At 31.1% G+C, this 57671-nt stretch carries 49 protein-coding genes and 1 pseudogene (1 of these 50 running past the window's edge); 41 read left to right on the top strand and 9 right to left on the bottom strand.

Annotated elements, in window-relative coordinates; translation table 11 throughout:
* The 10 genes from LG45_RS11415 to LG45_RS11370 form a co-directional block, all read left to right on the top strand.
* A protein-coding gene (locus LG45_RS11415; protein WP_035127295.1) for a zinc-dependent metalloprotease crosses the window boundary here: on the top strand, positions 1 to 1368 show its 3' portion. The gene continues 1116 nt to the left of window position 1, outside the view; 1368 of the gene's 2484 nt are visible here — the last part of the coding sequence; the start codon falls outside the window, past its left edge; the stop codon is at positions 1366 to 1368.
* 171 nt (positions 1369 to 1539) lie between these two features.
* Complete coding sequence (locus LG45_RS11410) at positions 1540 to 4554, top strand: amidohydrolase family protein (protein WP_035127293.1); 3015 nt, start codon at positions 1540 to 1542, stop codon at positions 4552 to 4554.
* A gap of 11 nt (positions 4555 to 4565) precedes the next feature.
* Positions 4566 to 5864, top strand: coding sequence for an amidohydrolase family protein (locus LG45_RS11405; RefSeq protein ID WP_035127291.1), 1299 nt, complete (start codon positions 4566 to 4568; stop codon positions 5862 to 5864).
* A gap of 64 nt (positions 5865 to 5928) precedes the next feature.
* Positions 5929 to 7065 (top strand): NAD(P)/FAD-dependent oxidoreductase, encoded by a 1137-nt coding sequence (locus LG45_RS11400; RefSeq protein ID WP_035127289.1) that lies wholly within the window; start codon positions 5929 to 5931, stop codon positions 7063 to 7065.
* Positions 7065 to 7778: a methyltransferase domain-containing protein gene (locus LG45_RS11395; RefSeq protein WP_035127501.1), complete on the top strand. Its 714-nt coding sequence runs from the start codon at positions 7065 to 7067 to the stop codon at positions 7776 to 7778. Before LG45_RS11400 ends, LG45_RS11395 begins: the two co-directional genes overlap by 1 nt.
* The gene (locus LG45_RS11390; protein ID WP_035127500.1) at positions 7775 to 8827 is read left to right on the top strand and encodes a type III polyketide synthase; all 1053 of its coding nucleotides are present in this window, start codon (positions 7775 to 7777) and stop codon (positions 8825 to 8827) included. Before LG45_RS11395 ends, LG45_RS11390 begins: the two co-directional genes overlap by 4 nt.
* A 10-nt stretch (positions 8828 to 8837) precedes the next feature.
* Entirely contained in the window at positions 8838 to 9272 is a 435-nt protein-coding gene (locus tag LG45_RS11385; protein ID WP_035127287.1) for a 3-hydroxyacyl-ACP dehydratase FabZ family protein, read from the top strand.
* Positions 9262 to 10533: a beta-ketoacyl-[acyl-carrier-protein] synthase family protein gene (locus tag LG45_RS11380; RefSeq protein ID WP_035127285.1), complete on the top strand. Its 1272-nt coding sequence runs from the start codon at positions 9262 to 9264 to the stop codon at positions 10531 to 10533. The genes LG45_RS11385 and LG45_RS11380 overlap by 11 nt, the downstream gene beginning before the upstream one ends.
* 3 nt (positions 10534 to 10536) lie before the next feature.
* Positions 10537 to 10791 (top strand): acyl carrier protein, encoded by a 255-nt coding sequence (locus tag LG45_RS11375; RefSeq protein ID WP_035127283.1) that lies wholly within the window; start codon positions 10537 to 10539, stop codon positions 10789 to 10791.
* Entirely contained in the window at positions 10788 to 11282 is a 495-nt protein-coding gene (locus LG45_RS11370; protein ID WP_035127281.1) for a 4'-phosphopantetheinyl transferase family protein, read from the top strand. Before LG45_RS11375 ends, LG45_RS11370 begins: the two co-directional genes overlap by 4 nt.
* A gap of 4 nt (positions 11283 to 11286) precedes the next feature.
* Here the strand turns inward: LG45_RS11370 and LG45_RS11365 are convergent, their stop codons facing one another.
* Genes LG45_RS11365 through LG45_RS11350 form a run of 4 tightly spaced genes read right to left on the bottom strand, consistent with a single transcriptional unit; the run spans position 11287 to position 16001 of the window.
* Positions 11287 to 12768, bottom strand: coding sequence for a S41 family peptidase (locus tag LG45_RS11365; RefSeq protein WP_035127279.1), 1482 nt, complete (start codon positions 12766 to 12768; stop codon positions 11287 to 11289).
* Positions 12769 to 12793: 25 nt separating this feature from the next.
* Entirely contained in the window at positions 12794 to 13489 is a 696-nt protein-coding gene (locus LG45_RS11360; RefSeq protein ID WP_035127277.1) for a GDSL-type esterase/lipase family protein, read from the bottom strand.
* Positions 13489 to 14085 carry a 3'-5' exonuclease gene (locus LG45_RS11355; RefSeq protein WP_035127275.1) on the bottom strand — a complete coding sequence of 199 codons (597 nt, stop codon included), beginning with the start codon at positions 14083 to 14085 and terminating at the stop codon, positions 13489 to 13491. Before LG45_RS11355 ends, LG45_RS11360 begins: the two co-directional genes overlap by 1 nt.
* Positions 14086 to 14087: 2 nt before the next feature.
* Positions 14088 to 16001 (bottom strand): DUF294 nucleotidyltransferase-like domain-containing protein, encoded by a 1914-nt coding sequence (locus LG45_RS11350; RefSeq protein ID WP_035127273.1) that lies wholly within the window; start codon positions 15999 to 16001, stop codon positions 14088 to 14090.
* Positions 16002 to 16146: 145 nt separating this feature from the next.
* Between LG45_RS11350 and LG45_RS11345 the strand changes: the two genes are divergently transcribed.
* From LG45_RS11345 to LG45_RS11285, 13 genes are all read left to right on the top strand, one after another.
* On the top strand, positions 16147 to 16773 hold the full coding sequence (locus tag LG45_RS11345; RefSeq protein ID WP_052087568.1) for a Pr6Pr family membrane protein: 627 nt from the start codon (positions 16147 to 16149) through the stop codon (positions 16771 to 16773).
* Positions 16774 to 16839: 66 nt separating this feature from the next.
* Positions 16840 to 18873, top strand: coding sequence for a M13 family metallopeptidase (locus LG45_RS11340; protein WP_035127271.1), 2034 nt, complete (start codon positions 16840 to 16842; stop codon positions 18871 to 18873).
* Positions 18874 to 18969: 96 nt separating this feature from the next.
* A complete protein-coding gene (locus LG45_RS11335) occupies positions 18970 to 20205 on the top strand; it encodes an HD domain-containing protein (protein ID WP_035127269.1) in 1236 nt (411 codons plus the stop codon).
* A gap of 30 nt (positions 20206 to 20235) precedes the next feature.
* Positions 20236 to 21255, top strand: coding sequence for a UDP-3-O-(3-hydroxymyristoyl)glucosamine N-acyltransferase (gene lpxD, locus LG45_RS11330; RefSeq protein ID WP_035127267.1), 1020 nt, complete (start codon positions 20236 to 20238; stop codon positions 21253 to 21255).
* A gap of 26 nt (positions 21256 to 21281) precedes the next feature.
* Entirely contained in the window at positions 21282 to 22670 is a 1389-nt protein-coding gene (locus LG45_RS11325) for a bifunctional UDP-3-O-[3-hydroxymyristoyl] N-acetylglucosamine deacetylase/3-hydroxyacyl-ACP dehydratase (RefSeq protein WP_035127265.1), read from the top strand.
* Positions 22671 to 22745: 75 nt separating this feature from the next.
* The gene (gene lpxA / locus LG45_RS11320; RefSeq protein ID WP_035127263.1) at positions 22746 to 23531 is read left to right on the top strand and encodes an acyl-ACP--UDP-N-acetylglucosamine O-acyltransferase; all 786 of its coding nucleotides are present in this window, start codon (positions 22746 to 22748) and stop codon (positions 23529 to 23531) included.
* Positions 23532 to 23569: 38 nt separating this feature from the next.
* Positions 23570 to 24136, top strand: coding sequence for an elongation factor P (gene efp, locus LG45_RS11315; RefSeq protein ID WP_035127261.1), 567 nt, complete (start codon positions 23570 to 23572; stop codon positions 24134 to 24136).
* Between the two features lie 67 nt (positions 24137 to 24203).
* A complete protein-coding gene (locus LG45_RS11310) occupies positions 24204 to 25133 on the top strand; it encodes a UDP-3-O-(3-hydroxymyristoyl)glucosamine N-acyltransferase (protein WP_035127259.1) in 930 nt (309 codons plus the stop codon).
* The gene (locus tag LG45_RS11305; RefSeq protein WP_035127257.1) at positions 25133 to 25495 is read left to right on the top strand and encodes a nuclear transport factor 2-like protein; all 363 of its coding nucleotides are present in this window, start codon (positions 25133 to 25135) and stop codon (positions 25493 to 25495) included. The genes LG45_RS11310 and LG45_RS11305 overlap by 1 nt, the downstream gene beginning before the upstream one ends.
* A 118-nt stretch (positions 25496 to 25613) precedes the next feature.
* Positions 25614 to 26486, top strand: coding sequence for a succinate--CoA ligase subunit alpha (sucD, locus tag LG45_RS11300; protein ID WP_035127255.1), 873 nt, complete (start codon positions 25614 to 25616; stop codon positions 26484 to 26486).
* 80 nt (positions 26487 to 26566) lie between these two features.
* Positions 26567 to 29014, top strand: a complete 2448-nt coding sequence (locus LG45_RS11295; RefSeq protein WP_035127253.1) for a DUF7619 domain-containing protein — start codon at positions 26567 to 26569, stop codon at positions 29012 to 29014.
* Between the two features lie 111 nt (positions 29015 to 29125).
* Positions 29126 to 29872: a 3-oxoacyl-[acyl-carrier-protein] reductase gene (gene fabG / locus LG45_RS11290; RefSeq protein ID WP_035127251.1), complete on the top strand. Its 747-nt coding sequence runs from the start codon at positions 29126 to 29128 to the stop codon at positions 29870 to 29872.
* Between the two features lie 46 nt (positions 29873 to 29918).
* Complete coding sequence (locus LG45_RS11285) at positions 29919 to 31946, top strand: hypothetical protein (RefSeq protein ID WP_035127249.1); 2028 nt, start codon at positions 29919 to 29921, stop codon at positions 31944 to 31946.
* A gap of 4 nt (positions 31947 to 31950) precedes the next feature.
* Here the strand turns inward: LG45_RS11285 and LG45_RS11280 are convergent, their stop codons facing one another.
* A complete protein-coding gene (locus LG45_RS11280) occupies positions 31951 to 34044 on the bottom strand; it encodes an LTA synthase family protein (protein WP_035127247.1) in 2094 nt (697 codons plus the stop codon).
* Positions 34045 to 34243: 199 nt separating this feature from the next.
* On the opposite strand from LG45_RS11280, the gene LG45_RS11275 reads away from it, so the two are divergent.
* The 12 genes and pseudogenes from LG45_RS11275 to hisB all read left to right on the top strand — a co-directional run.
* On the top strand, positions 34244 to 34672 hold the full coding sequence (locus LG45_RS11275; protein WP_035127245.1) for a thioredoxin family protein: 429 nt from the start codon (positions 34244 to 34246) through the stop codon (positions 34670 to 34672).
* Between the two features lie 4 nt (positions 34673 to 34676).
* On the top strand, positions 34677 to 35660 hold the full coding sequence (locus LG45_RS11270) for an FAD:protein FMN transferase (protein ID WP_035127243.1): 984 nt from the start codon (positions 34677 to 34679) through the stop codon (positions 35658 to 35660).
* 4 nt (positions 35661 to 35664) lie between these two features.
* Positions 35665 to 35877 (top strand): DUF4266 domain-containing protein, encoded by a 213-nt coding sequence (locus tag LG45_RS11265; RefSeq protein WP_035127498.1) that lies wholly within the window; start codon positions 35665 to 35667, stop codon positions 35875 to 35877.
* Between the two features lie 32 nt (positions 35878 to 35909).
* Entirely contained in the window at positions 35910 to 37241 is a 1332-nt protein-coding gene (locus LG45_RS11260) for a DUF3570 domain-containing protein (protein ID WP_035127242.1), read from the top strand.
* 2 nt (positions 37242 to 37243) lie between these two features.
* The gene (locus tag LG45_RS11255; protein ID WP_035127241.1) at positions 37244 to 37903 is read left to right on the top strand and encodes a response regulator transcription factor; all 660 of its coding nucleotides are present in this window, start codon (positions 37244 to 37246) and stop codon (positions 37901 to 37903) included.
* A gap of 13 nt (positions 37904 to 37916) precedes the next feature.
* Complete coding sequence (locus LG45_RS11250) at positions 37917 to 38786, top strand: cation diffusion facilitator family transporter (protein WP_035127497.1); 870 nt, start codon at positions 37917 to 37919, stop codon at positions 38784 to 38786.
* Between the two features lies 1 nt (position 38787).
* The gene (locus tag LG45_RS11245; RefSeq protein WP_035127239.1) at positions 38788 to 40164 is read left to right on the top strand and encodes a HAMP domain-containing sensor histidine kinase; all 1377 of its coding nucleotides are present in this window, start codon (positions 38788 to 38790) and stop codon (positions 40162 to 40164) included.
* A gap of 73 nt (positions 40165 to 40237) precedes the next feature.
* Complete coding sequence (locus LG45_RS11240) at positions 40238 to 44569, top strand: CusA/CzcA family heavy metal efflux RND transporter (RefSeq protein ID WP_035127237.1); 4332 nt, start codon at positions 40238 to 40240, stop codon at positions 44567 to 44569.
* Positions 44570 to 44575: 6 nt separating this feature from the next.
* On the top strand, positions 44576 to 45694 hold the full coding sequence (locus LG45_RS11235; protein ID WP_035127236.1) for an efflux RND transporter periplasmic adaptor subunit: 1119 nt from the start codon (positions 44576 to 44578) through the stop codon (positions 45692 to 45694).
* A 33-nt stretch (positions 45695 to 45727) separates the two neighbouring features.
* The gene (locus LG45_RS11230) at positions 45728 to 46456 is read left to right on the top strand and encodes a VIT1/CCC1 transporter family protein (RefSeq protein WP_035127234.1); all 729 of its coding nucleotides are present in this window, start codon (positions 45728 to 45730) and stop codon (positions 46454 to 46456) included.
* A gap of 65 nt (positions 46457 to 46521) precedes the next feature.
* Positions 46522 to 47019, top strand: coding sequence for a DUF2231 domain-containing protein (locus LG45_RS11225; protein ID WP_035127232.1), 498 nt, complete (start codon positions 46522 to 46524; stop codon positions 47017 to 47019).
* Between the two features lie 86 nt (positions 47020 to 47105).
* Positions 47106 to 47663, top strand: a pseudogene (gene hisB / locus LG45_RS11220) (histidinol-phosphatase); the annotation flags it as partial.
* Between the two features lie 14 nt (positions 47664 to 47677).
* On the opposite strand, the gene LG45_RS11215 reads toward hisB, so the two are convergent.
* Both LG45_RS11215 and LG45_RS11210 read right to left on the bottom strand, forming a co-directional pair.
* Positions 47678 to 48076, bottom strand: a complete 399-nt coding sequence (locus LG45_RS11215) for a hypothetical protein (RefSeq protein ID WP_035127230.1) — start codon at positions 48074 to 48076, stop codon at positions 47678 to 47680.
* Between the two features lie 76 nt (positions 48077 to 48152).
* A complete protein-coding gene (locus LG45_RS11210; protein ID WP_035127228.1) occupies positions 48153 to 49475 on the bottom strand; it encodes an OmpA family protein in 1323 nt (440 codons plus the stop codon).
* 408 nt (positions 49476 to 49883) lie between these two features.
* Here LG45_RS11210 and LG45_RS11205 point away from each other — a divergent pair, with 408 nt between their 5' ends.
* The gene (locus LG45_RS11205; RefSeq protein ID WP_035127493.1) at positions 49884 to 50273 is read left to right on the top strand and encodes an acyl-CoA thioesterase; all 390 of its coding nucleotides are present in this window, start codon (positions 49884 to 49886) and stop codon (positions 50271 to 50273) included.
* On the opposite strand, the gene LG45_RS11200 is transcribed toward LG45_RS11205, so the two are convergent.
* On the bottom strand, positions 50274 to 51533 hold the full coding sequence (locus LG45_RS11200) for a mechanosensitive ion channel family protein (protein WP_035127225.1): 1260 nt from the start codon (positions 51531 to 51533) through the stop codon (positions 50274 to 50276).
* A complete protein-coding gene (locus tag LG45_RS11195; protein WP_035127223.1) occupies positions 51526 to 51810 on the bottom strand; it encodes a DUF3817 domain-containing protein in 285 nt (94 codons plus the stop codon). Before LG45_RS11195 ends, LG45_RS11200 begins: the two co-directional genes overlap by 8 nt.
* 115 nt (positions 51811 to 51925) lie before the next feature.
* On the opposite strand from LG45_RS11195, the gene LG45_RS11190 reads away from it, so the two are divergent.
* The 5 genes from LG45_RS11190 (at position 51926) to LG45_RS11170 (ending at position 57630) form a co-directional block, all read left to right on the top strand.
* Positions 51926 to 52441 carry a DUF6155 family protein gene (locus tag LG45_RS11190; RefSeq protein ID WP_035127220.1) on the top strand — a complete coding sequence of 172 codons (516 nt, stop codon included), beginning with the start codon at positions 51926 to 51928 and terminating at the stop codon, positions 52439 to 52441.
* 75 nt (positions 52442 to 52516) lie between these two features.
* A complete protein-coding gene (locus tag LG45_RS11185) occupies positions 52517 to 54052 on the top strand; it encodes a DEAD/DEAH box helicase (protein WP_035127218.1) in 1536 nt (511 codons plus the stop codon).
* Positions 54053 to 54328: 276 nt separating this feature from the next.
* Positions 54329 to 55882: a T9SS response regulator signal transducer PorX gene (porX, locus tag LG45_RS11180; RefSeq protein ID WP_035127216.1), complete on the top strand. Its 1554-nt coding sequence runs from the start codon at positions 54329 to 54331 to the stop codon at positions 55880 to 55882.
* 73 nt (positions 55883 to 55955) lie between these two features.
* On the top strand, positions 55956 to 56363 hold the full coding sequence (gene tsaE / locus LG45_RS11175) for a tRNA (adenosine(37)-N6)-threonylcarbamoyltransferase complex ATPase subunit type 1 TsaE (RefSeq protein WP_035127214.1): 408 nt from the start codon (positions 55956 to 55958) through the stop codon (positions 56361 to 56363).
* A 73-nt stretch (positions 56364 to 56436) separates the two neighbouring features.
* Complete coding sequence (locus LG45_RS11170) at positions 56437 to 57630, top strand: alanine dehydrogenase (protein ID WP_035127212.1); 1194 nt, start codon at positions 56437 to 56439, stop codon at positions 57628 to 57630.
* Positions 57631 to 57671 lie beyond the last annotated feature (41 nt).

Below are 57671 nucleotides of genomic sequence, written 5' to 3'. Positions count from 1 at the left end.
TATTCTGTAATCCGATATGTAGCAAGTACAACTCGAAATGCAGTTGGCCCAAGTGTTTCAGATCCTAGAACTGGAGAAATTATAGAAAGTGACATTATTTGGTACCATAATCATTTGCGTTCTTATAGAAACCGTTATTTGTTAGAAACTGGAGCGGCAAATCCGAAAGCTAGAACTTTGGATACAAGTGATGAAGATATGGGTGAAATGATGCAAATGGTTATCGCGCACGAAGTTGGTCATGCATTAGGTTTGCCTCACAATATGGGTGCAAGTTGCGCTTATGATGTAGAAAATTACAGAAAACCAGCATTTACCAAACAATTCGGAATTGCCTCAAGTATTATGGATTACGCACGTTTCAACTACATTGCGCAACCTGGCGATGGAGATGTTCGTTTTGTTAGACAAATGGGACCGTATGATTTTTACGCCATAAATTGGGGTTACCGAATGATTCCAACGGCTAAAACTAGCGAAAGCGAAATACCAACTTTAAACCGATGGATTGAAGAAAAAGCCAACGATAGAAATTATAAATTTGGAAATCAAGGCAGTTCATTTGATCCAAGTTCTCAAACAGAAGACGTTGGAAATGATGCCGTTAAAGCAAGTACTTATGCATTGAGTAATTTAAAAATAGTAACTGAAAATCTTCCAAAATGGACAAGTGATAAAACCAATGATTACGAAGATTTAGCCGAACTTTATAATGAATTATTAGCTGCTTGGAGTCGCTATGTTGGCCACGTAACTAACAACATTGCTGGAGTTTATGAAACTTACAAAAAACCAAATCAAGGCGGATTTATTTATGCAGTTGTTCCAAAAGAAAAGCAACAAGAAGCGTTACGTTGGTTACATCAAAATGCCTTTTCAAGTCCAACTTGGTTGGTAAATAATTCGGTTTTAAAAAATACTGCTTATGCTGGTTATACCGATAAATTCAGAAGTATTCAAGTGCGTCACCTTAATAAGATATTGAGTTTTGAAACTTTAGGAAGACTAATTGATGGTGCCAATTTAAGTGAGTTAAACTACAAACCAATTCAGTTTTTAAGAGAATTGCGTTTGGGATTATTTAAAGAAGCTGCAACCCAGCAAAATGTATCGGTTTACAGAAGAAATTTACAACGAGCATACATTGAGCGAATGGAATTTTTAATGAATGAAAAGATAAATCCTTTAGCAAACGATGACTATTATATGACATCACAATCGGATGTTCGTGCTTTGGTTCGCGGTGAATTAAAACAATTATTAAGTACTTTTCAGTTGGCTAAAATGACTCCAACCGATATTGAAACAAGGTACCATTACGACGATTGTATCGAGCGTATTAATTTAATTTTAAAACCAATCAAATAAGTAACAAAATCCTCAAATAACTAATTTGGGGATTTTTTTTAGTTTACAAATAACCAACAATGATTTTGCATCAAAAATGGAAGTAAACAACTATTAAAATTTGGCAATTAGTTTTAATACTAATTCATTTTCACTATTTTTATAAATTAATTTTAACCTAGCTTATAATTTATGCGCAACTTTATTCTATTATTTTTCTTGGGATGTTTTGCTGTTCAATCTCAAGAATATTTTCCTAAAAACGATGGCGTCAAGCAAAATTTCAAAAATTATACCGCCATCATCAACGCAACAGTATATGTAAATTCGACTCAAAAGTTAGAAAATGCAAGTATTTTAATAAAGGAAGATAAAATAGTAGATGTTGGAAATTCAATCAAAATCCCGAATAATGCATTAATTGTTGATGCCAAAGGAAAAACCATTTATCCTTCTTTCATAGAAATATTCAGCGAATTCGGAATCACAAAAGGAACAGCAAAATCGAGTGGAACTGCACCTCAATACGACGGAAGTCGTGAAGGATATTATTGGAACGACCACATTAAACCCGATTATAACGCTTATGAAAATTTAAGCTATGATACTAAAGCAGCAACAACTTTAAGAGAAAGCGGATTTGGTACTGTTTTAAGTCATAACAACGACGGCGTAATTGCAGGAACTGGTTTGTTTTGGACATTAAATGATATTGGGGACAACTCAAAACGTATTTTAAATAATGCAATTTCGCAACATTTTAGTTTCAGAAAAAGTTCGCTTTCTAGACAATCCTATCCAAGTTCATTAATGGGAAGCATGGCTTTAATTCGCCAAGTTTTTCACGATGCCAAATGGTACGCAACAGGAAGTTCAAGTACAAGAGATTTCTCGCTAGAAGCTTTCAATAACAATAAAAAGTTAGTTCAAATTTTCAATTCGGGCGATAAATTAAATGATCTTCGTGCCGATAAAATAGCTGACGAATTCGGAGTAAATTTTATAATAAAAGGAAAAGGAAATGAATTTGAACGCATAGAAGAAATTAAAAAGACCAATGTAACTTACATCATTCCAATAAATTTTCCTGAACCTTACGATGTTTCCGATAATTATTTGGCCCAATTAGTAAATGTTGGCGATATGAAATATTGGAATCAAGCACCTTTTAATCTAAAGATTCTTGCCGAAAATAATGTGCCATTTGTTATAACATCAGCCGATTTGAAAGAACAAAAATCATTTCTTCCAAATTTGAAAAAAGCCGTGTTTTATGGTTTGCCAAAAGAAAAAGCTATTGCCGCTTTAACAGAAAATCCTGCTAAATTATTAAATCAATATGATAAAGTAGGTTCAATTTCTAAAGGTAAATTGGCGAATTTCATTATAGTTTCGGGTGATATCTTTGAAGAAAAAAGTACGATTCAAGAAAATTGGGTTCAAGGAACTAGAACCATAATCGAAAAAAGTGCTTTAACCGATATTAGAGGAATTTATGATGTTACATTTGACAATCAAATATTTGAATTAAAAATTGAAGGCGAACTAACTAAATTAGAAGCTAAAACTACAAAAGACAGTATCAATTACGGAACCAAAATTCAGTACAACGAGCCTTGGTTGAATGCGGTAATCAAAGATAAAGACACGTTGAAACCAAATTTCGTAAGACTTTCAGGAGCTTTCGATAAAAATACTTTTAAAGGAAAAGCCATTTTACAAAACGGCAATGAAACTACGTGGACCGCAATAAAAAAAGGCGAACACGAAATTAAAGTTGATAAGGATAAGAAAGAGCCAAAAGTTCCGATAATGTATCCAGTTACTTTTCCAAATATGGCTTATGGAAATAGTTCTAAACCTAAGCAAGAAACTATTTTATTCAAAAATGCAACCGTTTGGACTGGTGAGAAAGACGGAATTCTAAAAGAAACTGATGTCTTAGTTGAAAATGGGAAAATTGTAAAAATCGGCAAAAATATTTTTAGTTCAAACGCCAAGTCAATTGATGCGACTGGAAAACATTTAACCGCCGGAATCATTGATGAACATTCGCACATCGCCATTTCAAATGGAGTTAATGAAGGCGGACAAAATTCATCAGCAGAAGTTACTATTGAAGATGTTGTCAACTCTGATGATATCAATATTTATAGAAATTTATCAGGCGGAGTTACATCGGCTAATTTATTGCACGGTTCAGCAAATCCAATTGGTGGAAGAGCTGCATTTGTAAAATTAAAATGGGGATTCTCTCCAGACGAAATGTTAGTTAAAGATGCACCAAAGTATATCAAATTTGCTTTAGGCGAAAATGTAAAACAATCCAATTGGGGTGATAATGCTAGAAATCGTTTTCCGCAATCTAGAATGGGTGTGGAGCAGGTTTATGAAGATTATTTTTCAAGAGCAATTGCTTATCAAAACGAGTGGAAAGCCTTTAAATCGGGTAATGGTAAAAATAAAATTGAACCACGCTATGATATAGAAATGGAAGTTTTGAGCGAAATTTTAAACAAAAAACGATTCATAACATGTCATTCTTACGTGCAATCAGAAATCAATATGTTGATGAAATTGGCTGATCGGTATGATTTTAAAATTCAAACATTTACACACATTCTTGAAGGCTATAAAGTTGCTGATAAAATGAAAAATCATGGTGTTTCTGGTTCCACTTTTGCCGATTGGTGGGCTTACAAATTTGAAGTAAACGATGCAATTCCGTATAATGCGGCTCTGATGCACAGTCAAGGAGTTCAAGTTTCTATAAATTCTGATGATGCTGAAATGTCAAGACGACTGAATCAAGAAGCTGCCAAAACAGTAAAATACGGAGCAATAACAGAAGAGGAAGCATGGAATTTTGTGACATTAAATCCGGCAAAAATTCTACAAGTCGATTCTAAAATCGGAAGTATAAAAGTGGGTAAAGATGCCGATGTGGTACTTTGGTCAGACAATCCGCTTTCTATTTATGCAAAAGCTGAAAAAACGGTTATTGACGGAATTATTTTCTATGATTTAGAAAAAGAATCTATCGCTTTAGAAACTATTAAAAAAGAAAGAGCAAGTTTGATTAATGAGTTGTTAGAAGCCAAAAACAGCGGATTAAAAACGCAACTTCCAACTAAGAAATCAACAGGACATTACCATTGTGATACGTTGGATGACTTTTGCACCGACTCACATTATAAAATCAACTAAACTAAATTCGGATGAAATATATATTCTTTTTACTACTAACTTTTATTGGATACAGCCAACAAACGCCTGCGTCAAAACAAACAAAATCTATTTTGATAACAGGTGGTTTTGCACATTTAGGAAATGGATCTGTTATTGAAAACAGCGTTATTTCTATTGTTGATGGAAAAATAGCCTATGTTGCCGATGGAAATCTAATGAAACCAGGAAAGCATGATACTTATATAAATGCTTCTGGAAAACATATTTATCCTGGATTTATTGCACCAAATTCAACTCTTGGATTAGTTGAAATTGATGCCGTTAGAGCATCTGATGATGAACGTGAAATAGGAGAATTTAATCCACATATTCGCAGTATTATTGCTTACAATACAGAATCGGTTATCACAGAATCGGCTCGTCCAAACGGAATTTTTTTGGCACAAATTGCTCCTCGCGGCGGAAGAATTTCTGGAACTTCATCAATCGTTCAATTGGATGCATGGAATTGGGAAGACGCAATAGTTAAGGAAAATGATGGCGTTTTTCTTGACTGGCCAACAAGTTATAGTACTTCTGGAGGTAGAAATGAGCCAATTATCGAACCCAATAAAAAGTACGACGAGCAATTAAAAGCCATTCAGGATTATTTTGACAATTCAGCTGCATATTTAAATGGTGATAAATCCAAAAAAGATTTAGCTTACGAAGCCATGAATGGATTACAAAACGGAACTAAAAATTTGTATATAAACGCAACGAATGAAAAAGAAATTGAAGATATCGTATTGTTTAAAATCAAAAATAAATTGCCAAATGTTACCATTGTTGGTGGTTATTTTGCCTACAAAGTTGCTGATTTATTGAAACAAAATAATATTTCTGTTCTTTTAAGGAGAGTTCATAGTTTACCTTTGTTAGAAGATGAAGATGTGAATTTGCCTTATAAAAATGCTAAGATTTTAGTAGATAAAGGTGTTTTAGTTGCTTTAGAAAATTCAGGTGATATGGAACGTATGCAAACAAGAAACTTACCATTCTATGCCGGAACTTGCGCTGCTTGGGGAATTCCAAAAGAACAAGCGCTTCAATTAATTACTTTAAACACTGCAAAAATCCTCGGAATTGATAAAAACTATGGAAGTTTAGAAGAAGGTAAAAGTGCAACATTATTTATCTCGGAAGGTGATGCTTTGGATATGAAAACCAATGTTATCTCTGAAGCTTTTATTGATGGAAGGCAAATTAGTCTTGAAAGTCATCAAACCGAATTATATAAACGTTACAAAGCAAAATACAAAGAGGAAAAGCAAATTAAAATCCAATAATAATATAACATTTAATCGAAATTTAATAAACAAATAGTAAGCTAATGACCTACTTTTACATGGTATGGAAAACGAGAATGAAGTTATTATTATTGGTGGTGGTTTAGCAGGATTAATAGCAGCAATTCATCTTTCTAAAAGATATTTTTATGTTACCGTTATTGAAAAAAACGAATTTCCAAAGCATAAAGTTTGTGGCGAATATATTTCTAACGAGGTTTTACCTTATTTTGAATGGTTGGATATAAAAATAGCCGATTTAAAACCTACCGACATTACTAAACTTAAATTTTCAACCATAAATGGGAAGTCAATTACATCAGATTTACCAATGGGCGGATTTGGAATAAGTAGGTATGAATTGGATTTTTATCTCTACAAAAAAGCTATTGAAAATGGTTGTAAAATCATAAAGGATGAAGTACAAAATATAGTTTTCGATAACAATTTATTTGAAGTTGCTACTACGAATGGATTGAATCTCAAATCAAAAATTGTTCTAGGTGCTTTCGGAAAAAGATCTAATCTTGATTTATTGCTTAACAGAGATTTTATTCAAAAAAAATCACCTTGGTTGGCCGTAAAAGCACATTATTCGGGCGAATTTAATGCTGATTTTGTTGGATTGCATAATTTTAATGGTGGATATTGTGGCGTTTCAAAAGTGGAAAATGAGATAATAAATATTTGCTATTTAGTTCGTTATAATTCTTTTAAAAAGTATAAAAATATTACTGACTTTCAGGAAATGGTTCTTAAAAAGAATCCACATTTAAAGCAAGTTTTAGAAAACTCTAAACTGCTTTTCGAAAAACCATTAACTATAAGTCAGATTTCCTTCGAGAAAAAACTGCCAGTAGAAAATCATATTTTAATGATAGGTGATACTGCTGGATTGATTCATCCGCTTTGTGGAAACGGAATGGCAATGGCAATTCACAGTGCTAAAATAGCATCTGATTTAGTTGAAAAATACTTGAGTAATAAAATTAAATCTAGATTAGAGTTAGAAAAAAAGTATACTAAAAAGTGGAATTTTAATTTTAAAAGCCGACTAAAAATGGGAAGAGTTTTGGCAAAATTATTATTACAACCAAAACTTTCCAATGTATTGTTGCGTATACTAATTATCTTTCCGTTTGTTCTGAAATTCATAATTAAAAAAACACACGGAAAAACAATACCTGTAAACTATAAATGATTTTTATAAACACAAAAAAACGCACTGATGCTATTGAAATAATGGATGATTTTGCCCTCGAAGGCGAAGAATTGCGCGATGCCTTAGATAAAATAGCCAAAATAAATCAGCTTTTAGGCGGAAACAAACTAACTTTACAAGGAGTTGCTAAATTATTAGAAGGTAATTCAAAAGCCACCGAAATTAAAATTGTTGATATAGGTTGCGGAAATGGCGATATGTTGCGATATCTTGCTGATTATGCTAAAGATAATAATTGGAATTTTAAATTGATTGGTGTTGATGCGAATAATTTTACAATCAATCATGCAATAAATTTATCTAAACACTATAGCAATATTAGCTATTTATGTGAAGATATTTTCGATAGTGAATTTGATAATTTAAAATATGATATTGTGCTTTGCACTTTGACATTACATCATTTTAAAGAACATGAAATAGAAAAGCTAATGGCACAATTCTATAAAAATGCAAAAATCGGAATTGTAGTTAATGATTTGGAACGAAGCGCAATAGCTTACCGACTTTTTCAAGCATTATGTTTTGTATTTCAACTGAATAAAATGTCAAGAGAAGACGGATTAGTTTCAATACTTCGTGGTTTTAAAAGAAGTGAATTAATCGCAATTTCTAATAAATTAAATTTTAAAAACTATACAATCAATTGGAAATGGGCTTTTCGTTATCAATGGATTGTGAAAAAAATATGAGTGTAAAAATCAAAACAGTTGCTAAGCAATTACCAAAATATTCTAGAAATACCGAAGAAATTCTGCCGTTTTTAGATGCTTGGCTGGTAGATCAAGAACCACGATTTATTAGAAAAGTAAAAAAGATTTTTGAAGGTGCAATGGTAGACAAACGCTATTCCATAATGGATCCAGTGGAAGTTTTTACCAAAACATCTTTCGAAGAACGTAATGATATTTATGTTAGTGAAGTTATTGAATTGGGAGAAAAAGTACTAGAAAAAGCACTAACAAAAGCTAATTGGAATCCAACCGATTTGGATTACATTATTACCGTAAGTTGTACAGGAATTATGATTCCGTCATTGGATGCTTATTTGATAAACAAATTGAAATTACGTCAAGACATTGTTAGATTGCCAGTTACCGAAATGGGTTGCGCCGCAGGAATTTCTGGAATAATTTATGCCAAAAACTTCTTGAAAGCCAATCCAGGAAAGCGAGCTGCTGTTATTGCTGTCGAAAGTCCAACGGCTACTTTTCAATTAGACGATTATTCTATGGCAAATATTGTCAGTGCAGCTATTTTTGGCGATGGTGCAGCTTGTGTTTTACTTTCGTCAAATGATGAAGATGAAGGTCCAGAAATTCTTGCCGATGAAATGTATCATTTTTATGACAACATTCACATGATGGGTTTCAAATTAACTAATTCGGGATTGCAAATGGTTCTCGACATTGAAGTTCCTGAAACAATTTCGGCACATTTTCCAGATATTATTCATCCGTTTTTAGAAAAAAACAACCTTAAGATGGAAGATATAGATCATTTGATATTTCATCCGGGTGGAAAGAAAATTGTAAATACCGTTGAAGATTTATTTTCTAATTTAGGCAAAAACATCAATGATACCAAAGAAGTTTTACGATTGTATGGCAATATGTCGAGTGCAACGGTATTGTATGTTTTAGAACGAATTATGGATTCGAACCCTAAAAAAGGAGAAAAAGGTTTGATGCTTAGCTTCGGACCAGGATTTTCGGCACAGCGAATTTTATTAGAATTTTAAAAAATATATTTTGACTCAAGACGAAATTATATCGAAATTACCTTATTCAAAACCGTTTTTATTTGTAGATGAAATTACGTCTATCAGTGAAGATGGTGTTGTTGGAAATTACACATTTGATGAAAAGTTAGATTTTTATAAAGGGCATTTTATTGATAATCCGGTGACTCCAGGTGTAATTTTGACTGAGGTAATGGCACAAATTGGTGTTGTATGTTTAGGAATTTATTTATTAAATAATGAAATTAATAAAAATACTCTAATTGCTTTAACATCAAGTAATATCGAATATTTAAGACCTGTTTTCCCAAAAGAAAAAGTGGTTGTAATTTCCGAAAAAATCTACTTTCGATTTGGTAAATTAAAATGTAAAGTAAAAATGATAAATGATTCGGGGATTGAAGTTTGTAACGGAACAATTGCAGGAATGATTTATGAAAAATAGAGTTGTAATTACCGGGTTAGGAATTGTTGCTCCAAATGGAGTAGGACTTAACGCGTTTACAAATGCAATAAAAAACGGAATATCAGGAATAAAACATGACCCAGAGTTAGAACGTTTACAATTTTCATGTCAGATTGCTGGAAAACCTGAAGTTTCTAGAGAATTATCATTAGAATATTTTTCAGAACTTGAATTAAGAAATTTCAACTCAACCGGAATTCTATACGGTGTTATTGCAGCAATGGATGCATGGAAAGATGCTGAATTATCGATAGAAAACAATGAAAATCCAGATTGGGATTCGGGTACAATCTTCGGAACAGGTACTTCAGGAATTGAAAAATTTAGAGAAAGTATTTATAAAATTGATGATTTTCAAACGCGAAGATTAGGAAGTAATGCCGTTGCACAAACCATGAACAGTGGTGTAAGCGCATATATTGGAGGAAAATTAGGATTGGGAAATCAAGTTACAACCAATTCATCTGCTTGTACTACAGGAACTGAAAGTATTTTAATGGCATTTGAACGAATAAAATCGGGACGAGCAAAACGAATAATTGCAGGAAGCACAAGTGATTCCGGACCATACATTTGGGGTGGTTTTGATGCTATGAAAGTTTGCACTTACAAACATAACGAATCGCCAGAAAAAGGCTCAAGACCAATGAGTGCAACCGCTTCTGGATTTGTACCAGGAAGTGGAGCAGGAGCATTAATTTTAGAGGATTTAGAATCAGCTTTAAATCGTGGTTCCAAGATTTACGCCGAAGTTTTAGGTGGAAATGTAAATTCGGGTGGACAACGAGGTGAAGGAACTATGACTGCTCCAAATTCGGTCGCCGTCAAAAAATGTATTGAAAATGCAATGCTAAATTCGGGTATTTCTTCAAATGAAATTGATGCAATTAACGGACATTTGACAGCAACTTCGAAAGACAGTTTGGAAATTAAAAATTGGACCGAAGCATTAAACAGAAAAGGGATTGATTTTCCTTATATAAATTCTTTGAAATCCACGGTCGGCCACTGTTTGTCGGCAGCTGGAAGTATTGAAAGTGTGGCTTCGGTCTTGCAAATTTATCACGGATTTATTTTTCCAAATGTGAATTGTGAGGATTTAAATCCCGAAATTGCAGATTTAATTGATGCTTCTAAAGTTTCTACAAAACTAATTGAAAAAGAGATAAATATTGTTGCAAAAGCCAGTTTTGGTTTTGGTGACGTCAACGGATGTGTAATCTTTAAAAAATACAAATAAGCTATGAATAACGAGGAAATTTTAGAGAAATTAAAACCTATTGTAAAACCATTTGTTAAGAATGAGGAAGCCTTTGCAAATCTTACCGAAGACACTGATTTTATCACTGATTTGCAAATAAATTCGGCGAATTTAGTGGATATTGTTTTAGATACAGAGGAAGCTTTTGATATTGAAATTGATACTGCTTCAATGGAAAAAATGATTTCTATAAAAACAACTTTAGAAATTATAAAAACCAAATTAGCAGCAAAGTGATTGGAAACGACATAGTAGATTTGGCTTTAGCTAAAAAAGAAAGCAACTGGAAACGTAAAGGATATTTGGAAAAAATAGTTACTTTTTCCGAGCAATTACTCATACAAAAATCTACCAATCAAGACCTTGCAGTATGGAATTTATGGAGCAGAAAGGAAGCTGTTTATAAAATCATTCTTCAAAAAGGAGGAAAGCGAGGTTATTATCCAATAAAAATTGAATGTTTGGATTTAAATCTTGACAATGGTTTAGTACAATTTCAGAATCAAATTTTCTACACAAAAACTATTGTGACTGAGGAATCGGTTTATTCGTTAGCGGTTGAAGATTCAAGGCATTTCGAAAATATTAGAACTATAGAAAACGAGAATACGCTTTTTAAAGTAAATGGAATTCCGTTTATTTTATTGAATAATGAAGTAAAAAACGTATCCAAAACGCATCATGGAAAGTTTGAGAGGATTGTTTATTTGGATAATCGATATCAGTAAATTATTATTTTTTATCAATTAATTTTAAAATGAATTGAGTATAAATATCCTCTTTTTCCATGTATTGACTTATTGTTGGAATCACCGTATAATGAGGCTTAACGCCACTTCCAAAGGGTAATTTTGGTTGGACATTCATCTCAAATTTCAAAGTTGGAATATCTATGCTAATTTTGGAATTTGGTAAAACTAATTCTCTAACATACCCACTTGTATTTCCGTAATAACCGCCACCAGTTTCCTGTCCGACAAAAGTTGCTAAATCTTGTGAGTACATCATATTAGAAAACTCACTAGCACCAGAATAAGTAATCGGACTAATAATTACATATCTATTTCCAATAAACTTGTTTTTTGGAGATGTTTTATAGGCCATAAGTCCTAAAATAAAATTATTTCTTCTTTCAAGACTACCGTCCTTCATTTTTTTATTAGTAAAAATTCTCTCGAAAAATCCAAATGTTTTTAGTTTTATTGGCTTATCCAAACTATTAGAGAGAATAACCTTTTGAGTTTTAGCAGTAACTTTTTTATATTTTTGATAGTTTTCTCCAAAATAGGAATACAGTAAACCTTCATTTCCCTCTGTTCCGCCACCGTTTTCACTTATGTCAATTATTAAATTTTCAATATCTTTCTCTTTTATTTCTTTAAAACTTTTAGAAAGAAATTCTTTAAACGACCTGTACTTACTTTCCTTTTTAATTTCAACATTATCAAAAGTTTTAATAATTAAAGAAGCAGTTTTTGTATCAATAATTTTTAATTCTAAAGGTTCACTAATTGTATTTTCACGGATTTTACTTTTACGTTTTTTTAAATTGGTGCTAATTTGAATATTTGATAATGATTCGAATGAAATAATTTGAGGTAATTCTTTAAATTTAACTTTAAACTCATCAATTATTCCATAGTAATAGTAATAGTTTTTCGGAAAATTAAACCCACTCAAATCATTATATTTCACAGATTTTATAAATCCATCTGAAGCAAATAGATTTCCAATTTTTAAAGCAATTTCCGTTGGAGATTCTCCATTAATTTCCTCTATTTCAAAACCTTCTATCTTTAAAGAATCATTTGATCCATTTTGAATGCAATACAGTTTTTTATCTAAAAATTTGACTGTCAAAGGAAAAAAAGTGATCGTTTCATCTTTAATAGTTTTCTCTTTAATGTCTTTCGGTAAAAAAACATCGGTGTGATCTTCTCTTGAAAGTGCAACCAAAGGAGTGATTAGCTTGTGGAATTCAAGAACATTTAAATCATTAGTTATTTGATTTTTTACATTTTGAAAAGCAATATCTACACTATCTTTTGGCGTGTACCAATACATTCCAGAGTGAAATTTATCTAAGCCTTGGTGTAATAAATCTAAATCTCTATGAAGTTTTTCTTTTTCAATTTTTAGAAATTTTCCAAAGTTTTGAGAATAAGCAGTTTTTATTGATATAATTAAAAGAAAAAAAATCGTTACTATTTTCATTTATTTAGTTTTATTCTCATATTTATTACAATTTTTCAATCGCTTCATTAACAATAGATTTCATTAACAAATAACCTTCTTTGTTGGGATGAACTCCATCTTCACCAAATCGTTTTTGCAAACCATCTTCATCATCAACCATTTGTGAATAAAAATCTACATAAATAATTTTATTCTTGACGGTATAAGATTGAATCATTTTATTAAGTTCGATTACTCGATTAGATGGTGAAATTTTTGAATTCCAATTAAATCGATTTGCTGGTAAAACTGAACATAAAACAACTTTGATGTTATTTGCTTTTGCTAATTCAGTCATTGAAATTATATTTTCTAAAATTCCTTCATTAGAAATAGGACCAGTATTTTCAGCAATATCGTTTATTCCTGCTAGAATAATAACAGCTTTTGGTTTTAAACTGATTACATCTTGAGGAAAACGAAGCATCATTTGGGAAGTCGTTTGTCCGCTTATTCCTCTGTTGATTTTAGATTTGTCAAAGAAACTTGAATCATTTACTTTCCAAAATTCGGTTATAGAATCGCCCATAAAAACAATTCTATTGGAAGAAGGAGTAGTAGATAACTGCTTATTTTCTGAATCGTATTTTTTTAAATTTGCCCAATCATTTGTCATAATATCATTTTGACTGAAAATAAATAAAGGAGTAAATACAAGAATTACTATCTGAATAACAATTGCTTTTAAATTAACTTTCATTATTGTAATTTAAGTCGAGATTTCAATTTTAAAAACAATAACGCAATTGTAAAAGCATCATCTGTTGTAGAAATTCGCTCAGTTTTAGGGATTTTAAACAAATTTGCTAATTCGTCTAAAGAGAAATTTTTATCGCCAATATCATGCAATTTTTTATACATAATTTCGATGTCTAATGCTTCATTTTTTAATCGTCCACAAGCCAATTTTTCTAGAGCCTCGTTGATCATTTCTACATCAAAATGAATGCGATGTCCAACCAAAGTTGCATTTCCTAAATAATTAATAAATGCTTCTATTGCAGCAGGTTCGGCTAATTTTGGTTGCGCACTTTCTAATAAAAAATCATTTGTTATACCATTATCATGCAAATATTTGTATTGTGGAATGGCAATTTCAAAAGTGTCTCCAATTAAAATAGTATCATTGACCACAGCAATTGCTCCAAAAGAAAGAATTACATCTTTATTGGGATTCAATCCAGTAGTTTCAAGACTTAAAGAAACGTATCGATTGGATTTTTTCTCGAATTTTGAAGTATAATTTTTCCAAAATTCGGGATGTTCTTTACTAATATTTTTTAACCAGTCGAGCATAATTATGAAAATTGTGTAAGTTGAAAACGATCTTTGATTAATTCTTCCAATTCACGCATTGGTGCTAATGCATTTTTCAATTTCTCTTTATCGACTTTATTTAATTCGTCCATGTTAATGTATTGTCCAGAACTATCATTCTTTAAACCTTCGGCTGCTCTAAATTTTGATAATACCAAATAAGAATCAGCACAATTTAAATACACTTCCGAAAACTTTGGATCAACCATTGCCAACTGTTTGTATCTCAAATAAGTATTATTGATACCTTTAATATTGTTACTCATAACTAGCAATCGTGCGCCATCAATTAAAGGCATTAATGCTCTAGTTTTAATATCAAATTTACCTTTATTTTCTCCATCTTCTTCTACATTAAACTTCTTGAAAAAGTTTAGAGGTGTAGGTTTTTTCAAAGCATCATTTCCTAGATAATCAAAGAAAAGAACATTGTTTTTTGCGTTTTTAAATATGGTTTCTGTTATCGCATCCTCAATTTTTTGCTCACCAAATGCCATTTCATAATCAAAGAAAACACTACTAATTTCATTTGAATTTTCACCTGGAGTATTCATCCAACTGTTGTATTGTTTTGTCCAGTCTGTCAATGATTTACACCAAAGCATATTACTAGCCATGTGGCCTTGTGGACAAGCTGCAAAACCAACTTTTTCTAATGTAGAAGTTGTCTTTTTTGCCAATTTCAAAAAGTAATCTTTAACATCACGATATTTCTCGGCAGAAACATCTTCAAAGACTAAAATACTATCTTGATCGGTTAATAAAAGTTGTTCTTTTCTACCTTGACTTCCAATGCTTAACCAAGCAAATCTTGCTGGTGGAGAACCTAAATCTAATATAGATTGCTCAACAGCACGTTTAATAATTGCCAAAGTAATTTCTCCAGCGATACTATTTATATGAGTTAAAGGAATGTTTTTATTTATAGATGACTGAATGATATCGGTTAATTTATCTCTAACCAATTTTAATTCTTTAGAAGTTTGTGAACGCTTAATTTCTTTCAGTAAAACTCCAGGATTGTTAGCTTGTGCAACTACCAAATCGTGTTCAGAAATTATTCCCTTTACTTCTGATTTATCAGTGCCATCATGAGTTACACAAAGATGGGAAACACTATGTTTTAACATCACCAATTGTGCTTCGGCAACCGAAATATTTTCGGTAACCGTTATCACTGGTGACGCCATAATTTTATCAATTGAATTCGATAATGGAAATCGACCAGTCGCTACTTTAGAACGAAAATCTTTATCGGTTACAATTCCAATAGGATAACTTTGATCAATAATAATGGCACTATCAACCATATTTTCTGTAACCAGTTGAGCTGCATCTTTTATTGCAATTTCAGAGCTAATTTTTAATGGTGCTTTATTGTAACTCAGGGATTGAAAATACATCATATCAGATTGATTGTCAGAATAACCTACACTATCCGACATCAATCCGTTGTTTTGGCTGTCCAAGCTATTTTTGGTATTTACGGCAAAACTTTCCAGTAAAAAGTTTAAAACTTCGACATTTTGAGCAACAAAAGGTTTGAAAGTCGCAATTGGAATTGCATAAATTATACTTTCTTCTCGAGCTTTTGCAGTCATTTGATAATTATTTTTAGCAAAAAATGGACGTAAACCAAAGATATCTCCTGCATAACATTTGTTAAGCAAAGTTTCCTCAGCATCTGAAATCACGGTCAAATGGATAACACCCGAAGCAACAACATAAAAACTGTCGTGCAATACATCATTTATTTGAAATAATGATTTATGCTTTTCCAAATTGATAACTCTTATAGTGTTGGCAATTTGAATTAAATCTTCATAGGGCAAATAATTAAATGGCTCGTGTTCTTTTAAAAAGTCAGCTACACGTTGTGAAATGGCGTTACTCATAATTATTGTTGTTTTTATAAAAATATAAAAAATCGGTTAGATTGCAAAATTAGTAAAGATATAGATTTAATGAGAATAAATAGTGCCAAATTTGTACTACAAATAGTTTGTTTTTTAGTTAAATTTACAATTCAATTTTTTAAAAATGGCAAATAATAAATCGAATAACATAAGTGTTCTAATGTTCATACTTTGCTGGTTTACAGTTATATTGCAGTTAGTATTGATTATTATTAACAGACAAGCATCAATTGTTGAAACACTTATTCGGTATTTTACCTTTTTTACAATTCTATCTAATATTCTAGTTGCATTTGTTTTTACGGCGGAATCGTTGCAATCAAATCTTCTTAAGTTCTTTGCAAGATCAAATACTCAAGTTGCCATTACGGTCTATATTTTCGTTGTAGGATTTGTGTATAATACAATTTTGAGATTTATTTGGCAACCAAAAGGCTGGGATAAAGTAGCCGATGAACTTCTTCATTTAGTGATTCCGATTGTTTATATTTTGTTTTGGTATTTCAAATTTTCGAAACAAACTATCAATTATAAGAGTATTTTTGGTTGGTTATTATTTCCAATGATTTATATAATTGTAGTTATGATACGTGGATATTTTTCAAACTATTATCCTTATCCATTTTTAAACGTATCCGATTTAGGATTTGCAAAAGTCTTGTATAATGCCATTTACATGACTTTATTTTTCGTTATTGTTTCTTACGTTTTTTATCAAATTAATAATTTAAAAGTCAGAAAGATCAAATAAATAGTCCTCTTATTTTGTAACAAATTTCACGAATTTATACTAATCAAGTGCATTAAAATAGTAAATATGAAACTACTTCAAAGAATTACAATTCTGTCTTTAACAACATTAAGTATTATTAGTTGCGATAAAAAAGAAACAGCGTTTGTTGATCCATTGTTAACCAATAGAGATACTACAATAAATCCGACTGATGATTTTTTCCACTATGCAAATGGCGGATGGTTTAAAAAACACCCAATTCCATCATCTGAGCGAAGTAACGGAATTTTTAGAATGATTCAAGATACCATAAACAATCAGGTGAAATCCATTTGTGAAAAATCGGCGGAAGCCAATGCAGAAAAAGGTAGTAACAAACAGAAAATAGGTGATTTTTATGCGTCAGGAATGGATTCTTTAGCTATTAATAAACTTGGAATTTCACCACTTAAAAATGATTTTGCTAAAATTGATGCTGTAAAAGATGTACCAAGTTTATTAAAAACTATTGCTCATTTACATACTTTGGGCGCAAGCGCTGGATTTTCATTTTATGTGTATCAAGATGATAAAAATAGTGCTAAAAACATGCTTCAATTTTCTCAAGGCGGATTAGGTCTTGGTCAAAGAGATTACTATTTCAACACTGATTCTGAAACGGTTAATATTAGAAATGAATATGTAAAACATGTTCAGAAAATGTTAGAATTAATAGGTGAGAAGCCCGAAGTGGCAGCCAAAAATGCAAGTTCAATAATGAAATTGGAAACAGAGTTGGCTAAATCATCTAGAAAATTAGAGGCATTACGAGATCCAAATGCGAACTACAATAAAATGTCAGTTGCTGCTTTTAATTCGATTACGCCCAATATTGATTGGAATTTTACTTTGAAAGAATTGGGAATTGCGAAAGCAGATTCAGTAATTGTTGGCCAACCCGAATTTTACAAAGCATTCAATGGTATGATTAAATCGTATACTATTGAAGATTGGAAAACGTATCTAAAATGGAATTTGGTAAATACATACGCAGCTTATTTGAACAAAGAAATAGAAAATCAAAATTTTAAATTTTATTCGACAGTTTTAGGCGGAGTAAAAACTCAAAAACCAAGATGGAAGCGTGTGGTAGAACAAACTAATGGTTCGCTTGGAGAATTAATTGGTCAAGTTTACATTGAAGAATACCTTCCGAAAGGATCAAAAGAAAAATTACTAGAAATTGGAAATAATATCAGAGATGTTTATGCCGAACGTATTAAGAAATTAGATTGGATGAGTGAACCTACAAAGAAAAAAGCATTATACAAATTAAGTAAAATTGTAATGAAAGTAGGTTATCCAGACAAATGGAAAGATTTAAGTTCTATTGCTATCGACAGAAATTCGTACTGTAAAAATGTAATGGCAGTTACTAAATGGGAGTACAGTGAAATGATTAAAAAATATGGAAAACCAGTTGATAGAACCGAATGGGGAATGTTTCCACAAACCTATAATGCCTACTACAACCCGAGCAATAACGAAATTTGCGTACCAGCATGCAATATTTTAGTTCCAGGATATGAAGGTAGAATGCCAGATGATGCTATTTTATATGGAATAATTGGTGGTTCCACTTTTGGACATGAAATAACGCACGGATTTGACGATCAAGGAAGTCAATACGATGACAAAGGAAACTTAAATAATTGGTGGACTGCAGAAGATTTGAAGAAATTCAAACAAAAAACACAACTTATAGTTAATCAATATAGTAAATACAATGTTGGAGATAAATTTGTAAATGGAGATGCAACGCAAGGAGAAAATATAGCCGATTTAGGCGGTGTAATTATGGGTTATGAAGCTTTCAAGAAAACCAAACAATATAAATCTAATGAAAAAATCAGCGGATTATCACCAGATCAACGTTATTTTTTAGCTTATGGATATGCATGGATGGTAAATGCTAACAAAGAATATTTATCACAGCAAATCATGACTGATGTACACTCGCCAGCACAATTTAGAATTAATGGACCATTGTCAAACATTCCAGAATTTCATAAAACATTCAATATAAAACCAGGAAGCAAGATGTATCAACCCGATTCACTTCGAGTTGTTATCTGGTAAAAACTTCAAAAAATTATAAAAACTACATCCTAAAAATGTAGTTTTTTTATACTTTATATTTTGCATATATTTGTACAAATAAACAACAGTAATTTAGTGAATCCGACCAATAAACTCAAGATATTCAACGATCCTATATATGGTTTTATTACCATTCCAAATAGCTTAATTTACGATTTAATTCAGCATCCTTATTTTCAACGTTTGCGACGTATTTCTCAAATGGGCATGTCGTATTTGGTTTATCCTGGTGCACATCACACGCGATTTCATCATGCCTTAGGATGTATGCATATAATGCAGAAAGCCGTTCAAACACTTCGTTTTAAAGGCGTTGAAATTTCTAATGAAGAAGAAAACGCACTTTATATAGCCATTCTTTTACACGATATTGGTCATGGACCATTTTCTCATGCCATGGAACACAGCATTGTAGAAGATGTCCATCACGAAGAAATTTCACTTTTCTTTATGAATGCTTTAAATCAAGAATTTGACCAAAAATTAAGTTTAGCAATTCAAATATTTAAAGGTGAATATCATAGAAAATTCATGTTGCAATTAATTTCTAGTCAGCTTGATATGGATCGAATGGATTATCTAAAAAGAGATAGTTTTTATAGTGGTGTTGCTGAAGGAAATATCAACAGCGACCGTTTAATTCAAATGATGAACGTACAAGATGATGTTCTTGTAATTGAAGAAAAAGGCATTTTTTCTGTAGAGAAATTTCTTGTTGCAAGACGATTAATGTACTGGCAAGCCTATTTACATAAAACATCTGTTGTTGCCGAATTAACGCTGACAAAAATTCTTAAAAGAGCTAAAGAACTAACTCAAAAAGGAGTTCAATTATCATGTAGTGAACCACTTTCTTTTTTTTTAAACAATAAAATTTCATCAGATGATTTTAATGAAGAAATATTGAAAACATTTGCATTATTAGATGATTATGATGTTATGGGTGCAATAAAAACTTGGCAATTTAATGACGACTTTGTTTTGAGTTCTTTAAGTAAAATGATAATTAATCGTGATTTACTAAAAATCGTGATGCTTGACGAGAAAGTTGAATTAGAAAAATTGAAAGATTTAAAAACTAGATTTGCTACAATGCACAATTTATCTGATAAAGATGTTTCGTACTTTGTATTTAAAGGAAAACTCAAAAATCAGGCATACAATAAAGAAACTGAGCCAATAAGTATCTTAAAAAAAGATAAAACTGTAGAAAATATTGTAGATTCGTCCGATCAATTACAAGTTAGAGCATTATCCAAAGCTGTAACGAAATACTTTATGTGTTTTCCAAAAGTACTACTTGAAGTGTAGGTTTCAATTAATTTTTATATTTTTGCATAAATGAAATTCACAGCAGAACAAATAGCGGGTATTCTTGAGGGCAAAGTAGTAGGTAATCCTAATGCTGAAGTCTATAAATTAGCAAAAATAGAAGAAGGAGTTGTCGGCTCTTTAACTTTTTTGTCTAATCCAAAATACCTTAATTACATTTATTCAACTCAAGCATCAATTACAATTGTAAATGATACTTTTGAACCAGAGCAAGCAATAACTACAACTTTAATTAAAGTTGAAGATGCTTATAAAGCGTTTTCTAAACTTCTTGAATATTACAATCAAGTTAAATTAATGAAATCGGGAATTGAGCAACCATCAGTAATTTCAGAAAATGTTACTTATGGTGATCAATTGTATTTAGGTAGTTTTTGTTATGTAGGTAAAAATGTTATCATTGGAAATAATGTAAAAATTTATCCAAATACTTTTATTGGAGATAACGTTACTATCGGTGATAATTGTGTTTTATTTGCTGGAGTTAGAATTTATTCTGAAACTGAAATTGGAGCTAATTGCACCATTCATTCAGGAAGTATTATTGGTTCAGATGGATTTGGATTTGCTCCATCAGAAGATGGTAGTTATACCAAAATACCTCAAATAGGAAATGTAATTCTTGAAGATAATGTCGATGTAGGTTCATGTACTACAATAGATAGAGCAACTTTAGGATCAACAATAATTAGAAAAGGAGTGAAGTTGGATAATCAAATTCAAATTGCTCACAACGTAGAAATTGGAGAAAATACCGTAATTGCTTCACAAACCGGAATTGCAGGTTCAACCAAAATTGGTAAAAACTGTATGATTGGCGGTCAAGTAGGAATTGTAGGTCATATTATAATAGGAGATAATGTGCGAATTCAAGCACAATCAGGCATTGGAAAAAGTCTTAAAGAAGGAGAAACTGTTCAGGGTTCGCCAGCTTTTAATTATGGAGATTTTAGTAAATCATTCGTCCATTTTAGAAATTTTCCAAAAATAGTTTCAGATTTAGATAATTTGAAGAAAAAATTAGAATAGAAAACAAACTAAATTACAATTATATTATGGTTAAGCAAAAAACCATCAAAAACGAAATTTCGCTTACAGGAGTTGGATTACATACAGGAAAAGAAGTAAAAATGACTTTTAAACCTGCACCAATAAACAACGGATTTACCTTTGTAAGAGTTGATTTAGAAGGTGCGCCAATTATTGAAGCTGATGCTAATTATGTAGTAAATACTCAAAGAGGTACGAATTTAGAAAAATTAGGTGTGAAAATTCAAACATCAGAGCACGTTTTAGCTGCTTTTGTTGGTTGCGATATCGATAATGCAATTATAGAATTAGATGCTTCTGAACCACCAATTATGGATGGTTCTTCTAAGTATTTTGTTGAAGCAATCGAAAAAGCTGGAATTGAAGAGCAAGATGCCGAACGTAAATTTTATGTTGTAAAAGAAGTAATCTCATTTACAGACGAAGCTACAGGAAGTGAAATTCTCGTAATGCCAAGTGATGATTATCAAGTTACTGCAATGGTAGATTTTGGTACTAAAGTCCTTGGAACTCAAAATGCTACTTTAAAAAACATAAGTGATTTTAAAACCGAAATTGCCAACTCAAGAACGTTTAGTTTTTTACATGAATTAGAAACTTTATTAGACAATGGTTTAATAAAAGGTGGCGATTTAAACAACGCTATCGTATATGTTGATAAAGAAATTTCGCCATCTACGATGGAAAATCTTAAAAAAGCTTTCGGTAAAGATTCAATCGCAGTTAAAGAAAATGGAATTTTAGATAATCTAACTTTGCATTATCCAAACGAAGCTGCACGTCATAAATTACTTGATGTTATTGGTGATTTAGCTCTTATAGGAATTCGCATTAAAGGTAAAGTTATCGCTAATAAACCAGGACATTTTGTAAATACTCAGTTTGCTAAAAAAATGTCTAAAATTATTAAAATCGAACAAAAGAATCATATTCCAAGTTACGATTTAAATTTACCTCCATTAATGGATATTCATCAAATTATGAATATCTTGCCACACAGACCTCCATTTTTGTTAATCGACAGAATTATAGAAATGTCTGACACACATGTGGTTGGAATGAAAAATGTTACAATGAATGAAAATTTCTTTGTTGGACATTTTCCAGATGCACCAGTAATGCCAGGAGTTTTAATTGTGGAAGCAATGGCACAATCGGGAGGAATTTTAGTATTAAGCACGGTTCCAGATCCAGAAAATTACTTGACGTATTTTATGAAAATTGACAATGTTAAGTTCAAATATAAAGTATTACCAGGTGACACATTAATTTTCAAATGTGATTTAATTACTCCAATTAGAAGAGGAATTTGTCACATGCAAGCAAACGCTTACGCTAATGGAAGATTAGTTGCCGAAGCTGAATTAATGGCACAAATAGCTAAAAAACAATAATTTAAAGTTTAGAGGTTAGCGCTTATCGTTGCAAAACAATAGCCTACTAATCACCAAACAATAAACAAACAAAACATGAATCAACCACTAGCATACGTACATCCTGGAGCAAAAATTGCAAGAAATGTTGTAATTGATCCGTTCACTACTATACATAATAATGTAGAAATTGGCGAAGGAACTTGGATAGGTTCTAATGTTACCATAATGGAAGGTGCACGAATTGGAAAAAATTGTAATATTTTTCCAGGCGCAGTTATTTCTGCGGTTCCTCAAGATTTAAAATTTGGAGGTGAAGATTCACTTGCAATAATCGGAGATAACTGTACTATAAGAGAATGTGTTACAATAAATAGAGGAACAATTGCATCGGGACAAACAAAAATTGGAAACAATTGTTTAATTATGGCAACTGCACACGTTGCGCACGATTGTCATATTGGCGATAATGTAATTATTGTAAATGGCGTACTTCTTGGTGGTCATGTAACTATTGGAAACTATGCAATCGTTGGCGGATTATCTGCAGTACATCAATTTATTAGTATTGGTGATCACGCTATGATTTCTGGTGGATCATTACTACGTAAAGACGTTCCTCCATATACAAAAGCTGCTAAAGAACCTTTATCTTATGTTGGAATTAATTCTGTTGGATTAAGAAGAAGAGGATTTACATCCGAAAAAATCAGGGAAATTCAAGATATATACAGAATTTTATATCAAAAAAATTACAATACCTCACAAGCAGTTGGTATTATTGAAGCCGAAATGGCAGCCTCACCAGAACGTGATGAAATCCTAGATTTTATCAGAAATTCTTCTCGCGGAATCATGAAAGGATATTCGGGAAGCATATAAATAAAAAATTAATAATTATAAAATAAACAAATTTTACAATGGCATCTACATCAGATATTAGAAATGGATTATGTATCAAATACAATCACGATATTTATAAAATCATTGAATTTCTTCACGTAAAACCAGGAAAAGGTCCAGCTTTCGTTAGAACTAAATTAAAAAGTTTAACTAATGGGAAAGTTTTAGATAACACTTTTTCTGCTGGTCATAAAATTGACGAAGTTCGTGTTGAAACGCATGAATATCAGTATTTGTATGCCGAAGGAGATTTGTTTAACTTCATGCACGTAGAAACTTACGAGCAAATTCAATTAAATAAAGCTATTCTTGATGCTCCAGATTTATTAAAAGAAGGAACAACTGTTAAAGTAATTATCAATGCTGAAACCGAATTACCACTTTCTGTAGATATGCCAGCTTCTGTAGTACTTGAAGTTACTTATGCAGAGCCAGGTGTAAAAGGAAATACAGCTACAAATGCTACAAAACCAGCTAAAGTAGAAACAGGCGCTTCTGTAAACGTACCTTTATTTATTAATGAAGGCGATAAAATTAAAATCGATACAGCTTCTGGTTCTTACATGGAACGAGTAAAAGAATAGTTTTCAGTGTTAACTTTGTTCATGTAATATATTGAACACTTAACACTGGATACTGAATACTAAAAATATGAAGTTTTCAAAAGTACAAGCTCTTAAAGAAATTGCAGAAATCATCGGTTGCCAGTATATTGGTGCTGATGATTTTCCTGTTTATGGTATGAATGAAATTCACGTCGTTGAACCAGGTGATATTGTTTTTGTAGATCATCCTAAGTACTATGACAAAGCCTTACAATCGGCTGCAACAATAGTTTTAATTAACAAAGAAGTAGATTGTCCAGAAGGTAAAGCGCTATTAATTTCAGATGATCCGTTTAGAGATTTCAATACACTAACCAAACATTTTAGACCTTTCCAAGCTACAGATAAAGCCATTTCGGTTTCTGCAACAATAGGCGAAGGAACATTTATTCAACCAAATTGTTTTATTGGAAATCATGTGAAAATTGGTTCCAATTGTATTATTCATTCTAATGTAACCATTTATGATGGCTGTATAATTGGCGATAATGTAATTATTCAGGCAGGTACAATTCTTGGTGCAGATGCTTTTTATTATAAAAAACGTCCTGAAGGTTATGATCAATTACTTTCTGGCGGACGTGTTGTTATCGAAAATAATGTCGGTATTGGCGCGCTTTGTACCATCGATAAAGGAGTTACCGGTGATACTACAATCGGTGAAGGAACAAAAATTGATAATCAAGTACACGTTGGCCACGATACCGTAATTGGTAGAAAATGTCTAATTGCAGCTCAGACTGGAATTGCAGGTTGCGTAATTATTGAAGACGAAGTGACACTTTGGGGACAAGTTGGAACCACAAGTGGAATAACAATTGGAGCAAAAGCCGTTATTCTTGGGCAAACTGGAGTTACTAAATCGGTTGAAGGTGGTAAATCTTATTTTGGAACGCCAATAGAAGAATCACGCGAAAAATTGAAACAATTGGCAAATATTAAACGAATTCCAGAAATTTTAAAAAATCTAAAGTAATGACACCAAAAGAATTAGTAATTGATTTTTATAAAAATGATTTGATGTTACAAAAATCAGAGGTAACAGAATTTCTGCATGATGATTTAATTATCGAATGGAACAGTAGCAAAGGTTTCGTTCAGATGAAAAAAGAAGATGTTTTAAATTTATCGGATGAATTGAGCAAAGCTTATGTTCGTTCTAAAATGAGAATTACCCATATTATTGTAGAAGATAACATAGTTTCTGTTCGCTATTCACATTTTGTAAAAACAATAGAAAATCCTCGAGAAGAAATGCTTTTAGCCCATTTTTTTGTCATTTGGGAAATTAAAGATGGTAAATTATTCAGAGGTTTTCAAATGAGTCAATTTTCATAAAAATTATATATATAAAATTTGCAAAAATTAATAAAAAAACTAATTACTAATCACTATTTACTAATTACTATTTTATACTTTTGCATCACAAACAATAAAACTACATAAAAAATATATCATGAGCGTTTTAGTAAATAAGAATTCAAAAATAATTGTTCAAGGTTTTACAGGTAGCGAAGGAACTTTCCACGCATCTCAAATGATTGAATACGGAACTAATGTTGTTGGTGGAGTTACACCAGGAAAAGGTGGATCAACTCATTTAGATCGTCCAGTTTTTAATACTGTAAAAGATGCCGTAGAACAAGCTGGTGCTGATACTACAATTATTTTTGTTCCGCCTGCTTTCGCTGCAGATGCAATAATGGAAGCTGCTGACGCTGGAATTAAAGTTATTATCTGTATCACAGAAGGAATTCCGGTTGCAGATATGATTAAAGCATATGCTTACATTAAAGATAGAGAATGTAGATTAATTGGTCCAAACTGTCCAGGTGTAATTACGCCTGAAGAGGCTAAAGTTGGAATTATGCCAGGTTTTGTTTTCAAAAAAGGTACAGTTGGAATCGTTTCTAAATCGGGAACATTAACTTACGAAGCTGCAGACCAAGTTGTAAAACAAGGCTTAGGAATAACTACTGCTATCGGAATTGGTGGTGACCCAATTATTGGAACTACTACTAAAGAAGCTGTTGAGTTATTAATGAATGATCCAGAAACTAATTGTATCGTTATGATTGGTGAAATTGGTGGTCAACTAGAGGCTGATGCTGCAAAATGGATTAAAGCCGATGGAAATAGAAAACCGGTTGTAGGTTTCATCGCTGGAGAAACTGCTCCAAAAGGAAGAACAATGGGTCACGCAGGTGCAATTGTTGGTGGTGCAGACGATACTGCTGAAGCTAAAAAACGTATCATGAGAGAATGTGGAATCCACGTTGTAGATTCTCCTGCAGAAATCGGTAAAAAAGTTAAAGAGGTTTTAGGATAATATTCTTTAGTTTTCTAATAAAAATATCAAAGCATTTCTAATAAAGAATAGGCTTTGATTTTTTTTTTAAATAAATATTTATGAAACAAATTTACCTAATAGGCTTATTATTTTCTTGTTTTTTATGTTCATCTCAAATTGTAACAATTCCAGATGCTAATTTTAAGGCAAAATTATTGGAATCTGACCAATTTATTGGAATTGCAAAAGATTTATCAGGTCAGTATTTTAAAATTGACCAGAATAATGATGGTAACATACAGGTATCAGAAGCTCTACAAGTTAGTTATCTGCATTTACCATTTTCAAATATTAGCAATTTGACAGGCATATTAAGTTTCACAAATTTGAATTATTTAAATTGTTCAGGTAATAATTTGACAAACTTAACTATTAATCAATTAATTAGTATGAACGAATTAGATTGTTCAGGTAATCAAATTTCAAGTTTAAATGTAAGTCAGTTAGTTAATCTAACAATCTTAAAGTGTTCATTCAATCAAATTACAACTTTAAATTTGAATTCTTTAACTGATTTAGAGGAAGTTTATTGTTCAGGTAATCTTTTAAATAGTTTGAGTTTAAGCAATTGTATTAATCTTCAAAGAATAGATTGTGAAAATAACTCTTTGACTACTATTAATTTAAGTGGACTCAACAATTTAATTAGATTAAATATTTACAATAATCAGTTAACCTCACTAAATTTTAACAATTTATCAAACCTAAAATATGTTAGTTGTAATAATAACCAATTATCCTCTTTAACAGCTATAAACACAAATAGTTTAATAGATTTAAATTGTAATAGTAATCTCTTAACTTCATTAGATTTAACAGGATTAAGTAATCTATATTCTTTGGAATGTAACTCGAATCTATTAGAAACCATAACTTTGGAGGGCTGTATTAGTTTATACTCTTTTTTATGTTCTAATAATAATTTAACAAGTTTAAACTTGAATAGTTGTTTTAATCTTTATTCTGTTTATATGCAAAATAACGAAATATCATCTTTATTTATTAAAAATGGTAGCTATCAACCTGTACTTCAATTTAGTGGCAATTCACTTCAGTATATTTGCTGTGACGAAAATGAATTAGCTGATTTATCTTATATAAATGATGCTTATCCAAATGTACAGATTAATACCTATTGTTCATTTGTTCCGGGTGGTACTTATTATACTATTCAAGGAAACAGTAAAATAGATTTAAATAATAATGGATGTGATAGTAATGATTTGCCTTTTTATGATTTAAAAATAAATAGATTGCAAAATTCAAATTTAGTAGGGGTTTATATTACTGATCAGGAAAATAATTATTCTATTCCAGTTCAATCAGGAAATCATACGTTAACACCGCAATTAGAAAATCCAAGTTATTTTACTGTTTCACCACCTTCAACAACAATAAGTTTTCCATCATCAACAAGTCCATATACTCAAAATTTTTGTATAACCTCTAACGGTATTAAAAATGATTTGGAAATTACAATCATTCCAATAGAAGTAGCTCGTCCCGGATTTGATACTCATTATAAAATTATTTATAAAAACAAAGGGAATCAGGTAGCAAATGGTTCATTGAATTTTAATTTTGATGAAACGCTTATGGATTTGGTTTCTTCGAATCCTGTGAATATAGGTTCTGCTACGAACAGTTTAAATTGGAATTATAATAATCTTAATCCGTTTGAAACTCGAGAAATTGATCTGGTATTCAATATCAATTCCCCAATGGAAATTCCAGCAGTGAATAGTGATGATATATTACATTATACGGCAACAATTGTTGGTTCAACTGACGAAACTCCAAATGACAATATATTTACACTAAATCAAATAGTTGTTAATTCCTATGATCCAAATGATAAAACTTGCTTGGAAGGTACTACTATTACGCCAAGTATGGTTGGTCAATATGTTCATTATGTTATCCGTTTTGAAAATACAGGAACTTTTACTGCACAAAATATTGTTGTAGCCGATGTAATTGATACTGCTAAGTTTGATATTGGTACTTTGATTTCACAACATAGTAGTCATAATTTCTACACGAGAATAAATGGTAATAAAGTAGAATTTATCTTTGAGAATATCAATTTACCTTTTGATGATGCTAACAATGATGGTTATGTTGCTTTTAAAATTAAAACGAAATCAACGTTAGTTTTAGGAAATACATTTTCGAATTCGGCGAGTATTTATTTTGATTATAATTTCCCGATTGTAACTGATCCCGCTACAACAACTGTTGCTGCTTTAGATAATCAAGACTTTGATTTTGGCAATTATCTAACGCTTTATCCAAATCCAACTAAAGATATTTTACATTTCAAAGTAATGAACAAAATTGAAGTGAAGAGTATTAAATTGTATAATATTTTGGGGCAAATACTTATGACAGTTACCAACGCTTCAACCAAAAGCAGTATTGATGTTTCTGGTTTAACGGCCGGAAGTTACTTTGTAGAAGTTTATACTGATAAAGGAATTTCTAGAAGTAAATTTATAAAACAATAAAACTGAAATCCCATAAATTAGTTTTTGGGATTTTTTTGTTAAACCATTTTTAATACTTCATTATTCCACTATATTTGTATTTAATTAAAAAACAAACTAATTTTTACTAATATGAAATTACTTGAAGGAAAAGTAGCTATTATCACTGGTGCAAGTCGTGGAATTGGTAGCGGAATTGCAAAAGTATTTGCACAACACGGAGCAAATGTAGCTTTCACATACAGTTCATCTGCAGAATCAGCTCTAGCTTTAGAAAATGAATTGACAGCTTTAGGAATTAAAGCAAAAGGATATAAATCAAACGCCGCCGACTTTAATGAAGCTCAAAAACTGGTTGACGATGTTATGGCAGACTTTGGAAACGTTGATGTTTTAATCAATAATGCCGGAATCACAAAAGATAATTTGTTGATGAGAATGAGCGAAGAAGATTTTGATAAAGTAATCGAAATCAACTTAAAATCGGTTTTCAATATGACAAAAGCGGTTCAAAAAATTATGTTGAAAAACCGAAAAGGTTCTATTGTAAACATGAGCAGTGTTGTTGGTGTAAAAGGTAACGCCGGACAAGCAAATTATGCTGCATCTAAAGCTGGTATGATTGGTTTTACAAAATCTGTTGCTTTAGAATTGGGTTCTAGAAATATCCGTTGTAACGCAATCGCTCCAGGTTTTATTGAAACCGAAATGACTGCAAAACTAAACGAAGATGTTGTCCAAGGTTGGAGAGATTCTATTCCGTTAAAACGTGGCGGAACACCGGAAGACGTTGCCAATGCTTGCCTTTTCTTTGCTTCAGATATGAGTGCTTATGTTTCTGGACAAGTATTAAATGTTTGCGGCGGAATGTTAACTTAGAAAATTGTTAGCATATCGCTAAACACATTAATATTTAAACTAAAAAATGAACAAAACGACAATCGCATTACTAATTTTATCAGTTATAATTGCTGGTGGTTTGTCGTATTTTCAATATTTCTACAGAGCTAAGAGTAAGTCTAAGATGACTAAACTCTTAGCTTTTTTACGTTTTCTATCTGTTTTTGGATTGTTACTTTTATTGATTAATCCTATTGTTAGCAGAAGTTCCTTCGAGACAATTAAAACACCGTTACCAATTATAGTTGATAATTCAAGTTCGATTGTCGATCTAAAAGCGAACGAAATTGCGCAAGATGTTTACACAAAATTAGCTTCAAATTCTAAACTGAAAGACAAATTTGATGTTCAATCGTATAGTTTTGATTCGGAATTTCAGCCATCAGAAACTTTCGATTTTAAAGGAACTCAAACCAATATTGATGAAGTTGCTAAAAATTTAAAAAGTATCAACAAAAATTTGACCTTCCCAACTGTTTTAATTTCAGATGGAAATCAAACTTCGGGTTCAGATTATGTTTTTAGTTTTGATGTAAATAATAAAGTTTACCCTTTGGTTGTTGGTGATACAACGACATATTTAGATTTAAAAATCAATCAGATTAATGTAAACAAATACGCTTTTCACAAGAATAAATTTCCTGTAGAAGTATTTCTTCAATATGCCGGAACCAAATCGGTAACTGCAAATTTTGCCATTTCTCAAGGAAACAATGTTTTAAACAAACAAAGTGTATCTTTTTCTCCATCAAATAAATCGGCAGTTATTAATGTACTGTTGCCAGCTGATAAAACTGGACTTCAAATTTTTAATGCGTCACTAACTTCATCAGAATCTGAAAAAAATACTTATAATAATTCGAAGAAATTTGCAGTAGAAATTATAGATCAGAAAACTGAAGTTGCAATCATTTCAGCAATAAATCATCCTGATATTGGCGCTTTAAAACGCGGAATAGAAACTAATGCTCAACGTAAAGTAACAATACTTAAACCAAATCAAATCAGTGATTTAAATAAGTACAATGTTTTAGTAATTTATCAACCAAACGGAACTTACAAGCAAGTATTTGATGCCAATAAAAATCTTAAAATAAACACTTGGATTATAACAGGATTGAATACCGATTTCGGATTTTTAAGTCAGCAGCAAGATCAAATTGATTTTAAAATGTCCAATCAAAAAGAAGATTATTTGACTAATTTCGATTCCGATTTTAATCTTTTTGCGATTGATAATTTAGGTTTCGAAAATTTTCCTCCTTTAGAAAATCCGTTCGGAACGATTACTCCAAATGAAAATACTTCAACTTTATTATCGTCAAGAATTAGAAATGTCGATACAGAGCAACCGTTGTTAACCTTTTTTGATAATCAAGGAAAACGAAATGCTTATTTATTTGGTGAAAACATTTGGAAATGGCGTGCTCACAGTTATGTAGATAAAAAATCATTCGAAGAATTTGATGTTTTTCTAGATAAAACTATTCAGTTTTTAGCTTCAAATGATTCTAAAAAATCGTTAATTGTAAATCACGAACGTTTTTACAATTCTGGTGATGCTCTAGAAATAACGGCTCAATATTTCAACAAAAACTACGAATTTGACGAAAAAGCACGTTTGACAATTGCTGTTACAAATACCAAATCTAAGCAAGTTAAACGCTACGATTTATTGAAAACTAACAATAGTTTCAAGGTAAATCTTGACGGATTATCTGCTGGGCAATATTCGTTTTCAGTGAAAGAATTAAATTCTAACGCAAGTTATTCAAGTAGATTTGAAATATTAGATTTTGATATTGAAAAACAATTCGTAAATCCAGATTTAAACAAATTAAAACAATTGGCTTCACAAACAAATGGTGCTGTTTTTGTTCCTAATCAAGTAGATAATTTAATTAAAACTTTACTTGAAAACGAGGATTATAAAGCAATTCAGAAAAGCATTGTTAAGAAAACTCCTTTAATTGATTGGGTTTGGTTGCTGGTTTTAATAGCAATAACATTGGCAAGCGAATGGTTTTTAAGAAAATACAACGGATTATTGTAGCATTTTATTTATCGTATTTCTTTTCATCAAGAATTTTTGCTGCAGTTTGATAATAGGAAATAGTCTCGTTTATTAAATCTACTCGCGGCTGTTTCATTATTTTTTCATCATACAAAATAGGGATTTTACCATCATTTAGATGATTATCTTTAAGCAATAATTTAAATTGTTTTGCTTTCTTCACAGGCGAAATAATTGTTAGAACATCGTCTTTTATCAGTCCTAAATCTTGATAAGTTGCAATTAAAGCACGTGGTTTATAATCTTTTGAAAATACATCTTGTCCATAAAATTTACTTTTATATTTAAAGTTTAACAGCCCAAATAGAGTAGGCATAACATCAATTTGTGACATTAAAATATTATTTCGACTTGGCAAAATAAATCCGGGTGAATAAATCATCGCTGGAATTCGATATTTTTCTACTGGAAGTTCTGTTTTTCCTGAGGATGAAGCGCAATGATCGGCTAGAATTACAAAAACAGTATTCTTAAACCAAGGTTGTTTTTCTGCCATTTTAAAGAAATTTCTTAAAGCATAATCGGTATATTTTACACCACCTTTTCTAGATTTTTTATCAGATGAAATATCGATTTTTCCATCAGGATACGTAAAAGGTCTGTGATTGCTAACCGTCATTATATGATTAAAAAAACTTTTGTTAGTTTTACTTTCTTCATTCATAACATTTATAGCTTTTTTATACATATCTTCATCGCAAACACCCCAAATGTTTGAAAAAGAAATTTCTTCAGGTTTAAAAGACTTTTTATCTACTATTTCATAACCGTTACCAGTAAAGAAATCACCCATATTATCAAAGTACGAATCGCCACCATACATGAATTTTACACTATAATTGCGTTCTTTAAACAAACTTCCTGTTGAAAATTTGTTCTTATTATCTTTGCGTTTAACCACGCTTTCTCCAGCCATTGGAGGCAAACAAAGCGTCACAGCTTCAAGTCCGCGAACAGTTCTATTTCCAACGGCATAAAGATTAGTGAATTGTAAACTTTGCGTAGCTAAAGAATCTAAAAAAGGCGTAATGTTATCTTTTCCACCATATTCTTTCATGAAACTCGCACTATAACTTTCAATTGTAATAAGTACTACATTTTTATGAATTTCTTCAGCTTTACTAGTAATAGTTCTTTGCGTCGAATTGTTTTTTATTCCTGACAGTTGATTTTCTAAAATCGAAAAAGCTTCTTTATCTGCAAGAGTTTTATAATAGGTAGTGTAGTCAAGTTCACTGTTTGTAAAAGCCAAATAAAAACTGTAAACACCATTAGCTTGAAGATTATTAGCAAATGTATTTTGTGAATTTTGTTGCTTTACTAAAATCGGATTTGCTACAAATGAAATAATAAATAGAACAATATAAATGCCAAAATTTTTAAGTTTTTCAGTAAAGTTAGGGATAGAGTAGATGTAGTTTTTTGATCTTTTTACAATTAGATAGGTGATAGTTAATGCTGTAATTCCGATAATAGAAAATAGAGGAATTATAGGATACGATTCTAGAATATTTCCAATAACCGTCGTTGTATAAATGAGATAATCTACAGCGATAAAGTTGTATCGTACGCCAAATTCATTCCAAAAAAAGAATTCGCTTACTGCATTTTGAATGATCAATAGCACAAAAATAAAGATAGTTATTGAAAATGAAATCAATCGAATTTTGGATCGCAGCTTGGGTAAAAATAACATTAATCCGAATAAAGTTGCTTTAATTCCAACGAATACTAATCCAATTTCTGGGAGAGAACCACCATATTCATGTAAAACAGATTTACCAGATAGAATGTAAAGAAATAAAACTACAAAGAAGCCAAAAATGATGTATCCATAAGGTTTTGAATACTTATTATTGGATAAAAAAATCAAGTACAACCATAGAAAAAAACTACAAATTATAAAAATCAAAAAATCGGATAGAAATCCAAATCCAAAAATTTTTACAATTTCAAAAAAGGTAAACCTGCTTTGTGTAATTGGATGAAACATCAGAACAACTCGCAATAGCAAACTGACTAATAAGTAGAAAAAAGTTAGGTTAAAAAAAGGAGAATTTTTCTTAAATAATTGCATTGTTTTTTTGAGTAAAGTTATTGCTAGATAACAGGTTTGTGTTTAAGATTCACTTAATACTAACTTAAGAATCGCTTAAATTAAAATTGGCTTAAAATAATTTTCAAATGTTTTAGTTTTCATTTTAAACTATACTTTTACATAAAATAATGTAGGGCAAAAATTAGTTTAAAATGTTTTACTTTATAAAATTAGAATTATGAAAAAAATTGGATTATTAGTTGTGCTTTTATTTTCTGCTGTAGCGTTTTCTCAAAACTGGAAATCATCATTGGAAGAAGCCAAGATTGAAGCTTCTAGAGAGAACAAAGAAATAATAGTTGTTTTTTCTGGATCAGATTGGTGTGCACCATGCATGAAATTAGAAAAAAACATATGGAAATCGGAAGCTTTTAAAAGAGAAGCGGATGAAAAATATGTTTTAATTAAAGCCGATTTTCCAAAAAAGAAAGCCAATCAACTTTCAGCAGAACTTACTGAAAACAATAAAAAATTAGCCGAGAAATATAATAAAGAAGGTAATTTTCCTCTAGTAGTTAAGCTTGATAAAAATGGCAAAGTAAAAGGAATGACTGGTTTTAAAAATGTATCAGCAGAGCAATATGTTAAGCTTTTAAATTCTTTATAAAACAATGAAAAAGTATTTGTTTATAGTTTTTCTAACAACAATTTCATCTTTTGGTCAAACGATTTACAAGAGAAAATTGGCTATGCTTGGAAGTCCGTTTGAGATTTCTGTAGTGGCAAACGATTCTATTAAAGCTAATGAATACAGTAATTTAGCAATAAACGAAGTAAAACGAATTGAGAATTTAATTTCCGATTGGATTCCGACTACTCAAATATCTGAAATTAATAAAAATGCAGGAATTCAACCTATAAAAGTAGATGAAGAAGTATTTGACTTAGTAGAAAGAGCTATTAAAATATCTAAACTAACCAACGGAGCTTTCGATATTTCTTATGCTTCAATGGATAAAATTTGGAAATTTGATGGAAGTATGAAAGAAATGCCAACGCCAGAAGCCATAAAAAAATCGGTGGAACGAATTGGATATCAAAATATTATTCTTGACAAAGAAAATAAAACTATTTTCTTGAAATTAAGCGGAATGAAATTGGGTTTAGGCGGAATTGGTCAAGGTTATATTGCCGATAAAGTGAAAGAATTACTGCAATCTAAAGGTTGTACTTCTGGATTAGTAAATGTTTCTGGTGATATCAATACTTGGGGAAAACAACCTAACGGTGAACTTTGGACCGTCGGAATTGTAAATCCAATGAATAAAAACAAAGTGTTTGCAACTTTTCCATTGGATAATAGTGCTGTTGAAACATCTGGAAGTTATGAGAAATTTGTGTCTTTCAACGGAATTCGATATTCACATATTATTGATCCACGAACAGGTTATCCAGCAACAGGAATTGTTAGTGTTTCTGTATTTGCTAAACAAACTGAAATTGCCGATGCTTTGGCGACAGGCATCTTCGTTCTCGGAGTAGAAGTAGGATTAGATTTAGTAAACCAATTAAAAGGAATTGAATGTATAATTGTTGATGATAAAGGGAAAATTCATGCATCGAAAGGCATTGATATTAAAAAATATAAAATATAACATTATGATTAAGAAAATCAGTTTTGCCATCATTTTAGTGCTGACATTACAATCGTGTACTTCTGTAAAAGAATACGAAAAAGAAAAACTAAACGATCCAGAAATGAAACTTTCTGCTAAAACTGCCGAACGATACGAAACTACTTTTCAAGTATATCGCGAAGGTTCTGCTGGTGCAAATGGAGGAAAATCGGGTGGAGGTTGCGGTTGCAATTAATTCAAGGAGTTTGAAATTTCAATATAAATACAATGCGATATAAAATAATATACTGTTTACTTTTTCTTTCTGGATTTGCTTTTTCACAAGAGAAAGACTCAACTGTAGTTTTCAAAAAAAGAGTTTTAGAAAGTACCGAAGTAGATTTCTTGGCAAGTTATTACAAGCAAGACGGATTACATTCGGCGGTTTCTGGTGGAATTGGGTCTGAAAAATTAACCGATATTGCTTCCAATATTATTGTGGCAATCCCAATGAATGATGATGATATTTTAACTGTCGATGCTGGAATTTCTGCTTATACATCAGCTTCATCAAGCAACATTAACCCATTTGATTCTAATAAACCTAATCCTTGGCAAGCATCATCTGGTGCATCGGCTCAAGATGCATTAGCTTCATTGGTAGTAAATTATAGTCACAGCAGCGATGATAGAAATTTTATATGGAATGCCGATGTTTCTGTTTCAAGTGAATACGACTATTTTTCATTAGGATTTGGTGGTGGTATTACTAAATTATTCAACAATAAAAACTCTGAAATATCATTAAAAGGAAACGCTTATTTAGATACTTGGCAACCCATTTATCCAATAGAATTTAGAGATAATTTACCAACGGTTTATGATCAAAGTGGTGCAATTTCCAATTTATACAATCCAAATTTTATTTCATGGACATCAAAAGCTAGAAATTCATTTTCTGCATCAGTAAGTTTTTCTCAAGTAATCAATAAAAAATCGCATTTTTCTGTTTTCTTTGATGTCTTGCAACAGCAAGGCCAATTGTCATCGCCTTATCACAGAATGTATTTTGCAGACAAGGATAATTTCTATGTTGGTGATCCGCAATTTATTCCAAATTATCAAAGTGAAACCAACAAAGGTGCTTATCAATTAGCCGATGCAATTGAAAAATTACCTGATACTAGATTTAAATTACCTTTTGGTTTACGTTACAATTATTACCTAAATGAAACGGTAAGTTTTAGAACGTATTACAGATTTTATACAGATAATTGGGATGTACAATCGCATACAGCAAGTATTGAAATTCCATTTAAAATATCAAGCAAATTCACTTTATTTCCAATGTATCGTTACTATACTCAAACTAAATCGAAGTATTTTGAACCATACGAAACGCATTTGTCAACAGAAAAATTCTTTACTTCCGATTTTGATTTGTCCGATTTTGATGCACATCAATACGGTGTAGGATTTACTTATACAGATATTTTTACAAGTTCTAAAATTTGGAAATTTGGCCTAAAAAATATCGATTTTAGATTCAATCATTACGATAGAAGCGATGGCTTAAATGCAAATATTGCCACTATCGGATTTAAATTTGTAATGCAATAGCAATGAAAATTTTAATCGTAGAAGATGAAGTAGGAATTTCTAATTTCTTAAAACAAGGATTAGAAGAAGAAGGTTATGAAATTAGCCTAGCTTCCAATGGATTTGAAGGTTTAGAACTGGCTACTAACAATCAATTTGATTTAATTCTATTAGATTGGATGCTTCCAAAGTTACCCGGGATTGAAGTTTGCAAAGGTATTCGCGAAAAAAATAAAACAATTCCGATACTTTTTTTAACAGCAAAAGATACTGTCCAAGAAACAATTGAAGGATTAAAAGGAGGAGCAAACGATTACATCAAAAAACCATTTAGTTTTGAGGAACTTTTGGAACGCATTAAGATTCATTTTAGAATAAGTGATGGAGATGAAATTTTGACTCTTTCAGATATTAAAGTCGATTTGACAAAACACCAAATTTTTAAAGACGAAAAAGAAGTTTTTTTAACACAACGTGAGTTTGAATTATTAGTATATTTGATACAAAATAAAGGCAAAGTCTGTACCCGAACTCAAATCATTGAAGATGTGTGGGATATCCATTTTGAATATGATACCGGAGTAATCGATGTGTTTATGAATGCGATTAGAAAAAAATTAAATCTTTCTAAAGAAGACGATTGCATTAAAACAATTCGTGGTGTTGGATACATTGCCAACTAAATTTAAAAAATCAATGACTCATACTGAAACGGCAATAAAAGTAACTTATTTTAGTATAATAAGCAACACATTATTAGCTCTAATTAAAGGAATTGCTGGTTTTTTTGGAAATTCCTATGCGCTAATTGCCGATGCAATAGAATCAACAACCGATATTTTTTCGTCGTTTTTGGTTCTTTTCGGATTAAAATATGCCAGTCGTCCAGCAGATGAAAATCATCCTTATGGTCATGGTCGTGCCGAGCCTTTAATTACTTTTCTTGTAGTTGGTTTTTTAATAACTTCAGCTACAATTATTGCTTACGAAAGTATAAGCAACATTGGAACACCACACGAATTACCAAAACCTTTTACTCTAATAATTCTTGGAGCTATTATTTTTTGGAAAGAATTTTCGTTTAGAAAAGTACTCAAGAAAAGTAAAGAAACCAACAGTTCTTCTCTTAAAGCCGATGCTTGGCATCATAGAAGTGACGCAATTACATCAGTTGCTGCATTTATTGGAATTAGTATTGCCTTAATTTTAGGAAAAGGATACGAATCTGCCGATGATTGGGCGGCTCTTTTTGCTTCTTTTTTTATTCTTTACAACAGTTATCTAATTTTCAGACCAGCTCTTGGCGAAATTATGGACGAACATTTATATGATGATTTAGTTGCTGAAATTAGAGTAGAATCATTAAAAGTAAAAGGAGTAATTGATACCGAAAAATGCTTTATTAGAAAAGCCGGAATGAAATACCACGTTGATTTACATGCTGTTGTAGATGCAACAATTTCGGTTAAAGAAGGACATGATATCGCTCACTTATTAAAAGATACTTTGCGACACGAATTACCACAACTCGGTCATGTATTAATTCATATTGAACCAAGCCACTAAAATGTTTAAATTTTCATTTAAAAATAGAATTGCATTTAATTACATTTTGAGTACCGCATTGCTCATAGCATTTGTATTTATTGTAATTTATCAAGTAATTTGTTTTAGTGTAAATGAACATATTAATGAAGAAATATACGAAGAACTTGAAAAACACTTAGATGACGTTGAAATCGATTCTAATGAAACCTATCTAATTCAAGTAGATCAGTGGAAAGCTAGAGAACACAACACCTTCAATGTTAATCCAGTTTTTGTCCAGTTTTATGATAACAATAAAAAACTTATAGATAAATCACCGAATCTAAAAAGCTCGAATTTAATTTTATCAAGTGATTCAAATAACAATAAATACATTGAATCAACATTAAACGGAATTCCGATTCGACAAATTCAAACTGCCATAATCAATAAAGACAAAATTGTTGGTTATGTTGTAGTCGCAATGTCACTTAACGATTTAGAAATTATTCTTATTCTAAAAAAGATACTACTAATTTCCTATCCATTAATTTTAATTGTTCTATTTCTAATTGCCCGATTTTTTGCAGGAAGAAGTATAAAACCAGTTACCAATATTATTAAAACATCGAGTTTAATAACTAAGGACAATTTGAATTCTAGAATAGATTTGCCTCACAATAAAGACGAATTATTTGTACTTTCTAAAACTATAAACGATTTATTAGATCGTATTGAAGATGCTGTTGAGCGCGAAAAACAATTTACATCAGATGCTTCTCACGAATTAAGAACTCCTTTAGCAGTAATAAAAGGAACTCTTGAAGTTTTAGTGCGTAAACCTCGTGAAAAACAAGAATATGAAGAAAAAATTAGTTTTTGTATTAATGAGGTTGATCGATTAAATAATTTAGTGGATGAACTACTTTTATTGGCTCGTTTTGAAAATCAAAAGCAAAACAATAAAATTGAAAATGTATATTTAAATGCCATAATTTTAGACAGTTTATCACGATATTCTGAAAAGATTAAGGTTAATAAATTATCTATTTCATCACATCTCAATCAAGAATATTACATCCAATCTGATTATTATTTGATTTCGATTATTGTTGGAAATTTAGTTTCAAATGCGGTCAAATATGCAAATGAAAACGGAAAAGTCGAAATCAATTTAGAAAAAGTAGATAATAGAACGATTCTAACAATATCTAATACTGGTCACGTAATTCATGAAAAAGATGTAGATAAAATCTTTAACTCATTCTACCGAGCTGAGAATTCAAATAATCCTAATATAAAAGGTACTGGTTTAGGTTTATCAATTGTGAAAAGACTTTGCGATTTATTGTCAATTACTATTGAAATTTCGAGTATTGAAGATAAAGGAACTTCATTAATTTTAAGTATTCCCTAATTTGATATTAAGGCTATCTTAAGCTATTTTATTGAGCCATGTTCTACTTTTACAAAAGAAAAAAGAACGTACTATGCTCGAAAAAATAATTGCCTTTAGCTTAAAAAACAAACTAATAATTTTATTGTTTACTCTCGGAATTTTCGGATTCGGAGTGTATTCTGTCTTTCAAATTTCAATTGGAGCTGTTCCAGATGTTACTAATAATCAAGTTCAAGTAATTACAACTTCTAGAAATCTTTCTACACAAGATATTGAACAATTTATTACTTATCCAGTAGAAATTGAAATGGCAAACTTGCCTGGAGTGAAAGAAATCCGCTCTATTTCTAAATTCGGACTTTCGGTCGTAACTATTGTTTTTGATGACGATATGGGTTCATATCTTCCAAGACAATTAATAGCTGAAAAAATAAAAACAGCTTCCGAAAAGATTCCACAAGGTTTCGGAATTCCAGAAATGGGACCAATTACAACTGGTTTAGGTGAAATATATCAATATGTTTTAGATGTAAAACCCGAATATAAAAATCAATATTCTGTAACCGATTTAAGAACTATTCAGGATTGGGTTGTGAAACGACAACTATCTGGAATAAAAGGTGTTGTAGAAATAAATACTTGGGGTGGTTATTTAAAACAATACGAAGTGGCTATAAATTCATCCAAATTAAAAGCGATGAATATTTCTACAATTGATGTTTTCAATGCTTTGGAAAACAACAATAGTATTGCAGGTGGAGCTTACATTGAAAAAGTAAATCAGAGTTATTTTATTCGTGGAGAAGGAAAAGTAAAATCACTTGAAGATATTGAAAATATTGTTGTTAAAAATGACAATGGAATTCCAATTTACGTAAAAGATTTAGCACAAATAGGTTTTGGAAGTGCTAATCGTTTTGGAGCAATTACCGGAAATGGTGAAGGCGAAAAAGTATTAGGTCAAGTAATGATGCTTAAAGGAGGAAACTCAAAGCAAGTAATTGGCGATGTAAAAGCAAGAGTTGCCGAAATTGAAAAAACATTACCAAAAGGCGTTTACATCAATCCGTTTTTAGAAAGAAGTGAATTAGTTGGAAAAACTACGTTTACCGTTGCTGAAAACCTGATTTTAGGTTGTCTAATAGTAATTTTTGTAGTCGTTCTTTTGTTAGGAAATTGGCGTTCAGGATTGGTTGTTGCCTCAGTAATTCCACTTTGTTTATTATTTGCAATTTCATTTATGAACATCTTCGGAATTGACGCCAACTTAATGAGTTTAGGTGCAATAGATTTCGGAATTATTATTGATGGAGCCGTAATTATTGTAGAATTTATAGCCTTTCAAATTGCACACAAATCGAAACATTTAGTAAACTTATCTAAAGAAGATAGGCAAATTCAAATTGACGAAATCACTTATAAAAGTGCTTCCAAAATGATGAATTCTGCTGTTTTTGGTCAGTTGATTATTCTAATTGTTTTTATTCCAATTCTCTCATTATCTGGTGTTGAAGGAAAAATGTTCAAACCAATGGCAATGACTTTCAGTTTTGCACTAGCTGGAGCAATGTTGCTATGTTTTACTTATGTTCCAGTAGTTTCCTCTTTATTTTTAAAACCAAAAGAAGAAAATCCAAATTCGTTTTCATCAAAATTGATTGCTAAAATGAATTCTTGGTATTTACCTGTAATTACTTGGGCTTTAAACAATACAAAAAAAGTAATTTATGGAGCAATTTCTTTATTAGTTTTTGCAATCGTACTTTTTACAACTATGGGAGGCGAATTTATTCCAACTTTAGATGAAGGTGATTTTGTAATTCAACCCGTTTTAAAAACAGGAACGTCGTTAACTAAAACAATTGAAACTACAACTAAAATTGAAAAAATAATTCTAAAAAATTTTCCAGAAGTCACCCAAGTTGTAAGTAGAATTGGTGCTGCCGAAGTGCCAACCGATCCAATGAGTATGGAAGAATCGGATATTATTGTAAAACTAAAACCAAAAGGTGAATGGGTTTCTGCAGATTCTAAAGATGAATTGGCCGACAAAATTAAATTTGAAATTGAAAAACAAATTCCAAACATGGAAATAGAATTCACGCAACCTATAGAAATGCGTTTTAACGAATTGATTTCAGGAACTAGGAGTGATGTCGCTATTAAGATATTTGGAGAAGATTTAAATGTTTTAGCAAAACGAGCAGAACAAATAAAATATGCCATTGCCAATGTAGAAGGTGCGTCCGATATTATTATTGAAAAAACAGAAGGTTTGCCTCAAATGAGTGTGGTTTACAATCGTTCGAAAATTGCTCGTTATGGGTTAAATATTGCCGATTTGAACGAAATGATAGCTCTTGGTTTTGCTGGAAAAACTGTTGGAACTGTCTTTGAAGGTGAAAAGCGTTTTGATATGGTAATTCGTTTGGATAAAACCAACCGTCAAGATATTGATAATTTGAGAAATCTGTACGTTCCAACTCCAAATGGGGAACAAATTCCATTACAAGAATTGGCACAAATTGAGTATACAGAAGGTCCAGCGAAAATTTCAAGAGACAATACTAGAAGAAGAATTGTTGTGGGAATCAATGTAAGAAACCGCGATTTACAGAGCGTTGTGACTGATGTTCAAAAAATTATAAACGAGAAAATAAAATTACCGGAAGGTTATTATGTAACTTATGGAGGACAATTTGAAAATCTTCAAAGCGCCAAAGAGCGTTTGTTGATAGCGGTTCCAATTGCTTTATTTTTAATCTTTATTCTGTTGTATTTTGCGTTTGGTTCAGTAAAAGAAGCTTTGATGGTTTATTCGGCAATTCCACTATCAGCAGTTGGAGGAATATTATTTCTTTGGATTCGTGATTTGCCATTTAGTATTTCGGCAGGTGTTGGATTTATTGCACTTTTCGGAATCGCTGTCCTCAACGGTATTGTACTTATTGAACATTTTAAAGAACTAAAACACCAAGGAATGAAAGATATTAACGAACTAATTTTGAAAGGTACAACCGATAGATTACGTCCAGTTTTACTAACAGCAGCTGCGGCAGCTTTAGGGTTTTTACCAATGGCAATTTCGTCATCGGCAGGAGCAGAGGTACAACGTCCGTTAGCAACCGTTGTAATTGGTGGATTGTTTACAGCAACTATTTTGACTATGATTGTGCTTCCCATTTTATACAAACTTTTAGACAAAAAAGAAGGTAAAAAAGCTAAGTTTAAAATTCATTCTAATATCACAATTATTTTGTTACTATTGAGTTCATCACTTGCATTTTCTCAAAATAGTACTCCAGAATTGGATAGTTTAATTGCTAAAGCACATTTAAAAAATAAATCAATTAAAGCCGCACAATTGCAAATTGACAAATCAAAAGCAAACATTAAAACGGCATATTCATTCGATAAAACTAATGTTTATTATAGTTATGATCAGAATAATTTAGCGTTGAATAATGAACCATTAAAAGTTTTTGGAGTACAACAAAGATTTGCCTTTCCGACAGTTTATGGCGCTCAAAAGAAATTATATTCGGCTGAATACGAAAGAGAAAAGTCTAACTTCGAAATCACCAAAAATCGATTGTCAAATGAGGTTGCACAAGTTTATAATCATATTGTTTATTATCAAAATCAAGAAAAATTATTCCAATACTTAGATAGTTTGTATCAAAATTTCTCGAAAGCAAGCGACAGAAGATTTGAATTGGGCGAAACTAATTATCTTGAAAAAATAACCGCACAAAGTAAGTTTAGACAAATCAGAACTAAATTAGCGCAAATTGAAAAAGATAAAATTGCTAACTATGAATTGCTCCAAGGATTACTTCAATCTGATGAAAAAACAGTTATTAAAAATGATAAATTAATTCCAAATATCACTTTGGTTGATGGTTCAAATAAAGATGTTTATAATTCTTATTTTGAGAATATTACAAAAACATACCAATCGAATGTTAAGCTTCAAAAACAATACTATTTACCGGATATTAATTTAGAGTATTTTCAAGGAAAAAATAATGGTTTATCGCAGTCTTTGTATGGATTTCAAGTGGGTTTATCTGTTCCAATTTTATTTGGTGGAGCAAAAGCTAAGAATAATGTTGCCAAGTTAGAGCTTCAAAGTTGGGAGCAACAAAAACAAAACGAACAAACAAGAATCAATCAATTCATATCACAAAAGAAAAATGAATTAATCAAACATGAAGAAGGCATAAAGTACTATAAAGAATACGGTGAAAAATTGGCTAAAGAAATAATCAAAGTAGCCGATATGAGTTACAAACATGGAGAAATCGACTTTTTTCAATATATAACTTCTTTAGAAAATGCCACATCAATTCAAGTGGATTACCTTGAAAACGTGTTACAATACAACAAAACCCAATTCGATTTACAATATCTAAATTACTAATTTACAATGAAAAAAATACTATATATACTAGCAACGACTACTTTACTAATTTCATGTAAAGATGCCAAAACAGAAGCTCCAGCAGAGAAGAATGAGGGTTTAACAGTAATTTCTACTAATCAATTCAAGACAATGGCAATGGAAGTTGGAACTCCTATTGAGCAAGATTTTGATGTTACTATAAAAGCATCGGGTAGGATAGATGTTCCGCCGCAAAATAGAGCAAAAATCACTTCTTTTATTGGTGGTTACGTAAAATCTACAAATCTTTTGGTTGGAAATAAAGTAGTTAAAGGTCAACCGCTCTTAACGATGGAAAATACAGAATTTCTTGATATTCAGAAAGATTATCTCGAAGTTGCTGAACAAATCACTTATTTAAAATCTGAATTTGAAAGACAAAAGACATTGTACGATGAGAAAATTACTTCTCAAAAGAACTACTTAAAAGCAGAAAGTGACTATAGAAGAGCAAAAGGAATGTATCAAAGTTTGAGAGCAAAATTACTTTTGTTAAACATTAATCCGAGTAATGTTGAAAAAGGAAAATTGACTTCTGTAGTAACTATTTATTCGCCAATTTCTGGTGATATTGTAATTATGAATGCCAATGTTGGAATGTATATTGCCGCTTCAGATGTAATTTTAGAAATTGTTGATACGAATCATTTACACTTAGAATTAGCCGTTTTTGAGAAAGACATTTTGAAAATAAAAATTGGCCAAGGAATTAAGTTTACCGTTCCAGAAGCAAGTAAAGAAGTTTTTAATGCCGAAGTGCATTTGGTTGGAAAATCTATTGAAGGCAATGACAGAACCATTAACGTTCATGGACATTTAGACGATGCTATCAAACAAAAATTATTAACCGGAATGTTTGTAGAATCACAGATTATTACCAATTCTAAAAAAGGATTAGCTATTCCAAAAGACGCTTTAATTTCAGAAAATCAAAAGTATTTTGTACTTTTATTAAAGAAGGAAGATGCTAAAGGATTTTCATTTGAAAAAGTTCCAGTTGAGAAAGGAGCTTCATCAGAAAGTTTTGTTGAAATACTTCCTAATGATCAAGTTAATGCTAGTTCAAAACTTTTAACCAAAGGTGTTTTTGATATTATAAATTAAAGTTTATGATTAACTTACTTAAATAAAAAAAAGATGACTAAATCTAAAAAGGAAGAAAAAACAATAACAATTGATAATTATCTTGATAGTCATTACATACACCGAAGTAACTGGTTAAGAGCAGCAGTTTTAGGCGCAAACGACGGAATTATTTCTATTTCAAGTCTTGCAATTGGCGTTGCAGCAGCAAGTTCAACAAGAGAACCTATTGTTTTAGCTACCGTTGCCGGACTTGTTGCAGGAGCATTATCAATGGCTGCAGGTGAATATGTTTCAGTAAGTTCACAAACGGATACAGAAAAAGCTGACATTGAAAGGGAAATAAAAGAATTGGCAGAAATGCCAGATGAAGAGTTGAAAATACTAGCTCAAATTTATGAGAAAAGAGGGCTTAAACCTGAAACAGCAATGCAAGTAGCTATTGAATTTACACAGAAAGATGCATTAGGTACTCACATTAGAGATGAATTAGGAATAAACGAAATTAGTCAAGCTAATCCAATTCAGGCTGCAATTTCTTCTGGAACAGCATTTACTGTTGGTGGTGTTTTGCCATTATTGGTAATTCTTTTTGCGCCAATAAAAAACATGGAATATTGGCTGTATGGCTTTACAATAATTTTCCTTGTAATTTTAGGAAGTATTTCAGCAAAAACTGGAGGCTCAAGTGCTAAAAAAGCAATTTTAAGAATAACAATTTGGGGAACAATCGCGATGGTATTATCTGCATTAGTAGGCTATATCTTTGGAGTAAGAGTTTAATAAAAACGTAAAATAAAACTAACAATCAATAAAAATAGTAATACAAACTTTTAAATTAAAAAATTATGAACGACGCACATTTGCACATGGTAGTAAACCACTTTCCAATTATTGGAATTATTCTTGGTTTTGGAGTTTTAATCGCTGGAATTATTTTTAAAAATGATTCGGTAAAAAATACGGCGTATTGCCTATTTATTGTAGGTGCCATTTTTGCATTTGCAAGTATGTCAACTGGAGAAGGAGCAGAGGAAATGGTAGAAGATATGCCTTCTGTTGGAAAACAAATCATTCACGAACACGAAGAAATGGCCGAGAAATTAGCCCTTGTATTATATGTTCTAGGTGTAGTTTCAATTATTGGTTTATTTGCTAATATCAAAAAACATGCTCAAGCTAAATTAATTTCATTCCTTGCATTAGTAATAGCTGCTGTTGGAATATTTTTTGGAAAACAAACTGGAACAACAGGTGGAGAAGTTCGTCATACCGAAATAAGAGCCAATGCTGGAGCAACTACAAACGCAACTCAAAATGCAGGAGAAGTTGAAGATGAAGATTAATTAATTGTTTTTTCCTTGTTAAAAACCGCTTTATAACGACTAATAAAGCGGTTTTTTTATTTAGATTTGGATCAAAATTCATAATTATGAAGAACATACTTTTTATCGATCGTGATGGAACTATTGTTAAAGAAGCAAAAGCACCTGATTATGTTTTAGACACTTTTGAAGAACTAGAATTCTATCCTGAAGTATTTCGTTATTTGGGAAAAATTGCTCGTAATTTAAATTATGAATTGGTTATGGTTACCAATCAAGATGGATTAGGAACTAAAACACTTCCAACAGAAACTTTTTGGAACATTCATAATAAAATCATGAAAGCTTTTGAAAATGAAGGAATTGTTTTTACTAAAGTTTTTATAGATGATTCTTATCCCGAAGATAAAAAACCAACTCGTAAACCAGGAATTGCAATGGTTACAGAATATATCGATAATCCGAAATATGATTTAGCCAATTCGTTTATGATAGGTGATAGGCTGACCGATATAGAATTTGCTAAAAACTTAGGAGCAAAAGGAATTTTCATCAACAACGACGAAGCATTAGGTGCAACTGAAATTAACTCTAAAAGAGAAGAATTAGATCAAACTATTGCACTTCAAACTACCAGTTGGAAGGAAATTTATCGATTTCTTAAAAAACAAAATTAGATTTAAGAAGCAACTTCAAATAAAAGCACTTGACTTTTTAATCGCTCAATCAACATGTTCATCATTCGTTTATTTAGGTTTGATGAGTTTTTAATGTAGTCAATATATTCATCTACAGAAAATAATCCAATAACCATTCCTTTTAACGAATTTCTAAATTTTATATCGCGCTGAATGGTATTTTCGATGTAAGCCATTTTTTTTTCTGGTGACAAAGTAAAGAAAACACCTTTTTGTTTAATAGCGTAATTGGTAAAAACTTCAATAAATAAATCATTTTGGAATTTCAAAATCGGACGAAGCGTTTTATTTTGAAACGATTCTTCAGCAGATGATTGTTCAGTAACTGTTCCTATCGTGCCGCCACGAAGTGCTATGAGAGAACTATTTCTTGTTTCCATTTTTTATTTAAAGTTATAAAAAAACCTTTGTCGTAAAACAAAGGTTGATTTATAGTTATCAAGAATCAATTGTTAATTAATCAAGAATTTTAAAAGTAACTCTTTTTACAAGTTTTCTAGAATCGCTAGTTTTTTTATCTCCGCTCGAATCATCACTATCGCTAGCTATAAACAATCTTGCTGCCCGAATTCCTGATCTAACTAAAATGTCTTTTACAGATAAAGCGCGCTCAGTTGCTAATCTATCGTTATTAGCTGTTTGTGTAACTTCATCGGCATGACCAAAAATTACTATTGATTTTGATGGATTGTTTTTCATGTACGTTTTTATAAACTCAATACCTTCAATGGAAATTGATGTTGGTTTGGTTTTACCAGTATCAAAATAAACCGAAACGTAACCATCATTAATAAAACGATTTACTGCATCTGTTTTAGACGCATCTTTGGATGATGTGTTAAAATAACGTTCCATTTCATCTGGAACACCATTTTTATTTAAATCAACCATCTTTCCTCTTGAATCTACAGTTACACCAGCAGTTGAGTTATTTTCTTGGTCTAAATAATCAGCAACTCCATCTTTATCAGTGTCATTCATCAAAGTTTCCATAGAATCCATTCTCTTCTCTAATGCTTCAATCTCTTCCAACGCTAAGGTATTTTCTTTAACAATTGCCCAGTCGCCATGAATATCGTTAGTACCAATAGAATAGCTCAATCCGAATGAAGTAGTAAGCATTTGAGCACTTAAATTACTATTTGGAGCAGCACTCGATCCGTCCCAATTAAAGTGTTGTCTTATGTTATTTTGGTAAGAAACATCGAATTGTAATGCCATTTTTTTTGAAAATCGGTATTGCGGTGTTACTCCCAAAATAAAACCTCCATTATATTCAGAATTATTGAAATTTTGATTGGTTGTAAGTGTGTTTTCAGTTTTAGATGTCATTGCATCAACTCTAATTCCACCGTGAAGTAATAATCCTAACTTGCCTAGCGATTCAATATCAAATAAACGATTTGCATTAACAACTCCTTGAATTGAAAAACCTATCATTTGCATTTTAAAAGGCAAACTACCATTATCTTTATTATTTTTAAGTTCATCAAAATGAAATCCAGCCCTAAGACCGAACTTTGGACTAATCATATATCTTGTGGTAAGAGAAAAACTATTGGTTTGTGGTTTTCCTAAAAAATCGCCCGATGAACTTGAAAAATAACCTGGAGAATATGGTCTAATTCCTTTTGCTTGACCCAGTGTAGCCTCTACAGTCCATTGATTGTATTCAATTTTTTTTACTTCTTTTTTGTCATCAGCAACTTTCACAGGTTCTTGAGCATTTACAGAGAACGCAGAAATAAGTAACAATGAGAACAATGTAATTTTTTTCATACTTAGATTTACTTTTTTTAATAATTTTTTATGCAATTAGCTAATCTAGGTTTTATTTCGCGATAGATTTGGGATCTAAAACAGGGTTTAATTACATATTGTTCAATATAATTGGACGCAAAATATTAAAAATATTGTATTGAATACAAATAAACAGTGGCTTTTTTAATGATAATTTTAGTTTTAACAATAAAGCTTGAATTTATTAAAATAATTTAACGAAAAAAAATATAAGATTTAAACTACAAATAATTATGAATTATCCAAAACTAGTAAGAATTTCAGCCAACTAAAATCTATTTCAAACGAATTTTAGTACACAATCGATATAACATTATTCTGCGATAAATCTTTAATTTTAACTAAATAAAATAGCTAAATTTGTGCAAAAATTGAATTGTAATGGATATGAGATTTCACACCCGAAAATGGGTTAAACCCGAGGATTTAAATCCGAATAGTACTTTATTTGGTGGACGATTATTGGCTTGGATTGATGAAGAAATAGCGCTTTATGCAATAATCCAACTAGAAAGTCCGAGAATTGTTACCAAACATATGTCGGAAATAAATTTTAGAAGTTCGGCAAAACAAGGTGATATTGTAGAAATTGGAATTGATGTTATCAAATTTGGAAATACTTCTTTAACATTAATGTGCGAAGTGAGAAACATGATGACCAAAGAGACAATCATTACAATTGATACTATAACAATGGTTAGTGTTGACCTTGATGGAAAACCGCAAGCTCACGGCAAAACAAAAATTGAATATGTCGAAGATCGATTAAAAAGATAGTTATTCAAAAGTAACTACTTTATCTGTCGGCAATTCGTAAATTTCTAAGTCAAAATAAGGAATCGAAGCAATGATATGATCAAAAATATCTGACATAATGTATTCATATTGTTCAAATCTTTGGTCTTTTGAAAATGCATAAATCTCTAACGGAATTCCGTGTGCTGTTGGTTGCAATTGACGGCAAAGCAAAATCATTTCTTTATTCAAACCAGGATAATGTTCTAAATATTGTGTGATATATTTTCTAAATAACCCAAAATTAGTCATATTTCTTCCGTTTATAGAAAGCGATTTATCTACGTTATAAGTTTTATTGTATCGATTTATTTCGTCTTGGCGAACGTCTATATAATTAGAAACCAATTGAATAGATTTCATTTTTTGCAAATCTTCTTCATTTAAAAAACGAATACTTTTTGCTTTAATCAAAATATGTCTTTTTATTCTTCTTCCTTTAGAATCAAGCATTCCGCGCCAATTTCTAAAAGAATCAGAAATCAAACTATAGGTAGGAATAGTTGTTGTTGTATTATCGAAATTTCTAACTTTTACAGTTGCCAAATTTATTTCAATCACATCTCCATCGGCTCCAAATTTGTCAAATGTTATCCAATCTCCAATTCGAACCATATCGTTCATAGAAACCTGAACACTTGCCACAAATCCAAGAATTGTATCTCTAAAAATCAAGATTACAATCGCCGAAATTGCTCCAAGCGTACCTAATAAAGAACTCGTTTTAATATCAAATATTTGCGAAATTATTACTCCAACTCCACATATCCAAAGGATAATCATAATTACTTGAATATAACTATCGATTGGTTTGTCACTAAATTTGGGTTGTTCTTTTAAATAATCTCTAATGGCTTTTAAAACGCTTCGTACAATCCAAAGCGATAATAAAATGATATAAATTCCAACCATTTTACCAAAAACAGATTCCCAATAAACATAATTTTCAAGAATTACTGGAACCGATTTATAAATAAAAAGAAACGGAATTAAATGCGCGATATACTTGGCAGTTCTATTAGAAACCAATAAATCATCAAAATTGGTTTTGGTTTTTCTAGCGATTAAAATCATTAAAGTCACTAAAATTAACCTAAAAACCACATAAATTAAATAGGCTAATGCACCTAAAATTAGAATGTTAAAAACAAGGCTGATGTAGGCCGCAAAAGTATCTCCAAAATCTAATTTTCGGAGTAGAGGATACAACCAACCAAATATTTTTTCTAATATATCATGCATTTTTTACATATTTTTTTTCAATATAAAAAGTGCCAAACGGAAGTAATGAAGCTATTTGAACAATAAAAAAATCTTTAAGTGACCAATTCTGACTTTTCTTAATTAAGAAAGCTAAAATGACATAACCAATAAATAAAACTCCATGAGCCATCCCAATTGGATACAGTAATTTTTTATACAATATCATATTATTAGGCTTAACTAGTAACATATTGGCGAATAAAACCAAATAAGAAATTCCTTCTAAAATCGCCGTAAACTTAAAAATCTTTGTCATTATTTATTTTTTGCTTACAAAATTAAGCAATAGATAAATTAAAATCCTACAAACTAACTTACTTTTGTGATTAAATCTGATTTTTCTCTAAAATCAGTATTATTTTAGAACCATCATGAGTAAAAGAGATTTTAAAAAATATTTATCAGAACTAAATAAAGCACAACTTGAGGAGCAACTAATTGAATTGTATGATAAGTTCAAAGATGTTAAAGTGTACTACGATTTTGTTTTTAACCCAAATGAGCGTAACTTAGTCAAAGATGCTAAACTCAAAATTTCTAACGAATATTACCCAATTCGTGGAAAAAGACCCAAAATGCGTCGTTCTACAGCTCAAAAATTTATAAAGCATTTTATTACACTTGGAGTCGATGCTTTTATAATTGTGGACGTAATGCTTTACAATATTGAAATTGCTCAAACATTATCTTCGGAAAAATTTATTTCTTCTGAAGCTTTCTATAAAAGCATGCTCAATTCCTTTGAACAAGCCATTAGTTTTATGATTGAGAAAGGGATTTTGGAGGATTTTAAAAGTAGAGTAGTGGCTATCAAAGACGAAAGTGTCAAGCAAAATTGGATCAATAAGTATGAATTTAATGCTATTGTAGAACGATTTGATTATTAATTTTTCAACAATTAGAAAAAAAAGTGCGGTCGAACTCTTTTTTAGACGTAGTTTTGCAAAATTGTAAAAATTGCTATGTCAAAAAAAGATTTACTTGCCGAAATTGAAGATAAGAAGGAACTTTACAGTTACCAGAAAGGCGATATTGATAAAATCTTTGAACGATTAGACAATGCGCCACACAACTATCATTTGCTTTATCAACTGCCAACTGGCGGCGGAAAAACAGTAATCTTTTCAGAAATTACTAGAAGATATTTAGAACAACATAATAAAAAAGTAGTTGTTTTAACACACAGAATTGAGCTTTGTAAGCAAACTTCAAAAATGCTAAAAGCCTTTGATGTAAAAAATAAAATCATCAATAGTGCGATAAAAGAATTGCCAGATCAAGAAGAATATTCGTGTTTTGTAGCAATGGTGGAAACACTAAAAAATCGATTGAACGACGAAAAATTAGAGATAGAAGACGTTGGTTTAGTGATAATTGACGAAGCTCACTTCAACTCCTTTAGGAAGTTATTCAAATCATTCGAAAACGCTTTTATTCTTGGAGTTACAGCAACGCCATTAAGTTCGAATATTAAACTTCCAATGTATGAAAATTATAGCGAGTTAATCGTTGGAGATACTATTCAAAATCTAATTGAAAAAGGATTTTTGGCCAATGCAACAACTTACAGTTACGATGTAGGATTAACGTCGCTAAAAGTCGGAATTAATGGTGATTATACAGTAAAATCATCTGATGATTTGTACAGTAATATGGTGATGCAAGAAAAATTACTGCATGCTTATACTGAAAAATCTTTAGGTAAAAAGACATTAATTTTCAATAACGGAATCAATACTTCGTTGCATGTTTATGAGAGTTTTAGGCATGCTGGTTATAATATTAGACATTTAGATAACACAACAACAACCGAAGATAGAAAAGAAATTTTAACTTGGTTTAAGAAAACTCCTGACGCTATTTTAACATCGGTTGGAATTTTAACCACAGGATTTGATGAACCAACAGTTGAAACTATTATATTAAATAGAGCTACAAAGTCGTTAACGCTTTATTTTCAAATGATTGGTCGTGGATCAAGAAAACTGCCAAATAAAGACAATTTTACAGTTATTGATTTAGGAAACAATGCGTTACGATTCGGTCTTTGGAATAATCCGGTAGATTGGCAGCATATTTTTAAATCCCCAGAATATTATCTAGAAAGTCTGCGTGAAGATGCAGATATTGAAAGTAATTTCAAATATGTAATGCCAGATGAATTACGCAAGAAATTCTCTAAAACGATTGACGTTACAATGGATATTCAAGAAGAATTCAAATTCACGGTTAAGAATAATTTGAAAGCAAAATCAATTCTTGAAAAATCTTTAGAACAACATGCAATAATGTGCGTTGAAAATACTGAAGATTTAGTTGAAGCTAGAAAATTATCTAAAGAATTAAACGATGATATTGAGTACAGAATTCGACAATATTGCATTTGTTTAGGAAATGTTACAAAAAACTACAGAAGCTGGCTTATAGAAGATTATTCTTTAAAACTTACAATAGCCATTGGTAGAATATACCGCATCAAGATTATGTCTGAGGACTAATAATCGTAAGTTTTACCTATTTTACAATATTTATTTATTTGCACTATAATTTATATTATGTAAAATAGAATTTTTGCTTTTCTCATTGTTTTAAACTAATACTTTAACTTATCAGGTTCATATATATAAAATACTTTTATTTCAAACAACAATTTCAAACATACTCTTTTCAGTTAAATTCAAAAATCTTAATTAAACATTAAAATTTATTTTACAATAATTTTAGCATATTGAACGTTCAATAAACCTTAAATTGCACCAAATAAAAATGCTATCATGGATAAAATCAAAATACTTTGGGTTGATGACGAAATCGATTTGTTAAAGCCACACATCATGTTTTTAGAAAAGAAAAACTACGAAGTTACCACTTGTAATAATGGCCGTGATGCTGTAGATATTTTTGCAGAAAACAATTTTGATATTGTATTTCTAGACGAAAATATGCCTGGAATGAGCGGTTTAGAAACGCTACAAGAAATTAAAGAAAAGAAGTCTTCTACTCCAGTAATTATGATTACAAAAAGTGAAGAAGAATATATTATGGAAGAAGCAATTGGTTCTAAAATAGCCGATTATCTTATAAAGCCAGTAAATCCTAATCAGATTTTATTGAGTTTGAAAAAAAATTTAGATCATTCTCGTTTAATTTCAGAAAAAACAACGTTAGATTATCAAAAGGAATTCCGAAAAATTGCTTTAGAATTATCTATGGTGAATTCACACGAAGATTGGTTTGAATTATATAAAAAGCTCCTATTCTGGGAATTAGAACTTGAGAACATTGAAGATTCTAATTTAATTGATATTTTGGAATCTCAAAAAGTCGAAGCCAATTCGCAATTTGGGAAATTTATCGAACGAAATTACGAAGATTGGTTCGAACCAAAAGCCGATAAACCAATTCAATCTCATACTCTTTTCCGAGAATTAGTAGTTCCTGAATTGACTAAAAAAGATAAGCCAGTTCTATTTGTTGTAATCGATAATTTGCGTTACGATCAATGGAAAGCAATGGAAAGTACAATAAATAATTACTATAAATTAGAGAAAGAAGTTCCGTATTATGCAATTCTTCCAACGGCTACTCAGTATGCTAGAAACGCTATCTTTAGTGGTTTAACTCCTTTAGAAATGGAAAAACAATTTCCGCAATATTGGAAAAATGACGTTGATGATGGTGGGAAAAATTTATATGAAGGCGAATTTCTAACAGCGCATTTAAAACGTCTTGGTTTAAATATTAAACAAGATTATTTTAAGATCACCAATTTGGCTGGTGGAAAAAAATTAGCAGATAACTTTAAATCTTTAAAAGAAAATAACTTAGTTACAGTAGTTTACAATTTTGTTGATATGCTTTCTCATGCTAAAACCGAAATGGATGTAGTAAAAGAGCTAGCTTCAGATGATAAAGCTTATCGTTCTCTAACCTTAAGTTGGTTCAAAAATTCACCGCTTTTAGAAATCATTCAACAAGCACAAAAACTCGGATTCAAATTAATCATTACAACCGATCATGGAACGATAAATGTAAAAAATCCGTCCAAAGTAATTGGTGATAAAAACACAAGTTTGAATCTTCGTTACAAAACCGGAAGAAGTTTAACCTACGAAGATAAAGATGTTTATGCTGTAAGGGATCCAAAGAAAATCGGGCTTCCAACCATAAATATGAGTAGTTCTTATATCTTTGCAAAAAATGACAATTTCCTCGCTTACGTCAATAATTACAACCACTACGTAAGTTATTACAGAAATACCTATCAACACGGAGGCATTTCTCTAGAAGAAGTTATTGTACCATTTTTAGTATTTAATCCAAGGTAAAAACATGAGATAAGATTGAAGATGGAGCACATTACTTCCATCTTCAATCTTCCATCTTCTAACTTTAAAAAACATGGAAACAGTTTTTTCATTAGACGAAATCAACGAAGTTGCTCAAAAAATCCTATCCCAAAATCCAAAAAAAGTAATCATTTTTAACGGAAATATGGGCGTTGGAAAAACCACTTTAATAAAATCATTGGCTAAAAATTTAGGCGTAAATGATGCAACAAGCAGTCCAACCTTTTCTTTAGTTAATGAATATCAAATAGCTAATAATCAATATATTTACCACTTTGATGTTTATCGATTAAAAAATGAAACCGAAGCTTTAGACATGGGCATTGATGAATATTTATATTCTGGAAATTGGTGTTTTATCGAATGGGCCGAGAATATTCCAAATCTGATTCCAGACGAACACTCAACGATTACAATAGAACAACTTCCTGACGGCAAAAGACATTTGACTTTAAAATAGGTTTTAAAATTCGCAATTCGTAATTTCAAATTCGTAATTTTTATGTAACTTGCTCCAATATTCATTTGTAACTATGTCACTTACACCTTTTACAAAACAACAGTTACTTCCACAAGAAGAAAAATTGGAAATTGCACGTCATAAAAGCGAACTTTTCATTGGAATTCCCAAAGAAACCAGTTACCAAGAACGCAGAATATGTCTAACTCCAGATGCTGTACATTCATTAACAGCGCATGGTCACAGAATATTAATAGAATCTGGCGCAGGTGAAAGTTCTAGTTATTCCGATAAAGAATACAGCGATGCTGGCGCAGAAATCACTAGCGATACCAACAAAGTTTTGTCTTGTCCAATGCTTCTTAAAGTAGAACCATTGACTATGGCAGAAATCGAATTGGTGAATCCAAATACCATAGTTATTTCGGCTATTCAGCTTAAAACCAGAAAAAAAGAATACTTCGAAAAATTATCCAAAAAGAAGATTACCGCACTCGCGTTCGAATATATAAAAGACGAAGATGGCTCCTATCCTGCCGTGAAATCGCTAAGCGAAATCGCAGGAACAGCTTCCATCCTAGTGGCTGCCGAATTAATGATAAACAACCAGTTTGGTAAAGGATTATTATTTGGAAATATAACTGGCGTTCCACCAACCGATGTTGTAATAATTGGCGCCGGAACTGTAGGCGAATTTGCAGCAAAAACAGCTCTTGGTTTAGGTGCAAACGTAAAAATATTTGATAATTCCATCACAAAATTACGTCGTTTACAAAACAATTTAAGTCAACGCGTTTTCACATCAACCATCCAGCCCAAAGCGTTATTAAAAGCGCTTCGTCGTTGCGATGTGGCTATTGGCGCCATGCGAGGCAAAGAACGTTGTCCAATTGTAGTGACAGAAACTATGGTCGAACACATGAAAAAAGGTGCCGTAATTGTTGATGTCAGCATCGATACCGGCGGATGTTTCGAAACTTCAGAAGTGACAACTCACGAGAAACCAACTTTCATAAAAAACAACATTATTCATTATTGCGTGCCCAACATACCGTCGCGCTATTCCAAAACGGCATCGCTTTCAATAAGCAACATCATCACTCCTTACCTATTGCAAATAGCCGAAGATGGCGGAATTGAAAGCTCTATTCGTTGCAATAAAGGTCTAAAAAACGGAGTCTATCTTTATCACGGAATCCTAACAAACAAAGCAATTGGCGACTGGTTTAACTTGCCAGATAGCGATATTAATCTAATTGTTTTTTAGGAGCGAATCGTTCGGGATTTATCGAATAACGCAATTCCAGC

Source organism: Flavobacterium aquatile LMG 4008 = ATCC 11947 (assembly GCF_000757385.1).
GTDB classification, from domain to species: Bacteria; Bacteroidota; Bacteroidia; order Flavobacteriales; family Flavobacteriaceae; genus Flavobacterium; species Flavobacterium aquatile.
The sequence above is the reverse complement of the archived record's forward strand: the minus strand, read 5'-3'. Positions and strand labels throughout refer to the sequence as shown.

Bases quoted from the DNA above. Each gene is read 5' to 3' on its own strand.
- LG45_RS11410 (WP_035127293.1), top strand. From the start codon at position 1,540: ATGCGCAACTTTATTCTATTATTTTTCTTGGGATGTTTTGCTGTTCAA.
- LG45_RS11405 (WP_035127291.1), top strand. From the start codon at position 4,566: ATGAAATATATATTCTTTTTACTACTAACTTTTATTGGATACAGCCAA.
- LG45_RS11400 (WP_035127289.1), top strand. From the start codon at position 5,929: ATGGAAAACGAGAATGAAGTTATTATTATTGGTGGTGGTTTAGCAGGA.
- LG45_RS11390 (WP_035127500.1), top strand. From the start codon at position 7,775: ATGAGTGTAAAAATCAAAACAGTTGCTAAGCAATTACCAAAATATTCT.
- LG45_RS11380 (WP_035127285.1), top strand. From the start codon at position 9,262: ATGAAAAATAGAGTTGTAATTACCGGGTTAGGAATTGTTGCTCCAAAT.
- LG45_RS11375 (WP_035127283.1), top strand. From the start codon at position 10,537: ATGAATAACGAGGAAATTTTAGAGAAATTAAAACCTATTGTAAAACCA.
- LG45_RS11365 (WP_035127279.1), bottom strand. From the start codon at position 12,768: ATGAAAATAGTAACGATTTTTTTTCTTTTAATTATATCAATAAAAACT.
- LG45_RS11360 (WP_035127277.1), bottom strand. From the start codon at position 13,489: ATGAAAGTTAATTTAAAAGCAATTGTTATTCAGATAGTAATTCTTGTA.
- LG45_RS11355 (WP_035127275.1), bottom strand. From the start codon at position 14,085: ATGCTCGACTGGTTAAAAAATATTAGTAAAGAACATCCCGAATTTTGG.
- LG45_RS11350 (WP_035127273.1), bottom strand. From the start codon at position 16,001: ATGAGTAACGCCATTTCACAACGTGTAGCTGACTTTTTAAAAGAACAC.
- LG45_RS11345 (WP_052087568.1), top strand. From the start codon at position 16,147: ATGGCAAATAATAAATCGAATAACATAAGTGTTCTAATGTTCATACTT.
- LG45_RS11340 (WP_035127271.1), top strand. From the start codon at position 16,840: ATGAAACTACTTCAAAGAATTACAATTCTGTCTTTAACAACATTAAGT.
- lpxD (WP_035127267.1), top strand. From the start codon at position 20,236: ATGAAATTCACAGCAGAACAAATAGCGGGTATTCTTGAGGGCAAAGTA.
- LG45_RS11325 (WP_035127265.1), top strand. From the start codon at position 21,282: ATGGTTAAGCAAAAAACCATCAAAAACGAAATTTCGCTTACAGGAGTT.
- lpxA (WP_035127263.1), top strand. From the start codon at position 22,746: ATGAATCAACCACTAGCATACGTACATCCTGGAGCAAAAATTGCAAGA.
- efp (WP_035127261.1), top strand. From the start codon at position 23,570: ATGGCATCTACATCAGATATTAGAAATGGATTATGTATCAAATACAAT.
- LG45_RS11310 (WP_035127259.1), top strand. From the start codon at position 24,204: ATGAAGTTTTCAAAAGTACAAGCTCTTAAAGAAATTGCAGAAATCATC.
- LG45_RS11305 (WP_035127257.1), top strand. From the start codon at position 25,133: ATGACACCAAAAGAATTAGTAATTGATTTTTATAAAAATGATTTGATG.
- sucD (WP_035127255.1), top strand. From the start codon at position 25,614: ATGAGCGTTTTAGTAAATAAGAATTCAAAAATAATTGTTCAAGGTTTT.
- LG45_RS11295 (WP_035127253.1), top strand. From the start codon at position 26,567: ATGAAACAAATTTACCTAATAGGCTTATTATTTTCTTGTTTTTTATGT.
- fabG (WP_035127251.1), top strand. From the start codon at position 29,126: ATGAAATTACTTGAAGGAAAAGTAGCTATTATCACTGGTGCAAGTCGT.
- LG45_RS11285 (WP_035127249.1), top strand. From the start codon at position 29,919: ATGAACAAAACGACAATCGCATTACTAATTTTATCAGTTATAATTGCT.
- LG45_RS11280 (WP_035127247.1), bottom strand. From the start codon at position 34,044: ATGCAATTATTTAAGAAAAATTCTCCTTTTTTTAACCTAACTTTTTTC.
- LG45_RS11275 (WP_035127245.1), top strand. From the start codon at position 34,244: ATGAAAAAAATTGGATTATTAGTTGTGCTTTTATTTTCTGCTGTAGCG.
- LG45_RS11270 (WP_035127243.1), top strand. From the start codon at position 34,677: ATGAAAAAGTATTTGTTTATAGTTTTTCTAACAACAATTTCATCTTTT.
- LG45_RS11265 (WP_035127498.1), top strand. From the start codon at position 35,665: ATGATTAAGAAAATCAGTTTTGCCATCATTTTAGTGCTGACATTACAA.
- LG45_RS11260 (WP_035127242.1), top strand. From the start codon at position 35,910: ATGCGATATAAAATAATATACTGTTTACTTTTTCTTTCTGGATTTGCT.
- LG45_RS11255 (WP_035127241.1), top strand. From the start codon at position 37,244: ATGAAAATTTTAATCGTAGAAGATGAAGTAGGAATTTCTAATTTCTTA.
- LG45_RS11250 (WP_035127497.1), top strand. From the start codon at position 37,917: ATGACTCATACTGAAACGGCAATAAAAGTAACTTATTTTAGTATAATA.
- LG45_RS11245 (WP_035127239.1), top strand. From the start codon at position 38,788: ATGTTTAAATTTTCATTTAAAAATAGAATTGCATTTAATTACATTTTG.
- LG45_RS11240 (WP_035127237.1), top strand. From the start codon at position 40,238: ATGCTCGAAAAAATAATTGCCTTTAGCTTAAAAAACAAACTAATAATT.
- LG45_RS11235 (WP_035127236.1), top strand. From the start codon at position 44,576: ATGAAAAAAATACTATATATACTAGCAACGACTACTTTACTAATTTCA.
- LG45_RS11230 (WP_035127234.1), top strand. From the start codon at position 45,728: ATGACTAAATCTAAAAAGGAAGAAAAAACAATAACAATTGATAATTAT.
- LG45_RS11225 (WP_035127232.1), top strand. From the start codon at position 46,522: ATGAACGACGCACATTTGCACATGGTAGTAAACCACTTTCCAATTATT.
- LG45_RS11215 (WP_035127230.1), bottom strand. From the start codon at position 48,076: ATGGAAACAAGAAATAGTTCTCTCATAGCACTTCGTGGCGGCACGATA.
- LG45_RS11210 (WP_035127228.1), bottom strand. From the start codon at position 49,475: ATGAAAAAAATTACATTGTTCTCATTGTTACTTATTTCTGCGTTCTCT.
- LG45_RS11205 (WP_035127493.1), top strand. From the start codon at position 49,884: ATGAGATTTCACACCCGAAAATGGGTTAAACCCGAGGATTTAAATCCG.
- LG45_RS11200 (WP_035127225.1), bottom strand. From the start codon at position 51,533: ATGCATGATATATTAGAAAAAATATTTGGTTGGTTGTATCCTCTACTC.
- LG45_RS11195 (WP_035127223.1), bottom strand. From the start codon at position 51,810: ATGACAAAGATTTTTAAGTTTACGGCGATTTTAGAAGGAATTTCTTAT.
- LG45_RS11190 (WP_035127220.1), top strand. From the start codon at position 51,926: ATGAGTAAAAGAGATTTTAAAAAATATTTATCAGAACTAAATAAAGCA.
- LG45_RS11185 (WP_035127218.1), top strand. From the start codon at position 52,517: ATGTCAAAAAAAGATTTACTTGCCGAAATTGAAGATAAGAAGGAACTT.
- porX (WP_035127216.1), top strand. From the start codon at position 54,329: ATGGATAAAATCAAAATACTTTGGGTTGATGACGAAATCGATTTGTTA.
- tsaE (WP_035127214.1), top strand. From the start codon at position 55,956: ATGGAAACAGTTTTTTCATTAGACGAAATCAACGAAGTTGCTCAAAAA.
- LG45_RS11170 (WP_035127212.1), top strand. From the start codon at position 56,437: ATGTCACTTACACCTTTTACAAAACAACAGTTACTTCCACAAGAAGAA.